Below are 56,412 nucleotides of genomic sequence, written 5' to 3' on the forward strand. Positions count from 1 at the left end.
CGAATCGCCTTCCGAAGAAACCGCCGCAGCGCTGAAGAGGTGCGCATTATAGACCCCCAAAAAACAACGTCAACACCCAGGAAGAATCGAAAAATCTATGCGCGAATAATCTGGAATAAAGCACGCGCGAAGCCGCGGCTGGGTGGCTCACAGTATCTGGAAGACAGACAGCTGGTAATCGGATTCCACTCGCTTGGCTTCGAGAAAATGCAACTTATACACAGCACCATCCGCCTTCATGAATACCGTGTCATCCGCGCCGAGAGCTCCAGGCGGCAGGATGAGGCGCACAGCCTCTCCCTGCTGCGGCGCATCACAGAGCACCGCATCGATGGCGCGCTGCCCGTCATCCACCGTCACCAGCATTGGTTTGCGCGCAAGCAGTTCCAACCCAAGGCCAGCGTGATCGGGCCACATGCGCAGCCGCTGGACAACGGCCAGTTGCCAGCCGTCGCCATCGGTGAAGTGCACCCCAAGGAGTTCTCCGATATCCGGCCAGGCTCCGCTGGGATCGCTGGACGCGAGGACATAAAGGCCGTTGCGACTGAAGTCGCGAGCCTTCCAGGCGCGAACAAGGGCCGGCCGCGATCCACCAAGGACGCCCCTGCACTGCTCAAGTCCACGCGCAACCTCCAGATCCGCGTCCTGCGGGTAGCGGCGCCGCAGGCGCAGCGGTGGCCGGGCCGACCATTGCCGGCGAAGGTATCGGATTGCCGCGAGCACCGTGTCGGCAGGCAGCTTGCCAAGCACCGCCGGCACCTTGCCGGCCAAGAGCTGGGCCTCGAAATCGGCGAGCAGTTCGTCCGCAGACCACGGCACGAAGTAGAGCGCCGCCGCATCGCGCCCGCCAGACTGCCGCACCGGCGGCTGGCCGGACTCGGGGCACACGACATATTGCGGGTGTGGCGCGGGCGTTCTACTCAAGGAGACGAAGGGCAGACAAAGGTCGATGAGGTGAATCAGCACGATCGCAGTCTCGAGATCGAACTGGTCGAGGTGAGCACTGTGATAGGCCACCGCACGCACGTACTCACGCGCGACGCCGGGCACATCCCCTGCCACCAGTGCGGCGGCGTGGGCCTCGCGGTCGTCCGCGTAGAGCGCACCAAGACGGTGCCAGAGCGACTCGTCCGGACTGAATCGATCACAGGCCGACCACTTGAGGGCTTCAACCACGCTCGTTGCCAACCTCAAGCGGACCACGCCGTTGCCTGCGGTGTTTCGGCTCGCCGACGGCACGCACCAATAGGCATCGCACACGGCCAGGGAGGCATCACGCACGCCGGCAAGCCAGCGCCCCCACCATGTCGCATCCCGCACGCTGACATCTTCCGCAACGTGGACCGGGCTGACAGGCGCGGAACGCTCGATGGCAACACGCAGCGCATCGTCAAACGCCGAAGCGATGTAGAGCCCCGCAGCTTCTGCCTTCGGGCTCCCCGGCTTGTACAGGGCGCGCAGCGTCGCGGTGGCAGCTTCGAGACCGACCACGGCATTGCCCCCGCCCGCCAGCACGCCCGCCGGGGTAAAGTCGAGCGCTGTGCCTTTGTTGTCCACCACTGATTCTCCACGACCCGCGGCGCACACGAGGGTCGCCGAGTCACGCCAGTCACCACCTAGGGCCGCCCACCCGGGCGCCAGCAAGGGACCAAGCATGTTGACGCGCGAGCTTAGCACAATGTCCAGATCATATGCGGAGCCTCACGATGACGCTGCACTGCACGCTCGTCCCCTACGAACGATCGTGCGCGGCAGGCAGCGCTTTGCGCGTTAGAATCGGCACTTTTTCAGGACGCTTCGATGCGACAGTACCTCGACCTGATGCGTCACGTGCTTGAACACGGCGACGCCAAGACCGACCGCACGGGAACGGGCACGCTGTCGGTTTTTGGCTGGCAGATGCGCTTTTCGCTACGCGACGGCTTTCCGCTGTTGACCACCAAGAAGCTGCACACCCGCTCGATCATCCACGAACTGCTGTGGTTCCTGCAGGGCGACACGAACATTCGCTACCTTACGGAGAACGGGGTATCGATCTGGGACGAGTGGGCCGATGCCAACGGCGAACTGGGCCCCGTGTATGGCAAGCAGTGGCGACGCTGGGAGACCGCCGACGGTCGCAGCATCGACCAGATCACCCGCCTGATCGACGGCCTCAAGCGCAACCCCGACTCCCGCCGCCACATCGTGTCCGCATGGAACCCGGGCGAAGTCGACAGCATGGCCCTGCCCCCTTGTCACGCGCTGTTCCAGCTCTATGTCGCCAATGGCCGGCTGTCCTGCCAGCTTTACCAGCGCAGCGCGGACATCTTTCTTGGCGTGCCTTTCAACATCGCCTCCTACGCGCTGCTCACGCACATGATTGCGCAGGTGTGCGACTTCGAAGTGGGCGACTTCATCTGGACCGGCGGCGACTGCCACCTTTACATGAACCACCTTGACCAGGCGCGCGAGCAGCTTGGTCGCGCACCGCGCGCGCTGCCGCGCTTGAAGCTGAATCCGGCGGTGAAGGACATCTTCGCCTTTAGCTTCGAGGATTTCAGCCTCGAGGGCTATGACCCACATCCTCACATCAAGGCGGCCGTTGCCGTATGAGCAAGAGACCTGAAATCGTCATCGTCGCTGCGCTGGCCCGCAATGGCGTGATCGGCCGCGACAATGGCCTGCCCTGGCGGCTGAAGGCCGACCTGCAGCATTTTCGCGCGCTCACCATGGGCCACCCCATCCTGATGGGCCGCAATACCTGGGAGTCACTCGGCCGCCCGCTGCCGGGGCGGCGCAACCTGGTGGTCACGCGCGACGCCGGATTCAAGGCGGATGGCGCCGAAGTCTTCACTGACCCCGAGGCCGCGATCGCCGCCGCTGTGGACGCCGAATGCCTGTTCGTGATCGGTGGCGCGCAACTCTACAAAACGCTGTTTTCGCGCGCCGAGCGGCTGGTGTTGACCGAGGTCTGGGCCGACGTCGAAGGCGACGCGCACTTCCCGATGTTCGACCGTTCGGACTTCGTCGAGGAGCGCCGCGACGTCCGCACCGCGGACGCCGACAACGAGTACGACTACGACTTCGTGGAATACCGCCGCCGCTGAAGGGCGGCGCCGCACGCACCTCCTTACGCACGAAGGGCCGCAAACTTGCGGCCCTCCGCTTTTCCGCCCCGGCGCAGGCGATCAGTCGGCGACGCAATCCACGTGATAGCGCCCGTCCTCGCCCTTCACCAGGCCGTGGATGTCGGTCTCGAAACCGGGGAAACGCGCGTTGAAATCGCGTGCGAACTTCAGGTAGCGGACGATCGTCGCATTGAAGCGCTCGCCCGGGATCAGCAGCGGGATGCCCGGCGGGTAGGGCGTGACCAGCATCGCGGTGACGCGCCCTTCGAGCTCGTCCAGTGCCACGCGCTCGATCTCGCGGTGGGCCATCTTGGAAAAGGCATCGGCCGGCTTCATCGCCGGCACCATGTCCGACAGGTACATCTCGGTCGTCAGGCGGGCGATGTCGTGCGATTTGTAGAAACTGTGGATCTGGTTGCACAGATCCTTCAGGCCCACGCGCTCGTAGCGCGGATGCTTGGCGATGAACTCGGGCATCACGCGCCATAGCGGCTGGTTGCGATCGTAATCGTCCTTGAACTGCTGCAACTCGGTCACCATGGTGTTCCAGCGGCCCTTGGTGATGCCGATGGTGAACATGATGAAAAACGAATACAGGCCGGTCTTCTCGACGATGATGCCGTGCTCGGCCAGGTACTTGGTAACGATCGCCGCCGGGATGCCGGTATGTTCGGCAAAGTCGCCGTCCATGTTGAGGCCCGGGGTGATGATCGTGGCCTTGATCGGGTCGAGGATGTTGAAGCCCTCGGCCAGCTCGCCGAAGCCGTGCCAGCGCTCGCCCGCCTTCAGCGTCCAGTCCTCGCGGCTGCCGATGCCCTCTTCGGCCAGGAACTCCGGCCCCCACACCTTGAACCACCAGTCGTCGTCGCCGAATTCGGCATCGACCTTGCGCATCGCACGGCGGAACTCGACCGCTTCCGAAAGCGATTCGTTGACCAGCGCAGTGCCGCCGGGCGCCTCCATCATCGCCGCCGCCACGTCGCAGGACGCGATGATCGCGTACTGCGGCGAGGTCGAGGTGTGCATCAGGTAGGCCTCGTTGAAGATGTCGCGGTCGAGCTTACGCGTCTGCGAGTCCTGCACCAGGATCTGCGAAGCCTGGCTGAGGCCGGCCAGCAACTTGTGGGTGGACTGGGTCGAGAACACCATCGACTCACGACAACGCGGACGATCCTCGCCGATCGCGTGGTAATCGCCATAGAAGTCGTGGAAGGCCGCATGTGGCAGCCAGGCCTCGTCGAAGTGCAGGGTGTCGATCTCGCCGTCGAGCATGTCCTTGATGGTCTCGACGTTGTACACCACGCCGTCGTAGGTCGACTGGGTGATGGTCAGGATGCGCGGTTTCTTGCTCTTGGCCTCGCGCGCGAACGGATTGGCGTCGATCTTCTTCTGGATGTTCTCGATCGCGAACTCCTCGAGCGGGATCGGGCCGATGATGCCGTAGTGATTGCGCGTCGGCGTCAGGAACACCGGCACCGCGCCGGTCATGATGATCGAGTGGAGGATGGATTTGTGGCAGTTGCGGTCGACGACGACGATGTCGCCGGGCGCGACCGTCGTGTGCCACACCATCTTGTTCGACGTCGAGGTTCCGTTGGTGACGAAGTAAAGATGGTCGCAGTTGAAGATGCGCGCCGCGTTGCGCTCCGAGGCCGCCACCGGGCCGGTGTGATCGAGCAGCTGGCCGAGCTCGTCGACCGCGTTGCACACGTCCGCGCGCAGCATGTTCTCGCCGAAGAACTGGTGGAACATCTGCCCCACCGGACTCTTCAGGAAGGCGACGCCGCCCGAGTGCCCCGGGCAGTGCCACGAATAGGAGCTGTCGGCGGCGTAGTGCGTCAGCGCGCGGAAGAAGGGCGGTGCCAGCGAATCGAGATAGTTCTTCGCCTCACGCACGACGTAACGCGCGATGAACTCCGGCGTGTCCTCGAACATGTGAATGAACCCATGCATCTCGCGCAGCACGTCATTGGGGATGTGACGCGTGGTACGCGTCTCGCCGTGCAGGAAGATCGGAATGTCGGCGTTGCGCAGGCGAATTTCCTGGACGAAGGCGCGCAGGCCTGCGATGGCCTTGTCGGACGCCTCAGGCGACGAAAACTCCTCGTCGTCGATCGACAGGATGAAGGCAGAGCCGCGGCTCTGCTGCTGGGCGAAGGAGGTGAGGTCGCCGTAGCTGGTCACCCCCAGCACCTCGATGCCCTCTTCCTCGATCGCCTTGGCGAGCGCGCGGATCCCCAGGCCCGAGGTGTTCTCCGAGCGGAAGTCCTCGTCGATGATGATGATGGGGAAGTGGAATCTCATCCTGGTCGTCTCCAGCGGGGTCCTTGCGGGACGGACAAAGCGGGCAGTTTACTCGTCGAGCGTTGCCTGCGCGTTACCGAAAGTGGTTCGAAAAAGCACAAGGGGCCGTCAGGCGGCCCCGTGGATGCAGTAGTGGCGCACGCCGGCGATCAGATCTTGGGCAGGGTGACGCCGGTCTGGCCGAGGTACTTGCCACCCCGGTCCCTGTAGGACGTCTCGCACACCTCGTCGGACTCGAAGAACAGCATCTGCGCGACGCCCTCATTGGCGTAGATCTTTGCCGGCAGGGGCGTCGTGTTCGAGAACTCGAGTGTCACATGCCCCTCCCACTCGGGCTCGAGCGGTGTGACGTTGACGATGATGCCGCAGCGCGCGTAGGTGCTCTTGCCCAGGCACACCGTCAGCACGCTGCGCGGGATGCGAAAGTACTCGACCGTGCGCGCCAGAGCGAAGGAATTGGGCGGGATGATGCAGACGTCGCCGGTGAAATCGACGAAGTTGCGCGCGTCGAAGTCCTTCGGGTCGACGATCGTCGAGTTGATGTTGGTGAAGATCTTGAATTCGTTCGCGACGCGCACGTCGTAGCCGTAGCTCGAGGTGCCGTAGGACACGATGCGGCCGCTGTCGTTGCTGCGCACCAACTCCGGCGCGAAGGGCTCGATCATGCCGGCCTCTTGGGCCATGCGGCGGATCCACTTGTCGGACTTGATGGACATCGGCGCGCTTCCAGTGCGGCCCGGAGGCCAGTTCAAAGACGCGAGAGTTTAGGCCAAGCGCCGCGCCGGCGAAAGAGTGTCGCCGTCGAGGCGTGCTGCAATGCAACAGCCTCGACACCGCGCGGCCCGCCCTCGAGCCGCGTCAATCGTGCTCACGTGCTCTTGATGACGATGTTGGGAAACTTGTGCGTCATGTCCTTCGACTTCTCGGCGATGCGCACCGCCACCTTGCGCGCGATCTCCTTGTACAGGGCAGCAATGCGGCCATCAGGATCGGCCACCACGGTCGGCGCACCGCTGTCGGCCTCGGTGCGGATCTGGATGTCGAGCGGCAGCGCCCCGAGGAAGGGGATGCCGTAGTCGGCGCACAACTTCTCGCCACCGCCATGGCCGAAGATGTGCTCCTCGTGGCCGCACTTCGAACAGATGTGGATGCTCATGTTCTCGACTACGCCGAGGATGGGCACGCCCACCTTCTCGAACATCTTCAGGCCCTTGCGCGCATCGAGCAGGGCGATGTCCTGCGGCGTGGTGACGATGACCGCGCCGGTCACCGGCACGCTCTGCGACAAGGTGAGCTGGATGTCGCCCGTGCCCGGCGGCATGTCGATGACCAGATAGTCGAGGTCGTGCCAGGCGGTGTCCTTGAGCATCTGGTTGAGTGCCTGCGTCGCCATCGGGCCACGCCACACCATCGGCGTATCCTGCTCGATCAGGAAGCCGATCGACATCGCCTGCAGCCCGTAGGCCTCGAGCGGGATCATGCTCTTGCCATCGTCCGACATCGGACGCTGGTCGCCGATGCCCAGCATCTGCGGTTGCGAAGGCCCGTAGATGTCCGCATCCAGGATGCCCACGCGCGCGCCCTCGGCCGCCAGCGCCAGCGCCAGGTTCACCGCGGTCGTGCTCTTGCCGACGCCGCCCTTGCCCGACGCTACGGCGATGATGTTGCGCACGCCCGGCAACAGCTTCACGCCCTGCTGTACCGCGTGCGCCACCACCTTGCTGCTGACGCGCGCCTCGACCGCCGACACGCCGGGCAGCTTGCCCAGCGCCGTGGTGAGCAGCGCGCGGATCGGCTCGTGCTGGCTCCTGGCCGGATAGCCGAGCTCGACGTCAAAGCGCACGCTGCCGCCCTCGACGACCAGGTTGCGAATGCAGCGGCCGCTGACGAAGTCCTTGCCCGTGTTCGGGTCGATGACCTGCCGGAGCGCTTCGGTTACGGTTTCCTGATCAAGACTCATCGCGTTTTCCTCGATAATCGCTAGACCCGCTGCCGGGTGAAAGTCGCCGAATCATACCGGAGCGCGGCGTTTGACTCACCCGCGCCGGCAACAGGGTTTCCCCTGCCGGCACGGCCCTCGGCTCCGGGCCCAGACCATACTTTCTCACCACCCGCCATTCATGAATCCGTTGCACGCCACCTCCCGCCTGTGCGCCAGTCTCGCCGTACTCGTGCTCGCCGCCTGCGCGACCCCAGGCCCCGGCCCGAGCAGCGCCGGGGACGACCCGATCCATCGCCATGCCCTGGTGCGCACGACCAGCCCCGCGCCCGATTGGGCGGCGCTTCGTGCAGAGCTGGTCGCCGTGGCCGCCACGCTGCCCGGCATCGAGATCAGCCCGGTGGACCACCAGGGCATCAACCTGCAGATTCCCGTCGCCGACGGCTTCCCCTCCGGCAGCACCGAGATCCGGCCCTCGCTCGCGCGCGCCCTCGACGCCATCGCGCCCATCCTTGCGGGCAGGCCAGGCGCCGCGGTGCAGGTGATCGGACACACCGACAGTCAGGGCAGCGAAATGGTCAATCTGCGGCTGTCGATCGCCCGCGCCGAGGCCGTCGTTGAGCATCTGCGCCAGCGCGGCATCGGGCTCGAGCGCCTCAACGCAGACGGCCGTGGCGAGGCCGACCCGCTCACCAGCAACGCCACCGAGGAGGGTCGAGCGCGCAATCGCCGGGTCGAACTGCTGCTACGCAACATGCCGTGATCCCCGACCGGGGTCGCGGTCCGACGCCGCGCCCGCGGGACACCGTCCACGCGCGGACGCGGTCCGCCGTACGTCGTGGCCGGCGTTTGATAAACTCGCGGTCTTTGATCCGCGCCAACCGACCATGTCCCGCAAGCTCCTCGTCACCAACGCCCTGCCCTACGCCAACGGCGACATCCACCTCGGCCACCTGGTGGGCTACATCCAGGCCGACATCTGGGTGCGCTACCAGCGCATGCGCGGCCATTCGGTGCACTACGTCTGTGCGGACGACACCCACGGCACGCCGGTCATGCTGCGCGCCGAGAAGGAAGGCCTCACCCCCGAGCAGCTCATCGCGCGCGTGCATGGCGAGCACCTGCGCGACTTCACCGCCTTCGGCGTCGCCTTCGACAACTACCACTCCACGCACAGCAGCGAGAACCGCTTCTACGCCGAGGACATCTACGCCAAGCTCAAGGCCGGTGGTCTCATCGACACGCGCTCGATCGAGCAGTACTACGACCCGGTCAAGGAGATGTTCCTGCCCGACCGCTTCATCAAGGGCGAGTGCCCCAAGTGCGGCGCCGCCGACCAGTACGGCGACAACTGCGAGGCCTGCGGCGCGGCCTATGCGCCCACCGAGCTCAAGAACCCGTACTCGGCGGTGTCCGGCGCCAAGCCGGTGCTGAAAGCCTCCGAGCATTACTTCTTCCGCCTGTCGGACGAACGCGCGGTCACCTTCCTGCGCGAATGGACGCGCGGCACCAACGCCGCCGGCGAACGCCGCCTGCAGGCGGAGGCCGCCAACAAGATGAAGGAGTGGCTCGGCGAGGCCGGCGAGAACATGCTCTCCGATTGGGACATCTCGCGCGACGCGCCCTACTTCGGCTTCGAGATCCCGGGTGCGCCGGGCAAGTACTTCTACGTCTGGCTGGACGCGCCGATCGGCTACCTCGCCAGCTTCCGCAACCTCGCCGCCAAGCGCGCCGCCGCGGGCGAGACGATTGCCGTCGAGGACTACACCGACGCCGCCCGCGCCACCGCCGCCGGCACCGAGATGGTGCACTTCATCGGCAAGGACATCCTCTACTTTCACGCCCTGTTCTGGCCCGCGATGCTGAAGTTCGCCGGCTACGCCACGCCCAGCCAGCTCTGCGTCAACGGCTTCCTCACCGTCGATGGCGCCAAGATGAGCAAGAGCCGCGGCACCTTCATCACCGCGCATTCCTACATCACGCAGAAGCTCAACCCAGAGTGGCTGCGCTACTACTTCGCCGGCAAGTCGAACGGCACCATGGAAGACGTCGACCTCAACCTCGACGACATGATCGCCAAGGTCAACGCCGACCTCGTCGGCAAGTTCGTGAACATCGCCAGCCGCTGCGCGGGCTTCATCGGCAAGCGCTTCGAGGGCAAGCTGAGCGAGGTCGATGCCGCTGCCTGTGCCGAGTTCGCCGCGGCCTGGACCGAGAGTCGCATCGCCGCCGCCTATGACGAGCGCGACTACAGCCGCGCGCTGCGCGAGATCATGCGCCTGGCCGATGTCGCCAATCAGTACGTCAACGACCACAAGCCGTGGGAGCTCGCCAAGCAGGAAGGCCAGGAGGCCCGCCTGCACGCGGTGTGCAGCACCGCGCTGACCATGTTCCGCGACCTCGCCCGCTACCTCAAGCCGGTGCTGCCGGCGCTGGCCGCGCAGGTCGAGGCCTTCCTCGCCATCCCGGCGATGGACTGGCAGGGTGACTGGTCGGCGCTGCCCGCCGGCCACGCCATCCAGGCCTACAGCCACCTGATGACCCGCGTCGAGCGCAAGCAGATCGACGCGCTCCTCGAAGCCAATCGTGAGTCGCTCGCGCCTGCCGCCGCCGCACCGGCCAAGGAGACCGCGGTGGTCAAGGTCGCCTCCTCGCAGCAGCGCCACGCCGAGAAGCAGCAGCACGCCGCACAGGCGGCCGAGACGCCCTCGGCCCACATCTCGATCGACGACTTCACCAAGGTCGACCTGCGCATCGCGAAGATCGTCAACGCCGAGCACGTCGAGGGTGCGGACAAGCTGATCCGCCTCGCGCTCGACATCGGCGAGACCGACGCGGCTGGCCAGCCGAAGCCGCGCCAGGTCTTTGCCGGCATCAAGTCGGCCTATGATCCGGCCACGCTGATCGGACGCATGACGGTGATGGTCGCCAACCTGGCGCCGCGCAAGATGAAGTTCGGCATGAGCGAGGGCATGGTGCTCGCCGCCTCCGATGCAGACGGCAACACCCCCGGCCTCTTCATCCTGTCGCCCGACGCCGGTGCCCTGCCCGGCATGAAGGTCAAGTAAGTCGCCGCCTCATGCCGCTCACGCCCTCGAAACGCTGGATGGTGCTGCACCACGCGGGTCGAGGGCGGCTGTCTCCCTAGCGCCGCCCACCCGGGCGGCCTTGCAAGCCTCATCCAGATTGCAACGGAGTCAGCATGAAGATCCAGTTCCGCCCCAAGCTCCTCGACACCCTGCATGGCTACGACCGCGCCAGCATTGCGGGGGACATCTCCGCCGGCATCACCGTCGGCGTGCTCGCCCTGCCACTGGCGATGGCCTTCGCCATCGCCTCGGGCATGTCGCCCACCGCCGGCATCTGGACGGCCATCGTCGCCGGCTTCCTGATTTCCCTGCTCGGCGGCTCCAAGGTGCAGATCGGTGGCCCCACCGGCGCCTTCATCCCCATCATCTACGCCATCGTCGTCGACCATGGCGTGCAGAACCTGCTCATCGCCACCATGATGTCGGGCGTGCTGCTGTTCGCCATGGGCGCACTGCGCCTGGGCAGCATGATCCGCTTCATCCCGCTGTCGGTGGTGATCGGCTTCACCAACGGCATCGCAGTGGTGATCTTCATCTCGCAGATCAAGGATTTCCTCGGGCTCGAGGTCGATAACCTGCCGGGCGAGTTCTTCGCCAAGATGGAAGCGCTGTGGGCCGCGCTGCCGAGCATCGACGCCGCCACCGTCGCCGTCGCCACGGTGTCGCTGGCCATCCTGGTGGGCTGGAACCGGCAGGCGAAACGCACCGCCTGGATGCGCCGCCTGCCCGGCCCACTGGCAGTGCTGATCATCATGACCGCGGTGAATGCCCTGTTCGCCTTGCCGGTCGACACCATTGGCAGCCGCTTCGGCGGCATCCCGCAGGAGATCCCGGCCTTCGGCCTGCCCGAGCTGAGCCTGGGCACACTGGGCAAGCTGATCACGCCGGCGCTGACCATCGCGCTGCTGGGGGCGATCGAGTCGCTGCTGTCGGCCCGCGTCGCCGACAGCCAGATCGACGACCGCCACGACCCCAACCAGGAGCTGATGGCCCAGGGCGTGGCCAACGTCGCCGCCCCGCTGTTCGGCGGCTTCGCCGCCACCGGCGCCATCGCGCGTACCGCGACCAACATCCGCAGCGGCGGTCGCACCCCGGTCGCCGGCATGATCCACGCCGCTGTCCTGCTCGCCATCGTGCTCGCGCTGGCGCCGCTGGCCAGCCACATCCCGCTCGCGACACTGTCGGCGATCGTCGTCATCGTCGCCATCAACATGGGCGAGTGGCATGCCTTCGCCCCCAGAGAGCTGGCGCGCTACTCGCTGCAGTACCGCACCATCCTGCTTGGCACCTTCTTCATCACCGTGCTGTTCGACCTCACCCTGGCGGTCGAGATCGGCATGGCGCTGGCAAGCCTGTTCTTCATCTACCGCATGTCCGACCTCACCCGCATCGAGCGCGTGCCGCTCGAGGACTACTACGGCGCCGGGGCGGTCTCGCGCGAGGACGGCACACCGCGCATCCTCGCCTACAAGATGTTCGGCAGCCTGTTCTTCGGCGCCGCCAACAAGCTCGAAAACCTGCTGCTGATGCAGCACGGCCATCCGGATGTGGTCATCCTCGACATGGACAAGGTCATCAGTATTGACACCACAGGCCTCGACATCCTGCAGACCCTGCACCGCAACCTCGGCAAGCGCGGCGCCTACCTGGTACTGTGCGGATTGAACTCGCAGCCTGGTTCGCTCGTCTTCCGTTCGGGTTTCCTCGACCAGCTCGGCGACGAGAACGTCGCCGAAAACCTCACCGCCGCGCTGATGCGCGCCCAGCACCTGAGCGGCAAGGACCCGGAGATCGCCTATGCCTGAAGAAGCCAAGCCGCCTCAGCCGACCGAGATCAGCAGCCGCCGGCTCGACATCCATGGCCGCGTGCAGGGTGTGTGGTACCGCGCCAGTGCGCAGGCCGAGGCGACGCGGCTCGGCCTGCGTGGCTGGGTGCGCAATCGTCATGACGGCCGTGTCGAGGCGCTGCTCATCGGCGAGCTGGCCGCGATCGAAGCCTTCATCGACTGGGCGTACCAGGGGCCGCCCAAGGCCGAAGTCACCCGCATCGAGATCAGCGCCGCCGACGCGGAAGCCACCGAGGGCTTCGAGCAACGCCCGACCGCGTGAACGCCACGCGGCAGGCTGCCGCCGCGGAAAGATATCAAGCCGGATAGACGACCTCGACCGCCTCAGGGGGCAGCCACTCGCGCAGGCTCTCTAGCAGCGCATCGTCCGGGCGCACCCGCCAGCCATCCCCCAAGGGCAGATCGGCCTCGGCGGCCTCGTTGCGGTAGCTGACACGGATCGGGCAGCCGCCTTCACGGAAGGGCTCGAGCAGGGTCTGCAGCTTGCCGGCCGCGGCCACCGGCCCGCCGCTGCTGCCAACCTCGCCATTGATGCGCAATTGCAGCGCGCGCGCAAAGCGGCTGCGCGCCTCACCGAGGGTCAGGATGCGATCGGCAATGATGCGCAGGCCACCCGAGAAGTCGTCGTTGCTGACCTTGGCCTCGACCACGACCACCTCGTCGGTGACGATCTTGCCGCGGCTGGCCTCCAGCACCTCGGAATACACCGTGACCTCGCGCGGCTCGGTGCCGTCGTCGATCTGCACGAAGGCCATCTTGCCGCGGTTGCCGACCTTGGTGCGCTGCTCCATGACCACGCCGGCGAGCAGGGTGAGGTCGCGCGAGGGTTCGATCTGGGCCAACGTGCGGCGCACGAAGCGGCGCACCTCGGCTTTGAAGGCGTTGAAGGGATGGCCGGAGAGGAAGAAGCCGATCGCGAGCTTCTCTTCCTTCAGCCGCTCGCGCTCGCCCCACGGGCGGATGCGGGCGAACTGGGGGGCGGCGCCGGCCGCCTCCGGCAGCATGTCGAACAGCCCGCCCTGCATCGCATTGGCCGCGGCCTGCTCGGCCGCCTCCATCGCCAGCGCCACGGTCGCCATCAGTTGCGCGCGGTCCAGTCCTTCGTGCCCCTCCAGCGTGTCCATCGCCCCGGCGCGGATCAGGGCCTCGATCACCCGGCGGTTCACCATGCGGCGGTCGACGCGCTCGCAGAACTCGAACAGGTCGCGGAACTCGCCACCCTTGTCGCGCGCACCCAGGATCGCCCTCACCGCCGGCTCGCCGACCCCCTTCACCGCCCCCAGGCCGTAGCGGATGGTCTTGCGATCCACCGGCACGAAGCGGTAATCGGAGGCGTTCACATCCGGCGGCAGCACCGCGATGCCGTTGGCGAGCGTGTCCTCGTAGAAGATCTTGACCGTGTCGGTGTTGTCCAGGTCGGACGACATCGTCGCCGCCATGAAGGCCGCGCAGTGGTGCGCCTTGAGCCAGGCGGTGTGGTAGGTGACGACCGCGTAGGCGGCGGTGTGCGACTTGTTGAAGCCGTACTCCGCGAACTTGGTCATCAGGTCGAAGAGCTGCTCGGCCAGCGCCGGGTCATAGCCCTTCTGCTTCGCGCCCTCGGCGATGGTGGCGCGGTGCTTGGCCATCTCGTCGGCCTTCTTCTTGCCCATCGCCCGGCGCAGCATGTCGGCGCCGCCAAGCGTGTAGCCGCCGATGATCTGGGAGATCTGCATCACCTGTTCCTGGTACACGATGACGCCGTAGGTCGGTTCCAGGCAGGCTTTCAGGTCGGGGTGGAAGTAGTCGATCTCCTGCTGGCCCTTCTTGCGCAGGATGAAGTCGTCCACCATGCCCGAACCCAGCGGACCCGGCCGATAGAGCGCGAGCACCGCGATGATGTCCTCGAAGCGGTCGGGCGCGAGCTTCTTCAGCAGCTTCTTCATGCCGTCCGATTCGACCTGGAAGATCGCCGTGGTGTTGGCGTCCTTCAGGACCTGATAGGCGGCGGGGTCCTCGAAACCCAGGCTCATCAGGTCGGGGCGGCTGCCGGTCATGCGCGCGATGTATTCGAGCGCCAGCTCGATGATGGTGAGGTTGCGCAGGCCCAGGAAGTCGAACTTCACCAGGCCGACGGCCTCGACGTCGTCCTTGTCGAACTGCGACACCGGCGTGGCGTCGTCACCGTCGGCGATGTAGAGCGGGCAGAAGTCGGTGAGCTTGCCGGGCGCGATCAGCACGCCGCCGGCGTGCATGCCGACGTTGCGCGACAGGCCTTCGAGCGGCTGCGCCAGCCCCCACAGGGTCTGGATGGCCTCGCCGTCGTTGCCGTCCTTCATCATCTCGCCGATCTGCGGCTCCATCTCGTAGGCCTTGTTCAGCGAGACGGGCTTGGCGCCCTCGATCGGGATCAGCTTGGAGAGGCGGTCGCACAGGCCGTAAGGCAGGTCGAGCACGCGGCCGACGTCGCGGACCACCGCCTTCGAGGCCATGGTGCCGAAGGTGGCGATCTGGCTCACGGCGTCCTTGCCGTAGCGCTCGCGCACATACTCGATGACGCGGTAGCGGTTGTCCTGGCAGAAGTCGATGTCGAAGTCGGGCATCGACACGCGCTCGGGGTTCAGGAAGCGCTCGAACAGCAGCGCGTACTCCAGCGGGTCGAGGTCGGTGATGTCGAGCGAATAGGCCACCAGCGAGCCGGCGCCCGAGCCGCGGCCCGGGCCGACCGGCACACCGTTCTTCTTGCCCCAGCGGATGAAGTCCGCAACGATCAGGAAGTAGCCGGGGAAGCCCATCTGGATGATGGTGTCGGTCTCGAACTTGAGCCGCTCCTCGTAGCGCGGGCGCTGTTTCTCGCGCTCCTCGGAGTCGGGATAGAGCTGGGCAAGGCGGCGCTCGAGGCCGTCCTTGGCTTCCTGCACGAGGAAGTCGTCCAGCGTCATGCCGTCGGGCGTCGGGAACAGCGGCAGGAAGTTCTTGCCGAGCTGCACCGTCAGCGAGCAGCGGCGGGCGATCTCGACCGCGTTCTCGAGCGCCTCGGGGAGGTCGGCGAAGAGCGCGCACATCTCGGCCTGGCTCTTGAGGTACTGCTCTTCGGTGAACTCGCGCGGGCGGCGCTTGTCCGCCAGCACGTAGCCCTGCGCGATGCACACCCGTGCCTCATGGGCCTGGAAATCCTCGCGCTTCAGGAACTGCACCGGGTGGGTCGCCACCACCGGCAGCCCGAGGCGGCCGGCGATGTCCACCGCGTGGCGGATGTAACCCTCGGTGCCCGGATGGCCGGCGCGCTGGACCTCGATGTAGAAGGCATCGGGAAACAGGCGCGCCCAGTCGGCGGCGAGCTGCTCGGCGAGCGCCAGGTTGCCGGCGGCGATCGCCGTGCCGACGTCGCCGCTCATCGCGCCGGACAGGCACAGCAACTCGCTCGCCGCGCCGCCCTCGAACCAGGCGCGGCGCATCTCGGCGCGGCCGCGGTACTTGTTCTCCATGTAGGCGCGCGTCAGCAGCTCGCACAGCTGGCCATAGCCCGCCCGGTTGCGGCAGATCAGCAGCACCCGGTGGGGCTTGTCGCGCTCGGCCTCGTTCTGGATCCAGGCATCAACGCCGACGATGGGCTTGACGCCCTTGCCGCGCGCGCCCTTGTAGAACTTGACCATGCCGAACAGGTTGGCCAGATCGGACACGCCGAGCGCCGGCATGCCATCGGCCGCGACGGCGGCGATCGCCTGGTCGAGCTGGACGATGCCGTCGGTGATCGAGTATTCGGAGTGAAGTCGGAGGTGGACGAAGCGGGGTTCGGCCAAAGAGCGGTCAGGGGCATTCATGCGCGGGATTTTACCCGAGGCTACCGGCCTATCCGCGCCTGATCAGCCTGATTGGCCCGATCAGCCTCAAGTACGCCCGGGCAGAACAGGCCCCTGTCGAGAAAGCCTCGGCCCTCAGGGCAGCAGCACGGTCGAACCGGTCGTCCTGCGCGCCTCGAGATCGCGATGTGCCTGGGCGGCGTCCTTGAGCGCATAACGCTGCATGACCTCGATCTTCACCTTGCCGCTGCGCACCACCTCGAATAGGGCGGCCGCGCGCTCGAGGAGCTCGTCGCGGGTGGCGATGTAATCGGGCAGGCCGGGACGCGTCACGTAGACCGAGCCCGCCTTGTGCAGCAGCGCGCAGTCGAAGGGCGCCACCGGGCCGGTGGCGTTGCCGTAGCTCACCATGGTGCCGCGGCGCTGCAGGCAGGCGACCGAATCGAGGAAGGTGTCGCGACCGACCGAGTCATACACCACCGCCACACCCTTGCCGCCGGTGAGCTCGCGGACGCGCTCGGGGAATCTCTCGCGCGTGTACACGATCACGTGGTCGCAGCCGAGCGCCTTGGCACGCACCGCCTTGTCGTCGCTGCCCACGGTGCCGATCACGCTGGCCCCGAGCCCTTTGGCCCACTGCACCAGGATCGAGCCCACGCCGCCCGCGGCCGCATGCACCAGGATCGTCTCGCCCGCCTTCACCGGATAGGTGGCGTGCAGCAGGTAGTGCGCGGTGAGACCCTGCAGCATCATCGCCGCACCCTGCTCGAAAGCGATGTCGTCCGGCAGCACCACGAGGTGGTGCGCGGGAATGTTGCGGACCTCGGAGTAGGCGTCGAGCGGCCCGTTGGTGTAGGCCACGCGGTCGCCGATCTTCACCTCGGTCACCCCCTCGCCCACCGCTTCGACCACGCCCGCGCCTTCCATGCCCAGACCTGACGGCAGCGGCAGCGGGTAAAGCCCGCTGCGGTGATAGGTGTCGATGAAGTTCAGGCCCACCGCATGATGACGCAGGCGGGCCTCGCCCGGACCGGGCGGCGGCGGCTCGATCGCCTCCCACTGCAGGACTTCAGGGCCGCCAGTGCGGTGAAAACGGATCGCATGGTTCATGCGCAAACTCCTCGTCTGTCCAAATGCGCCGCGCGCGGCGCGTCGTTGTCGGGGCCGGATGGGGCGCTCAGCGTACCAGCGAAATCCCCAACCGATACTGCGTCTCCTTGTGCTGATCGTACTCGAGCAGGGTTTCGCCGTAGCCCTTGAAGGCCTGCAAGTGGACGAACGCCCCCACACCGGAGAACACGCTGCGTCGAAGCGGATACGACAGGTCGAACTGGGTCCCCATCTTGCCCGCACTCCCACGCCGGATCAGCGTCGAGAACAGCAGCGCGTCGTCGCGGCCGATGCGCAGGCCGAGTTCGGCATGGCCGCGGTAGCGCGCAATGTCGGGGTTGTCCTCGCGGTCGAGGTAGGTCCAGAACTTGGGCGCGATGCCCAGGTAGGTGCCTGAGGCGTCCAGCCGCATGCGCGCCTCGACACGTGCAAACACGGTGTCGATACTGCGCGAGGGCATGTCCTCCCGGCCGTTGGATTCGTGCTCGTAGCCCCCGGACAGCGCCAGCGAGCCGCGCCCCGCGGGATCGTCCAGGCCCCAGCGGTAGAACAGCGAGGGCCGGAAGCTGGAGTCGCGAAACGGTCTCGACTCTGACTGCAGGTCCCACAGCGAGGTCTGGGTGAAGCCGAAATACACCCCGCTCGCCACCGGGAGCGTCTCGGCCACCACCCCCTGCTCGTCAAAGATGCGGTAGCGGAAGCTGAACTGGAAGCGCGCGCTCACCGGATCCTTGCCGCCGATGAGGAAGTACATCGGCTCGTGGAAGCCCAGGGCGGAGGGCTCGACGGGCGTCGGATCCGCGGACACGTCGGCAACCCGCGCCATCGGCGCCACCGAGGTAGCGGGCGCCACCGCGACCGGCGCGGGCGATGGGTTCGCGCCGCCCGCCGCCGCACTGCCTGCAGGCGTCTCGGTCGGCGCCGAGACCACCCGGGTCGCCGCACCACCATCGAGCAGCAGGCGCGCCGAGGGGTGATCGGCAAGCGCAAGCGTAGCCACGCCTGCCACCTCCATCGGCCAGCGCGCAAAGTAGCGGCGCTGGCGCGCGTTCGCCTCCGCCTTGCCGATCGCCACCAGCTCGACCGCGATGCGCGGACCGCCACCGGGCAGCTCGATGCGCGCGGGCAGGCGGGCGGGCCAGTTCTCCGCGCGCCCACCACCGATCACCACCACCTCGAAACGCTGCCCCGGCACCACCCGCAACTCGGGCGCCGCCAGCAGCCAGTCGGCGGCGACCGCCGCCGGCGTGGTCAGGACGAACACAACCGCCAGCAGCAGGGGGCGCAGAGGGAACGATCTCGGATTCTTCATCGGGCGCTTCCGGTACGACAAAGACAAAGCGGGGCAGCCCCTCGCAGGGCGGCCCCGTGAATGACAGCGCTGCCCTCATGCGTGAAAGCAGCGCGCCGGCGGCTCGCAGCGCAAGCCGCCCGGCCTGATCAGGCACTGGCGTTGCGCGACTCCTTGGCGTCCACCACCGCCAGCGCGGTCATGTTGACCAGGCGGCGCACCGTGGCCGAGGGCGTCACGATGTGCACCGGCTTGGCCGCGCCGAGCAGGATCGGCCCCACCGAAACGCCATCGCCGTTGGCCATCTTCATCAGGTTGAAGGAGATGTTGGCGGCGTCGAGGTTGGGCATCACCAGCAGGTTGGCCTCGCCCTTGAGGCGGGAGTCCGGATGCAGCTTGTCGCGCATCTCCTGCGACAGCGCGGCGTCGCCGTGCATCTCGCCATCGACGTTGAGGTCCGGGGCGCTGGCATGCAGGATCTCGCAGGCCCGGCGCATCTTGCGTGCGGAAGCCGAGCTCGAGCTGCCGAAGTTGGAGTGCGACAGCAGCGCCACGCTCGGCTCGATGCCAAAGCGACGCAGCTCGTCGGCGGCCATGCGGGCGATCTCGGCCACCTCCTCGGCGCTCGGGTTCTCGTTCACGTAGGTATCGGTGATCGCCAGCATGCGCTTGGTCAGCAGCAGCAGGTTCATCGCCGCGAACTGTTTGGCGCCGGACGCCAGGCCGATGACGTCGGCGACCTGCCTGAGGTGATGCCCGTAGGCGCCGACGGTCCCGCACACCATCGCATTGGCGTCGCCGCGGCGCAGCAACATGACGCCGATCAGCGTGGTGTCACGGCGGACGCGGGCCTTGGCCACATCGGGGGTGACGCCGTCGCGGCTCATCAGCTTGTAGTACTCGGTCCACAGCTCGCGGTAACGCGGATCGGATTCGGGATTGACGATCTCGAAGTCGCGCTCGGGCACCAGGTTGAGGCCGATCTTCTTGATCCGCATCTCGATCACTTCGGGGCGGCCGATCAGGATCGGACGCGCCAGACCCTCGTCGAGCACCACGCGCACCGCATGCAGCACGCGCTCGTCCTCACCCTCGGCGTAGATCACCCGCTTCTGTTCCATCGGCACCGCCTTAGCGGCCGAGAACACCGGCTTCATGACGATGCCGGACTGGTAGACGAAGCCGGTCAGGCTGGTGACGTAGGCATCGAAGTCTTCGATGGGCTTGGTGGCCACGCCCGAGTCCATCGCCGCCTTCGCCACCGCCGGCGCGATCTTGACGATCAGGCGCGGATCGAAGGGCTTGGGAATGATGTACTCGGGGCCGAAGCTCAGCTCGTGGCCGCCGTAGGCGCTGGCGACGATGTCGCTGGCCTCGGCCTCGGCGAGCTCGGCGATCGCCTTCACGCAGGCGAGCTTCATCTCCTCGTTGATCGTGGTCGCGCCGACGTCGAGCGCACCGCGGAAGATGAAGGGGAAGCACAGCACGTTGTTGACCTGGTTCGGGAAGTCCGAACGGCCGGTGGCGATGATGCAGTCCGGGCGCACGGCCTTGGCGTCGGCCGGCAGGATCTCGGGGTTCGGGTTGGCGAGCGCGAAGATCAGCGGCTTGTCGGCCATCTTCGCCACCATCTCGGGCTTGAGCACGCCCGCGGTCGACAGCCCCAGGAAGACGTCGGCACCGACGATGGCGTCACCGAGGGTGCGCGCCTCGGTCGTCTGCGCATAACGCGCCTTGGTCGGCTCCATGTGGGCCTCGCGGCCCTCGAAGATGACACCCTTGGAGTCGCAGACGGTGATGTTCTCGCGCTTGAGGCCGAGGCTGACCATCAGGTCGAGGCAGGCGATCGCCGCCGCACCTGCGCCCGAGCACACCAGCTTGACCGTGCCGATGTCCTTGCCGATGACCTTGAGGCCGTTCAACAGGCCGGCGGCGGAGATGATCGCGGTGCCGTGCTGGTCGTCGTGGAAGACCGGGATCTTCATGCGCTCGCGCAGCTTCTTCTCGATGTAGAAGCACTCGGGCGCCTTGATGTCCTCGAGATTGATGCCGCCCAGGGTGGGCTCGAGCGCGGCGATGATCTCGATCAGCTTGTCGGGGTCGTTCTCGGCCAGCTCGATGTCGAAGACGTCGATGTTGGCGAACTTCTTGAACAGGCAGCCCTTGCCCTCCATGACCGGCTTGGAGGCGAGCGGGCCGATGTTGCCCAGGCCGAGCACCGCCGTGCCATTGGTGACCACCGCCACCAGATTGCCGCGGCTGGTGAGCTCGAAGGCCTCGGCGGGGTCGGCGACGATCGCGTCGCACGCGGCCGCGACGCCGGGCGAATAGGCGAGTGCGAGGTCGCGCTGGTTGGTGAGGCCCTTGGTGGGCACGACTGAAATCTTGCCGCGCGTGGGCGAACGGTGATAGTCGAGTGCAGCAGCGATGAAGTCCTGATCCATGTTCTCCCCTCTACAATTCGTGAGGTCTGTTTTGTGGCAACGCGGGCGACAAGTCGCCCACAGGGCAGCGTCGGGCCGGGACGGCCGCGCGCCGTAGGCATCGTTCGGGATGTTCGCGGGAAAATGATATTGTTATTTTCTGCGCCTCGGCGGCACAGGAACGACCTCGATTGACGTCGCGGAAGTTTAGCGCAGCCACCCGTGCTTTGGCATCGCGCTCCACTGATCCGCCGCATCACGCCAGGGCGTCGAGCCCAACTCGAGCCCAACCAAAGCAGCGCATCCGCCCCGACGGTGATGTCTTTTTGGCAGAATGCGGGCTCCGGACGCGCCGAACGCAGCGCGTTACCCACACGAACAGGGGAGAAAGGCATGCGGCGAGTGGTGTTCAATCAGAAAGGCGGGGTTGGCAAGTCGACCATCACCTGCAACCTGGCCGCAATCAGCGCACAGCAGGGCAAGCGCACCCTCGTCGTCGACCTCGACCCGCAAGGCAACTCCACCCAGTACCTGATGGGCACCGGCGGCGAAGCGCTCGATGCGACGCTGGCCGATTTCTTCGATCAGACGCTGAACTTCAAGCTTAACCCGCGCGACACCGCCGAATTCGTCGTCGCCACGCCCTTCGAGGGCCTGCATGTGATGCCCTCGCATCCGCAGCTCGAGGAGCTGCAGTCCAAGCTCGAGTCGCGCTACAAAATCTACAAGCTGCGCGACGCGCTCGCGGAACTCGCCGAGGACTTCGACTGCGTCTACATCGACACCCCGCCGGCGCTCAACTTCTTCACCCGATCGGCGCTGATCGCCGCCGATACCTGCCTCATTCCCTTCGATTGCGACGAGTTCTCGCGCCGGGCGCTTTACGCGCTGCTCGAGAACGTGGAGGAGATCAAGGCCGACCATAACCGCCCGCTGCAGGTCGAGGGCATCGTCGTCAATCAGTTCCAGCCGCGCGCCAGCCTGCCGCAGAAAGTCGTGCAGGAGCTCATCGACGAGGGCCTGCCGGTGCTGCAGCCCTACCTGTCGGCCTCGGTGAAGATCAAGGAGTCGCACGAACAGGCCAAGCCGATGATCCATCTCGACCCCAGGCACAAGCTGTCGCAGGAGTTCGTCGCGCTGCACGACACGTTGGTGCGCAAGTACGGGACCTGATGGCGCGCCCTCCATCGGCCGGGTACCCCCATCCCCACCCCGCCCCGCCCCCGAGGTCTCCGCTTGTCCGCGCCCGCAGCAGCTGATCCCTCTGCCCTGGCGCCGCCGCGCGGCCCCGTGTTCCGGATGCTGTGGCTGGCCTGGCTCGCCGCCAACGTGACGATGTGGATGAACGAAGTCGCCTCCGCCTGGCTGATGACTTCGCTCACCGACAATGCCTTCATGGTCGCCATGGTGCAGGCCGCCTCGACCCTGCCGGTGTTCGTGCTCGGGCTGCCGAGCGGCGCACTGGCCGACATCGTGGACCGGCGCCGGTATTTCGCCCTCACCCAGGTCTGGGTCGGCATCACGGCCATCCTGCTGGCGGCGTTTTCCTATGCGGATGCGCTGACCGCCCCGCTGCTGCTCGGCCTGACCTTCGCCAACGGCATCGGCATGGCGATGCGCTGGCCGGTGTTCGCCGCGATCGTGCCGGACGTGGTGCCGCGCGCCGAGCTGCCCGCGGCGCTCGCGCTCAACGGCATCGCGATGAACATGTCGCGCGTGATCGGGCCGGTCATCGCTGGCGCACTCCTTGCCACCGTAGGCAGCACCTACGTGTTCTTGCTCAACGCGGTGCTGACGGTCATCGCCTTCGCGCTGATCCTGCGCTGGCGCTCGGAGCCGAAGGTGAGCGCGCTGCCCGGCGAGCGCTTCTTCGCCGCGATGCGGGTCGGCCTGCAGCACGTGGCGCGCTCGCCACGCATGCGCGTGGTGCTGCTGCGCATCTTCCTGTTCTTCCTCCAATCGAGTTCGCTCACCGCCCTGCTGCCGCTGATTGCGCGCCGCATGAACGAGGGCGGTCCGGAGACCTTCACCGCACTTCTGGTGGCAATGGGTGGCGGCGCCGTCGTCACCGCCTTCAATCTGAACCGCCTGCGCCGCGTTATCCCGCGCGACCGCATGGTCTACTGGGGCACCTGCGTACACGCGCTCGCCGCGGTCGGTGTCGCCCTGTCGCCCTCGCTCTGGTTCGCGGTGCCGGCCATGGCGGTGGCCGGGGTGGCATGGATCGCCACCGCCAATTCGCTCACGGTGGCCGCCCAGCTCGCCCTGCCAAACTGGGTGCGCGCGCGCGGCATGTCGATCTACCAGATGGCCTTGATGGGCGGCAGCGCCGCCGGCGCCGCACTGTGGGGCTCGGTCGCGACCCACAGCTCGGTGCAGACCAGCATCGCCGCCGCAGCCCTGATCGGCCCACTGGTGCTGTTACTCACGCTGCGCCACGGTGCGGGCGGCGTGGAGGACGAGGACCTGTCGCCGGCGCCGGCCACGGTCACCGCGCCGCCACCGGTGATCGACATCGAGCCGAACGAGGGGCCGGTGATGGTGACCGTGGAGTACCTGATCGACCCCTTACGCGCCGAGGACTTCGGTGCGGTGATGCGCGAAACACGGCTGGCGCGCCTGCGCCAGGGCGCGCTGTCCTGGGGGCTGTTCCGCGACACCGCCCAGCCCGGCCGCTACATCGAGTATTTCCTGGACGAAAACTGGGTCGAGCACCAGCGCCGGCTGGAACGTTTCACGGCCGCCGACGCCGGCCTGTTCAAGCGCCGTCAGGCCTTTCACATCGGCCCCGAAGCGCCCAAGACCCGGCGCTACATCGGTGAGCCGATCCGCGGACCGGACGGCTGAGTCCTTGCACCGACCAGGCCGATCTCGTCCTCGAGCCCTTCATCGGGCCAGGCGCCGTCCCTGCAGGGCTCCGGATCAGGACAGCGAGCTCAGCGCTTGACCTCGAGCAGTTCGATCACGAAGTTCAGTGTACTGTCCGGCGGCACCTTTCCCGCCACGCCACGGCTGCCGTAGGCGGTCTGCGGCGGGCACACGATGCGCACCGCACCGCCCGGGGACATCTGCTTCAGCACCTCCTGCCAGCACGGAATCAGCGCCTCCAGCGGCAGCTCCGCCGGCTGCCCGCGATCGTAGGAGCTGTCGAACGCCTTGCCGTTGGCGAGCGTGCCCTGATAGTGCACGCGCACGACGTCGGCCAAGGTCGGCGAGCGGGAGCCATCGCCCTGACGGTAGGTTTGGACGGCGACGCCCGAAGGCAGGGTCACGGTCTCAGGACCGGCCGCCTCGGCGACGGTGAGAGGAAGCAGGGCAAGCAGGACCAGGTGGCGCATCTATCACTCCAATTGAGCCGCGTGCGTTCCGCGACAGGACAGGGATCGCCTGCGACCGGCACTCGCCGGGCGCAGGCACTTCAGGACGCATCACGCCCTGCGCGCGGCGCCGCCTTGACGCCACCCGCAGGGCTGGCAGGTGCTTACACCTTGCCGGCGACCCACTCCTTGACCCCCGCCAGCGCCGCCGCCAGGTTTTCCGGCTGGGTGCCGCCGGCCTGGGCCATGTCGGGACGGCCGCCGCCCTTGCCGCCGACCTGCTGGGCGACGAAGTTGACCAGCTCGCCGGCCTTGACCTTGCCCGTGTAGTCGGCGGTGACGCCGGCGATCAGGCTGACCTTGCCCTCGGCCACGCTCGCCAGCACGATCGCGGCCGACTTGAGCTTGCCCTTGAGCTTGTCCATGGTGTCGCGCAGGGTGGGCACGTCGGCGCCTTCGAGCACGGCGGCGAGCACCTTGATGCCGCCGACCTCGACCGCCTGGCTCACCAGCTCGTCGCCCTGGCTGGCAGCGAGCTTGCCCTTGAGGCGGGCGAGCTCCTTCTCCAGCGCACGCACGTTGTCGAGGATGCCGGCGACGCGCTCGGCGACCTCGTCGGGCTGGACCTTGAGCAGCGCCGACATGCCCTGCACGCGACGCTCCTGCTCCTGGGCGTAACGCAGCGCGTTCTCGCCGGTGATCGCCTCGACGCGGCGGATGCCGGCGGCGACGCCGCCTTCGGACACGATCTTGAACAGACCGATGTCACCGGTGCGCGCCACATGGGTGCCGCCGCACAACTCCTGGGTGCTGCCGATCGACAGCACGCGCACCTCGTCGCCGTACTTCTCGCCGAACAGCATCATGGCGCCGGTCTTCTGCGCCGCCTCGAGGGCCATCAATTCGGCCTTGGTATCCGTATTGGCAAGGATCTCGCGGTTGACGAGCTCCTCGACCTCGCGAATCTCCTCGGCCGTCATCGGCCCGGTGTGGACGAAGTCGAAGCGGGTCTTGTCGGGATCAACCAGCGAGCCCTTCTGCTGCACGTGGGTGCCGAGCACCTCGCGCAACGCCTTGTGCATCAGGTGGGTGACCGAGTGGTTGCGTGCGGTGGCGGCGCGCGCGGCGACATCGACCCGGGCGACCACGCCCTGCCCCACGGCCAGCTTGCCGGTGCGTACCACGCCATGGTGGCCGAACACCGTGGCCTGGATCTTCTGCGTGTCCTCGACGCCGAAGATGCCGGCGGCGCCGCGCAGCTCGCCACGGTCGCCGACCTGGCCGCCGGACTCGGCGTAGAACGGGGTGTGGTCGAGCACCACCACGCCCATCTCGCCCTCGAGCAGCTCATTGACCAGGGCGCCGTCCTTGTACAGCGCGAGGATGTTGCCCTTCTCTTCCAGCAGCGTGTAGCCGTGGAAGGTGGTCTCCGGGCCGTCGTACTCCAGGTTGGCCGCCATCTTGAACTTGCCGGCGGCGCGCGCCTGCTCCTTCTGCCGTGCCATCGCGGCGTCGAAGGCGGCGGCGTCCACCGTGACCTCGCGCTCGCGGCAGATGTCGGCGGTGAGATCGAGCGGGAAACCGTAGGTGTCGTGCAGCTTGAAGGCGGTGTTACCGTCGAAGACCTTCTTGCCGGCGGCCTCCATCGCGGCGAGCTCGGACTCGACGATGGCCATGCCGTTCTCGATGGTGGCGAAGAAGCGCTCTTCTTCCTGGCGCAGCACGTCCATGATGCGGCGCTCGCCTTCCTTCAACTCGGGATAGGCGCTGCCCATCTCGGCGACCAGGTCCGGCACCATCTTGTGGAAGAAGGCGGCGCGCGCGCCGAGCTTGTAGCCGTGGCGGATGGCGCGGCGGATGATGCGGCGCAGCACATAGCCGCGGCCCTCGTTGCCCGGGATCACGCCGTCGGCGATCAGGAAGGAGCAGGCGCGGATGTGGTCGGCCAGCACCTTCAGCGAGGGCGAGTCCATGTCCGCGGCCGAGGTCTCGCGCGCGGCGGCCTTGATCAGCGCCTGGAAGAGGTCGATCTCGTAGTTGGCATGCACATGCTGCAGCACCGCCGAGATGCGCTCCAGGCCCATGCCGGTGTCCACCGAGGGCTTGGGCAGCGGGTGCATCACGCCCTGCTCGTCGCGGTTGAACTGCATGAACACGTTGTTCCAGATCTCGATGTAGCGGTCGCCGTCTTCCTCGGGCGATCCCGGGGGGCCACCCCAGATATGCGGGCCGTGGTCGTAGAAGATCTCGGTGCACGGGCCGCAGGGACCGGTGTCGCCCATCATCCAGAAATTGTCGGACGCGTAGCGCGCGCCCTTGTTGTCGCCGATGCGGATCACCCGCTCTGCCGGTACGCCGACTTCCTTGGTCCAGATGTCGTAGGCCTCGTCGTCCTCGGCATACACCGTGACCCAGAGTTTGTCCTTGGGCAGCTTGAAGACCTCGGTGAGCAGCTCCCAGGCGTAGGCGATGGCGTCGCGCTTGAAGTAGTCGCCGAAGCTGAAGTTGCCCAGCATCTCGAAGAAAGTGTGGTGGCGCGCGGTGTAGCCGACGTTCTCGAGGTCGTTGTGCTTGCCGCCGGCGCGCACGCATTTCTGCGAGGTGGTGGCACGGGTGTAGGGACGCTTGTCGAAGCCGAGGAACACATCCTTGAACTGGTTCATGCCGGCGTTGGTGAACAGCAGCGTCGGGTCCTCGTGCGGCACGAGCGAGCTGGAGGCCACGATCTGGTGGCCCTTGGATTCGAAAAACTTCAGGAAGGCGTCGCGGATTTCGGCGGATTTCATGTCAGGTCGTGGCCAGGACGTTGTTGAAGCGGGAGCGATCGGGCAGACGATAGACGTCGAAGTCCCGGTCGAGTGTAAGGATGTCGCGCACGCCGCTTTCCAGCGCGAGCACGATCAGCGACCCGTCGGCGATGTCCATCGGCAGGTCGCGGTATTTTTCGGAGAGCTGGCGGATCAGGGAGACGGCGCCCGCGCCGGGCGTGGTCACCTCGACGCCGCCGCGCTCCACCCATTCCAGGAAAGCAAGCTGGCGATCGACCGAATGGCCGAGCATGTGGACGACTTCGGTCAGCACCGGCCAGGTAGTCAGCAAGGCGCCCTCGTAATTCTCGATGAAGCTGCGCACGCGTGCATGATTGCGCTCGGCCGGCTCGAACAGCGCGATCAGCGGCCCGGAATCAGCGATCGTTCTCAGCACGCAGCCGCTCCACGATGGTGCTGCGGACGCGGTCCTTGCTGGTGAGATCGAGCCTTGCCGCAGCAGCCGACGGGTCGCCGAAGAGGTCCTTGCCCAGTTCATACGGTGTCTTGCGCGGCACCACGCGGGCGAGGTATTCCCGCAGGCTGGCCTTCACCAGCTCGCTCTTGCTGCGCCCGGTCTGCGCCGCGGCGCGCGCGAGTTCGGCCTCGAGCTCGGGGTCGAGGCGGATCGACAGGGTCATGGCGAAAGCTTCCTGTAATACAGAACGTATCGCATCGTATGTCGCACTCGAATCGAAGTCAATTTCAGCGGCGGCGCCTATAATTGACGCTCACGTCAACCAACGAACGGGACACGAGCACACCATGGGTAATCGCCTCTCCAAGATCTACACCCGCACCGGCGACGCCGGCACCACCGGCCTCGGCGACGGCAAGCGCGTCTCCAAGAACAGCCTGCGCATCCACGCCCTGGGCGAGGTCGACGAGACCAACGCCATCGTCGGCCTGCTGCTGTGCGAGGAACTGCCCGAAGAGGTGCGCACGCTGCTGACCAATGTACAGCATGACCTGTTCGACCTCGGCGGCGAGGTGTGCATCCCGGGCATGAGCATGATCACGGACAAGCAGGTGACGCATCTCGAGGAAGAGCTCGACCGCTTCAACGAGGACCTGGAGCCGCTCAAGGACTTCATCCTGCCCGGCGGCACCCGCGCCGCCGCCTACGCCCACCATGCCCGCACCGTGTGCCGTCGCGCCGAGCGCGCGCTGGTCGCACTGGCGCTGGAAGAGGCGGTGAACGATGCGCCGCGCCAGTACCTCAACCGCCTCTCCGACCTGCTGTTCGTGCTCGGCCGCGTGCTCAACCGCGCCGGCGGCCGCGGCGACGTGCTGTGGCAGAAGAGCAAGAACGCCTGAGCCTTCCGCTTCATCGGACGGGAGCGATCCCGGCAGGCCCCGCCCCCGCTTCCTCCCCGCTCACCGCCTGCGCCGCAAGCAACTCGCGGAACAGCGCGGAAGTCTGCGCCAGCTCCCACGCGCGCCCGACCGCCTCGATGCGACCGGCGCGCATCAGGATGACCTCGTCGAAGCGGTCAAGCAGGTGCAGCCGGTGCACCGAGGACACCAGCGCCGCATCGGCAAAGTGCGCGAACAGCCGCTGATAGACCCGCGCCTCGGTCTCGGGGTCGAGGCTGCTGGTGGGTTCGTCGAGCAGCAGCAGGCTCGCGCCCTCGGCGGCGAGCACGCCGCGTGCAAGCGCCAGGCGCTGGCGCTGGCCGCCCGACCAGTTGGCGCCGCCTTCCACCACGCGCGTCTGCAGCCGGTCTGCCAGGCCTTCGACCACGATGTCGGCGCAAGCCGCACGCACCGCGGCGTCGATCCTTTCGGATGGTGCCGTCTCGCCGAGCAGCAGGTTCTCCGTCAGCGTGCCGTCGAACATCTCGGCCTGCTGCGGGATCAGGGTCGCCAGCGCGCGCAGCCGGGCTGGCATGTCGGGGACGACGCAGCCGTCGAGCAGCAGGCGCCCGGCCGTGGGCACGTCCAGCCCGGCCAGCAGGCGCAGCAAGGTGGTCTTGCCGCCGCCGCTCGGGCCGACCAGCGCATAGCGCCGGCCGCGCACCAGTTCCAGACGATCAAGTTCCAGCGTCGCCGCACGCGCATCACCGTGGGCGAAGCGCACGCCCTCGAGCGTCAGGGTCTGCCAGGGCGCGGCGCCAGGTTCCACGGCGGACGGCGGCGGCGCAACGCCAGTCTGTGCCGCGGCGAACAACGGCTCGGCCGCAGCGTAGTTGGCGCGCTGGCGCGCGAGCGACTGGAAGTGCGCCGCAATCGCGGTGATCACCCCGCCCGCCTGCTGCGAGTATTCGTACACCATGAACACCTTGCCGAGCGCAATCGTGCCCGCGGCTGCGGCGGCACCGCCCGCCACCGTGCCCGCGCTGCCCGCCGCGGCCGCGCCCAGGCCGAACACCCCCGCGGCTTCCGCCGCATAGACCCCGACCAGCACGCACCACAGCGCGCTCGCGAGCAGATCCACCGAGCACCACTTGGCTTCGTTCAACACGATGCTCTTCTTCAATGGCCCGAACACCGCCTGCAGGCGCTCGCCGATCAGCCGCGCCACCCCGGCCCCGCGGCGCAGCGCGAGCACCGACAGCACGTTGCCGAGCACGTCCACCAGCGTCGCCGAATACGCCCGCTCGGCGCGGTTCTCGTCCACCGCGATGCGCATCATCACGCGGTCGAAGCGGGTGATCAGCAGGCCGATCAGCCCATAGCCCACGGTCGCCACCGCCCCCACCAGCGGCGAGATCAGCCACAGCGCGACGACCGGCCCGACCAGGCGCACGGTGTTCTGCAGGTAGATGAACTGGCTCTGGGCGAACTCGTAGAGCGCGCAGGTGCTCTGCTGCACGCGGTGCGTGGTCTCGCCCGAGTGGTGGCGCTCGTGCCAGGCCAGCGGCGCGGCGAGCAGCCGCCCGACCAGCAGCGCCGAGACGCGCTCACGCACCTTGAGCGCGGCGTTGCGCTCGAGGATGCGACCCGGCCCGTGCAGCAGCCAGCTCGCGACGATCGCCGCGAACACCATCGCCAGCCAGCGCGCCGCCTCGCTCATCGCCTCCAGCCCGCCGGACTGGATCAGGTTGATCGCATTGCCGGCGAGCCAGGGCACGGCCAGCTTGAAGAGCTGCGAGGCCAGCAGCAGCAGGAAGGCGAACAGCAGCAGATGGCGCGCCCCAGCGGCGTGCTGCCACAGGGCGCCGTACAAGGCGCCCACGCTGACCGGGCGCTCGGGTGCAGGCTGGGGCGAGACTGAGCCCACAGGGGTGCCGGCGGCGGACTGGGCGGCAGGGGCGTCGGACATGCGGGGCTCGGTCTCAGAGGTGGTGGTCGCTCAGCGCGGGCAGCGGCGGCGAATCGAACAGGGAGATCTGCACCGCCGCCGTGTTGGAGGCCTCCTCGGCAAAGCGCACACCGACGCCGAGCAGACGCACGGCCAGCGGTTTGCGCGCATGGGCCTCGTCGAGCAAGGCCAGCCAGACGGACTCGTCCGGCGCGCTGCTGACGCATTCCGCGGTGGTGCGAGTGAAATCGGCGAAGCGCACCTTGACGAAGGCCTTGTGCACCGGCGGCCGCTCGCGCGCGCGCTCGAAGCGGCGGTGAAAATCCGCCAGCAGCGCACGCAAGGCGCTGCGGCAGGCCTCCAGGTCGGCCAGATCGGGCGTGTACGTGGTCTCGACCGACAAGGACTTGCGCACGCGATCGGGCTGCACCGGGCGCTCGTCGATACCGCGGCACAGGTGATGCAGGCTGGCGCCGAAGCTGCCGAATTCACGGGTGAGATCGGCCATGCTCCAGGCGCGCAGGTCGCCGCAGGTGTGCACGCCGAGGCGGTTGAGCTTGGCCGCCGTCACCTTGCCGACGCCGAAGATCTTCTTCACCGGCAGCGCGGCGACGAAGGCATCGACGTCCTGCGGACGCACGACGAACTGGCCGTCGGGCTTGTTCCAGTCGCTCGCCACCTTGGCGATGAACTTGTTCGGCGCGATGCCGGCCGAGGCGGTGATGCCCACCTCCTCGCGGATGCGCGCGCGGATCTCCTGCGCCATCAGCGAGGCCGAGCCGCGGCAGCGGTCCGCGCCGCTGACGTCCAGGTAGGCCTCATCCAGCGACAGCGGCTCGACCAGCGGCGTGTAGTCGCGGTAGATGGCGAGGATGGTGCGCGAGGCCTCGCGGTAGCGCTCGAAATCGGGCGGCAGCAGGATCAGCTGCGGGCACAGCTGCAGCGCGCGCGCAGTGGCCATTGCCGAGTGCACGCCGAAGGCGCGCGCCTCGTAGTTGCAGGTGGCGATCACGCCGCGCGTCTCCGCACGCCCGCCCACCGCCAGTGGCCGGCCGCGCAGCGCGGGGTCGTCGCGCATCTCGACCGCGGCGTAGAAGCAGTCGCAATCGCAGTGGATGATCTTGCGCGTGGGCTCGCTCATGCGCCCGCCTTCAATGCAGAGGGCCTGCACGCGGCAGGCCCTCTGCGATGTCAACCGGGCCGCGAATCAGAACTCCGCTGCGCGCTTGACCCGCCGCTGACGGACGCCCTCGGCAAGGATGTCGAGCACCTCGAGGCTGTCCTCCCAGCCGATGCAGGCGTCGGTGATGCTCTTGCCGTATTCGAGCTCCTTGCCGGGCACCAGGTCCTGGCGGCCTTCCTTGAGGTGGGACTCGACCATCACGCCCATGATGCGGTCGTCGCCGGCGGCGAGCTGCTCGGCAACGTCACGCGCCACCTCGATCTGCAGCCGGTGCTGCTTGCGGCTGTTGCCATGCGAGAAGTCGACCATGACCTTGTTGCACACGCCCGCTGCGGCCAGTTCGCGGCTGGCCGTGTCGACGCTGGCGGCGTCGTAGTTGGGCTCCTTGCCGCCGCGCAGGATGGCGTGGCAGTCCTCGTTGCCGCGGGTGGACACGATCGCCGAGTGGCCGGCCTTGGTCACCGACAGGAAATGATGCGGCGCCTGCGCGGCCTTGATCGCGTCGGCGGCAATGCGCAGATTGCCATCGGTGCCGTTCTTGAATCCGACCGGGCACGACAGCCCGGAGGCGAGCTCGCGGTGCACCTGGCTCTCGGTCGTGCGCGCGCCGATCGCGCCCCAGGCGATGAGATCGCCGATGTACTGCGGCGTGATCATGTCGAGGAACTCGGTGCCCGCCGGCAGGCCGAGCTCATTGACCTCCCACAGCAACTTGCGCGCCAGGCGCACGCCATCGTTGATGCGGAAGCTGTTGTCGAGGCCGGGGTCGTTGATCAGCCCCTTCCAGCCCACGGTGGTGCGCGGCTTCTCGAAGTAGACGCGCATCACGATCAGCAGGTCGTCCTTCAGCCGATCGGCCTCCGCCTTGAGCTTGCGGGCATAGTCGATGGCCGCCTCGGGGTCGTGGATCGAGCACGGCCCGATCACCACCAGCAGGCGGTCGTCGGCACCGTACAGGATGCGGTGAATGGCCTGGCGCGCCTCGTAGGAGACCTCCGCCGCCTTCGGAGTGGCGGGAAACTCGCGCAGCACGTGCGCGGGGGGCACGAGCTCCTTGATTTCCTGGATGCGGACGTCGTCGATATGGATCTTCATGGAGGCGGACATGCGGCAACTCTAAGTCGGGGCTGGAGTGAACGTGCGATTCTAGCCCAAACCACCAACAGGCTGCAGGCGCCGCCCGCTATGCCGCCGATACACTGAACCGATCGCGGTTTCGCACGTCTGTTCGTACAGTCGCGAGCTCAAGCCCCGACGACAGAACCCACGCAGTCAAGACAAGAGAACGTGCCCTCCCCATGCTGATCAAGCGTCCCCCCGACATCCCCTCCTCCGAGATCACCTCACGCAACCTGTTCGAGAACCGGCGTGCCTTTCTCGCCCGCGCCGGCGTCGGCCTGGCCGCTGGCGCGGCGCTCTGGCACGGCGTGCCCGAAGCGGCGCGGGCAACGAGCACCAGCACCGCGCTCGCGACCACGCCCTCGGCCTTCAGCACCACCGAGGCGCTGACCGACTACAAGTCGGTCACCACCTACAACAATTTCTACGAGTTCGGCACCGACAAGGCGGATCCGGCGCGCAACGCCGGCCGTATGGTCGTGCGCCCCTGGACCTTGCGCGTCGAAGGACTGGCGGGCAGGCCACGGACCTTCGACATCGACGCGCTGCTCAGGCTCGCCCCGCTCGAGGAGCGCATCTATCGCATGCGCTGCGTCGAGGGCTGGTCGATGGTGATCCCCTGGGTCGGCTTTCCGCTCGCCGCGCTGCTGAAGGACGTCGACCCGCTCGGCAGCGCCAAGTACGTCGAGTTCCTCACCCACTACGACCCCGAGATCATGACCCGCCGACCGGTGCTGGAATGGCCCTACGGCGAAGGCCTGCGCATGGACGAGGCCCTGCACCCGCTCACCCTGCTCGCAGTCGGGCTCTACGGCGAGACCCTGCCCAACCAGAACGGCGCCCCGGTACGCCTGGTCGTGCCCTGGAAGTACGGTTTCAAGAGCGCCAAGTCCATCGTCACGATTCGCCTCACCGAGAAGCAGCCGGCCACCGCCTGGAACCGTGCGGCGCCGCAGGAATACGGCTTCTACTCCAACGTCAACCCGGAGGTGTCGCATCCGCGCTGGAGCCAGGCGACCGAGCGCCGTATCGGCGAGCTGCGCCGGCGGCCGACCTTGATGTTCAATGGCTACGCCGACCAGGTCGCGAGCCTCTATCAGGGCATGGACCTGAGGAAGCATTACTGATGCTGCGCACGCCCTCTCCGCTCGCCCTCGGTGCCATCAAGGTCCTGGTCTTCGTGCTGTGCCTGATGCCTGCGGCCGACCTCGCCCTCGGCTGGCGCGCCGACGCCCTCGGTGCCAACCCGATCGAGACGCTCACCCGCAACAGTGGCGAGTGGGCGCTTCGTTTCCTGCTGATCACGTTGGCGGTGACCCCACTGCGCCGCTACACCGGCTTGCACTGGCTGATGCGGCTGCGGCGCATGCTTGGCCTGTTCGCCTTCGCCTATGCGTTCGGCCACTTCGCGATCTACGTCTGGCTCGACCTGTACTTCGACTGGCCGGCGATCGCACGCGACATCCTCGAGCGCCCCTTCGTCACCGTGGGCTTCGCCGCCTTCGTGCTGATGATCCCGCTCGCTGCCACCTCCAGCCACTTCGCCATGCGCCGCCTCGGCGGCCGCAGGTGGCAGTCACTGCACCGCGCGACCTACGGCATCGCCATCCTCGGCGTGCTGCACTTCTGGTGGCTGGTGAAGGCCGACGTGCTCGAGCCGCTGATCTACGCGCTGATCCTGGCCGCGCTGCTAGGCGTACGTGCCTGGTGGCGCGAACTCGAGCGCCGACGCCAGCTGTCGATGCCACCGCCGGCGAAGCACCTGCAGCGCCCGGTGATCCGCATCATGCCGAAATAGCGAGGCGCCACAGCGAGGTGATCTCCGCGGCGCGCGCCGCGTGCAGCGGATCGTCCGCGTCGCGCGCCTTGGCATGGCGCGGGCGGATGTCCTCGCGACCGAGCACGCGCAATCCCGCCGCCGCGATCCAGCCCAGCAGTTGCTCGCGCGAGCGCAGGCCGAGGTGCTCGGCCAGGTCCGACAGGATCAGCCAGCCCTCACCGTCCGGCATCAGGTGCGCCGCCAGCCCGTCGAGGAAGCCGCGCAGCATGCGACTGTCGGGGTCGTACACGGCGCGCTCGATCGCCGCCGTCGGCTTGGCCGGCAGCCAAGGTGGGTTGCACGCCACCAGCGGTGCACGTCCGGACGGGAAGAGGTCGGCCGCGGCCACCTCCACGGCGCCATCGAGCCCGAGCCGGGCAAGGTTGTCACGGGCACAGACGAGCGCACGCGGATCCTGGTCGGTGGCGACCACCCGGTCGACACCGCGCCGCGCCAGCACGGCGGCGATCACCCCGGTGCCGGTGCCGATGTCGAAGGCAAGCGTGCGCGCCGGCAGCGGCACGCGCGCGATCAGATCGAGGTATTCGCCGCGGATCGGCGAGAACACGCCGTACCAGGGGTGGATGCGCGCACCCAGCGCCGGCACCAGCACGCCCTTGCGCCGCCATTCGTGCGCGCCGATCAGGCCGAGCAGCTCGCGCAGCGACAACACGAAGGGGGCATCGAGCAGATCGGCATCGGCCGTGCCGTCGATGGCTTCGGCCAGCGCCTCGACGACGTCCGGCGCCCGCCGCAGCGCAATACGACCACCCGCCTCGACCGGGATCAGCAGCATGCCGAGCGAGCGCGCACGCTGCGCCTGGGCCATGCGGTGCAGGTGAAAGGCCTCGGCGGGCGAAGCCGGCTCGCGACTGCGCTTGCGCGGGCGCGCGTCGGCGCGTCGCGCCATCGCCTGCAGCAACTGGCGAGCGTTGTGATAGTCGCCGCGCCACAGCAGGCCCGTGCCCTCGCAGGCCAGCCGCCACGCGGTATCCGCCTTCATCGTGTCATCGGCAACGACGACCCGACGTGGCGGTGGCAGACCGTTCTCCGAGCGCCAGCGCGCACGGCATGCCACCGCAGCGCCCGCGCCCTGCTGCGTCGCAGCGCCAGCGCCCTCCTCCCAGCACAGCTCGGCCGCAGCCTCCACCTCGGCTTCAGCCCTGCCTGGCGCGGATCGCGGTCTTCGGCCGGAAGGCCTTGATCACCACCTCGTCGGTCTCGATGTAGGGCCCGCCGATGAGGTCGATGCAATAGGGCACGGCGGCGAAGATGCCGACATGGCGCACCGCGCCGTCGGCGTCGCGCACGCCCTCGAGCGTCTCTCGGATCGACTTGGGCTGTCCGGGCAGGTTGATGATCAGGCAGTTGCCACGGATCACCGCGACCTGGCGCGACAGGATCGCGGTCGGCACGAAGTTGAGGCTGATGCGGCGCATCTCCTCGCCGAAGCCGGGCATCTCCTTGTCACCGACCGCCAGCGTCGCCTCCGGAGTGACGTCGCGCGGCGCCGGACCGGTGCCGCCGGTGGTGAGGACGAGCTTGCAGCCGGCGGTGTCGGCGAGCTCGATCAGGGTGCGCTCGATCGTCGCGCGCTCGTCCGGGATCAGGCGCGTCTCGGCGCTCCATGGCGAGCTCAGCGCCCTGCCCAGCCAGTCCTTCAGCGCCGGGATGCCCTGGTCTTCGTAGGTGCCTTCGGAGGCGCGGTCGCTGATCGACACGAGGCCGATCCGGATGTGTTCGCTCATGAGTCTCGTCGTCCTCGTTCTTCAGTGCTTGGGAGAGGCGGCCTGACCGTCGCCGGCCGCACCGTCGGCGGACCCCGTGTCGATGTCCGCAGCATCCCCGGCGGCCACGCCTTCGCCATCCGCCGCCTGCAGCATGCGCAGGGTCTGGAAGATCTCGCGGAAGGCCTTCGGCGGCTTGCCCGCCTCGCGCTCCTTGAGCGCATTGCGGCGCAGGGTGCGCAGGTATTGCAGGTCGGCGCCCGGCCAGGTCTCGGCGATGACGCCGATCACCTTCTCGTCCTCGAGCAGTTGTTCGCGCAGGCGCTCGAGGCGGTGCATCTTCGCCACCTCGGCGGCCGAGTTGCCGGCGAAGACCTCGAGCTGGGCCTGGATCGGCGCGGGGTCGATCTTGCGCATCAACTTGCCGATGTACTGCAACTGGCGGCGGCGCGCCTCCATCTTGAAGCCCTGGGCGGCGCGGATGGCGTCGAACAGGGATTCGGGCAGCGGCACCTTCTTGAGCTGGTCGACCGACAAGGCCACGAGCTGCTCGCCGAGATCCTGCAGCGCCTGCATCTCGCGCTTGCGGCTGCTCTTGCTGGGCGGCTCGACGTAGTCGTCATCGGCATCGTCGTGGGCGGATTGGCGCGAATCTGGGCGCATTGCGGGCATGGGGGCTGGCTTGATCGGGTTAAGATTATAGCCTTTGCACGCACCCGGCCCGCTCCATGTCCGCTCAAGGCTTCTCCTTCTCCCAGGCGCACCTCGCCGAAATCGCCACCGACATCCTCAAGCACGCGAAAAAGCATGGCGCCTCGGCCTGCGAGACCGACGTCTCGGAAGGCTTCGGCCAGTCGGTCGCGGTGCGCAAGGGCGAGGTCGACACCATCGAGTACAACCGCGACAAGGGCGTGGGCGTCACCGTGTACGTCGGCCAGCAACGTGGCTACGCCAGCACCTCGGACTTCTCGAAGAAAGCGCTCAAGGCCACGGTCCAGGCCGCGATCTCGATCGCCCGCTTCACTGCGCCCGACCCCTGCGCCGGCCTCGCCGACGCGGCGCTGATGGCGCGCGCCAAGGATATGCCCGAGCTTGACCTCTTCCACCCCTGGGCGATCGACGTCAACGCGGCGATCGCGCTCGCGCGCCGCTGCGAGGAGGCGGCCTTCGCGGTGAGCCCGAAGATCAGCAATTCGGAAGGCGCCAACACCTCGATCCAGCAGTCGCACTTCGTGTCGGCCAACAGCCACGGCTTCATCGGCGGCTATGCCACCACCCGCCATGGCCTGTCGTGCTCGGTGATCGCGGGCGAGGGCGACGCCATGCAGCGCGAATACTGGTACGACTCGCGCCGCGACCCGGCAGAGCTGATGTCGCCGGAAGAGATCGGCCGTCGCGCCGGTGAACGCGCGCTGGCCCGCCTCGGCGCCAAGAAGATCCGCACCTGCGAGGTGCCGGTGCTGTTCGAGGCACCGCTCGCGGTGGCGCTGATCGGCAACTTCGTGCAGGCGGTCAGCGGTGGTTCGCTGTACCGCAAGTCCAGCTTCCTGCTCGACAGCCTCGGCCAGCCGGTGTTCTCGCCGGTGGTGAGCATCGCCGAACGCCCGCACCTGAAGAAGGCCTTCGGCTCCAGCCCCTTCGACAGCGATGGCGTCGCCACCCGCGACCGCGAGGTGGTGAGCGAGGGCGTGCTGCAGGGCTATTTCCTGTCGACCTATTCGGCGCGCAAGCTCGGCATGCAGACCACCGGCAACGCCGGCGGCTCGCACAACCTGATCGTCAAGCCGGGCGAGCGCGACCTCGCCGGCCTCGTCAAGGACATGGAGCGCGGCCTGCTCGTCACCGAGCTGCTCGGTCATGGCGTGAATTACGTCACGGGCGATTACTCGCGCGGTGCGGCAGGCTTCTGGGTCGAGAAGGGCCGCATCAAGCATGCGGTGGAGGAAATCACCATCGCCGGCAACCTGCGCGACATGTTCCGCAGCATCGTCGCCATCGGCAACGATGCGCTGCCGCGCGGTGCAAAACTGTGCGGCTCGGTCCTGATCGAGCGCATGAAGGTGGCCGGGCGCTGATCCGCCTATATAATCGACCACCGATATTCGGTGGCACTCAAGAAAAGGAGAAATCGTGGAACGTCGTTCATTCCTCAAGAAGGCAGGCGTGGGCCTCGCCGCGGGCGCCGCAGCCGGCGTTGCATCCAGCCCCGTCGTGGCCGCCCCGGCGGTCCATACCGGCCTGCCCGAGATCAAGTGGCGCATGACCTCGAGCTTCCCGCGCGGCGTCGACACCCTGTTCGGCAGCGCCGAGCTGCTGTCGACCCGCGTCAGCGAGATCACCGGCGGCAAGTTCGACATCCGCGTCTATCCGGCCGGTGAGCTGCTGCCCGCCCTGCAGGCGCTCGACGCCGTCCAGCAAGGGACGGTCGAGATGAGCCACACCTGCTCCTACTACTACACCGGCAAGGACAAGGCCTTCGGCTTTGGCACGGCGATCCCCTTCGGCCTCAACGCGCGCCAGATGGACGCCTGGATCATCGCCGGCGGCGGCCAGGAGCTGCTCGACGAGTTCTACAGCAACTACAACATCCGCTCCTTCCTCGGTGGCAACACCGGCGTGCAGATGGGTGGCTGGTACCGCAAGGAGATCAACACCGTCGCCGACATGAACGGCCTCAAGATCCGCATCGCCGGTCTGGGCGGCGAGCTCCTCGCGCGCATGGGCGCCGTGCCCCAGCAACTCGCCCCGGGTGACATCTACACGGCGCTCGAGAAAGGCACGATCGACGCCGCCGAATTCGTCGCGCCCTACGACGACGAGAAGCTCGGCCTGCACAAGGTCGCGCCCAACTACTACGCCCCCGGCTTCTGGGAGCCCGGCCCCGCGGTGCACTTCTTCGTCAACAAGCAGGAATGGGACAAGCTGCCGAAGGAATACCAGGCCGCCTTCCAGGCCGCTTCGCGCGAGGCCCACATCCTCATGACCGCGAGCTACGACCACAAGAATCCGCAGGCGCTGGCCCGCCTGCTGAGCCAGGGCGTGAAGCTGCAGCGCTTCTCCAACGAAATCATGAAGAAGGCCTACGACCTCAGCCAGGAGATGTACGCCGAGGAGTCGGCCAAGAACCCGGCGTGGAAGAAGATCTACACCGAGTTCGTGAAGTACCGCCAGTCGCAGAACGCCTGGTTCGGCGTTGCCGAGGCGAGCTACGACCGCTTCATGCAGTCGATCCGCTAAGCTCGACAGCCACCCGCCTTGTGCAAGGGAAGAGCCCACCCGGGCTCTTCCCTTTTTCGGACCCCACACACGCTTATGACGACCCCGACAGCCCCCCCCGCCGATGCCGGCATCGCGTGCACGCTCTGCCTGGTCCGCCACGGCGAGACGGACTGGAACGTGGAGCGGCGCCTGCAGGGACACATCGACATCCCGCTCAATGAGCGTGGCCAGGCCCAGGCCGAAGCCACCGCCCGAAGCCTGGCGGGGACGCGCTTCTCCGCGCTGTACTGCAGCGACCTTGCCCGCGCGCGCCAGACCGCGGCCGCGATCACGCGCCGCCATCCAATGCCGGAAACCACCGACGCCCGCCTGCGCGAGCGCCACTACGGCATGTTTCAGGGGCTCACCTACGACGAGGCGGCGCACCGCCACCCCGAGTTCTATCGTCGCTTCAAGGCGCGCGACCTCGACTTCGCGTTTGCCGAACGGGGCGAGAGCCTGCACGAATTCGCCGAGCGCATCCGCGCCGCACTGCAAGATATTGCGCTGCGCCATCGCGGCGAACATGTGCTCGTCGTGACCCACGGCGGCGTGCTGGACATCGCCTACCGCATTGCCGCCGGCCGCGAGCTGGAGTCGGCGCGCGACTTCCCGATTCCCAACGCGGCATTGAACTGGATCGAGCATCAGCCGGCAGGATGGCGGCTGCTGGCGTGGGCCGACGAGCGCCACCTGGAGCACAGCCTGGACGAACTCCCCAACGGCTGATTTAACGGCCGTGGCATTTTTCACGAAAAATTCAGCAAATCAGGGTTTTCCTCGGCTCCCTTTGCGCCCCGACCCCTTCCTATAATTCAACGAGTTTTCGCCGTTCAGGCCCACTCGCCGAACGCCTCCCCCCCGCAACAAGGAGACACCGTGGAACGTCGCAAATTTCTACAGGGCACCGGCATTGCCGGCATTCTGGCGGCAGGCGCCGCCCCCGCCATCGTGCATGCACAGGAGCAGATCCGCTGGCGCCTGGCGTCGAGCTTCCCGAAATCGCTCGACACCGTCTTCGGCGCCTCGGAGGTGTTCGCGAAGAATGTGGCCGACGCGACCGGCGGCAAGTTCAACATCACCGTCTATCCGGCCGGCGAGCTGGTGCCCGCCTTCGGCGTCGTCGATGCCGTCCAGCAGGGCACGGTGGAGGTCGCCCACACTGCGCCCTACTACTTCTTCGGCAAGGACGAAACCTTCGCCCTCGACTGCGCCGTGCCCTTCGGCATGACTTCGCGCGCAATGACGGCGTGGATGTTCGAAGGCAACGGTCTCAAGCTGTTCCGAGAGTTCTACGCCCAGTTCAACATCGTCAACATCCCCTGCGGCAACACCGGCGCGCAGATGGGCGGCTGGTACCGCAAGGAGATCAAGTCGGTCGCCGACCTCAACGGCCTCAAGTTCCGCGTCGGTGGTTTCGGTGGGCGCGTGCTGAGCAAGCTCGGCGTGGTGCCCCAGAACATCCCCGCCGGCGAGATCTACCAGTCCCTGGAAAAGGGCACCATCGATGCCGCCGAATGGATCGGCCCCTATGACGACCTCAAGCTCGGCCTGCACAAGGTTGCCTCCAACTACTACTTCCCGGCGTGGTGGGAAGGCAGTACCCAGTTCTCGCTCTATATCAACGACAAACAGTGGAACGGCCTGTCGAAGGAGTACCAGGCCATCGTGCTGCAGGCGGCCTCCAACGCACATATCCATTGCCAGGCGCGTTACGACGCCCGCAACCCGACTGCGCTCAAGCAACTCGTTGCCGAGGGCGCCAAGCTGAGCCGCTTCCCGCGCGACGTGATGGACGCCGCGTTCAAGGCCTCGCGCGAGGTCTATGACGAACTCAACGACAAGAACCCGAACTGGAAGAAGATCTTCCCCGACTACGCGCGCTTCCTGGCTGATCAGGTGCAGTGGGAGTCGGTCGCCGAAGGCAACTACTCGCAGTACCTGGCCGCACAGAAGCTGTAACATGGCGCGGCGCTCCCTGGCCCCCGGTCGCGGAGCGCCCCGCTGCCTCACCCCTGCATCATTGCGTCACCCCTGCGCACCGAGCCTGCTACCCGCAGCGCTCGGTGTCTTTGTCCTTTCACGCTTCCAGGCTACCCCATGGGAACGCTCCTCCGCCTCTCCCGGCTGATCGACGGATTGAGCCGTCTGGTCGGCAAGACGACGCTCTGGCTCGTCCTTGCCGCCTCGCTCATCAGTGCGGCCAATGCCGTCATGCGCAAGGCCTACAACATCAGTTCGAACGCCTACCTCGAAATCCAGTGGTATCTGTTTGCGGGCGTGTTCCTGCTCGGCGCGGGCTATGTCCTGATGCAGAACGCCCATGTCCGCATCGACGTGGTCGCGAACAAGCTGAAGATGCGCACGCGCATCCTGATCGACATCATCGGCATCGTCGTCTTCCTGCTGCCGATGTGCTGGTTCATGATCGAATTCTCCTGGCCCCTGGTGCGCAACGCCTTCGTGTCCGGCGAGGTCTCGTCCAACGCGGGCGGCCTCATTCGCTGGCCGGTATACGCCATGGTGCCGACCGGCTTTGCGCTGCTCGCGCTGCAGGCGGTGTCCGAACTGATCAAGCGTGTCGCCTTTCTGCGCGGTCTGGCACCCAACCCGCTGCTGCGCGGCGGCCACGACACCGGCGCGGCGGAGCATGCCGCTGAAGGCGAGGCCCATAAATGATCGAGCTGCTCTCTTCCAGCCTGCCGCAACTGATGTTCGTGGCCCTGGTCATCTTCCTGCTCACGGGTTTTCCGGTGGCGTTCTCGCTGGCCGCCACCGGGCTCATGTTCGGCTTCATCGGCATCGAACTGGGCCTGCTGCCGGTCAGCCTGTTCCAGGCCCTGCCGCTGCGGGTCTTCGGCATCATCCAGAACGACACCCTGCTCGCGATCCCCTTCTTCACGCTGATGGGCCTCATCCTCGAGCGCAGCGGCATGGCCGAGGATCTGCTCGACACCGTCGGCCAGGTCTTCGGGCCGGTGCGCGGTGGCCTGGCGCTGGCGGTGATCCTGGTCGGCGCCCTGCTTGCCGCGACCACCGGCGTGGTGGCGGCCTCAGTGATCTCGATGGGCCTGATCTCGCTGCCGATCATGCTGCGCTATGGCTACAGCCGCGCGATCGCCAGCGGCGCGATCACCGCTTCGGGCGCGCTCGCGCAGGCCGTGCCGCCCTCGCTGGTGCTGATCGTGATGGCCGACCAGCTCGGCCGCAGCGTCGGCGACCTCTATCGCGGCGCCTTCGTGCCCGCCTTCATGCTGATCGGCATGTATGTGCTGTTCATCATCGCGCTGGCGATGTTCAAGCCGAAGATGCTGCCCGCCCTGCCCCCCGAGGCGCTGCGCTATCGCGAACCGGACGGCAGCTCGGGGATGCGCTCGCTCGGCGTGTTCTTCGCCGTGGTGGCGGGCCTGACCACCGCGTTCGGCCTGTTCTACGCGGAGATCATGACGGCCTTCACCGGCAGCGAGGTCTCCCCGGCGCTGGACGAGACCCTCGTCGTGGCACTGACCGTGGGGACGCTGATCGCCTTCGCCGCCGCGCTCGTCAACAAGGTGCTGCGCTTCGGCCTGCTGTCACAGATCACCGAGCGCGTGACCTTCGTCCTGATCCCGCCGCTGGCGCTGATCTTCCTCGTGCTCGGCACTATCTTCCTCGGCGTGGCGACGCCCACCGAGGGCGGGGCGATGGGGGCCGTCGGTGCGCTGCTGATGGCCTTCGTGCGCCGCCGCCTCGATTTCGCGACGCTCAAGCGCGCGCTCGAATCCACCGCACAGCTGTCGACCTTCGTGCTCTTCATCCTGATCGGCTCCACGCTGTTCAGCTTCACCTTCATCGCGGTCGACGGCCAGATCTGGGTCGAGCACCTGTTCGACAAGCTGCCCGGCGGCGAGATCGGCTTCCTGCTGTTCGTGAACCTGATGGTGTTCGTGCTGGGCTTCTTCCTCGACTTCTTCGAGATCGCCTTCATCCTGATCCCGCTGCTGGCGCCGGTGGCAGAGAAGCTCGACATCAACCTGATCTGGTTCGGCGTGATGCTGGCGATGAACCTGCAGACCTCCTTCCTCACGCCACCCTTCGGCTTCGCGCTGTTCTACCTGCGCAGCGTGGCGCCGGTCGGCAGCTTCCTCGATCGCGTGACTGGCAAGCGGGTCGAGGGCGTGAAGACGATGGACATCTATCGCGGCTCGATTCCCTTCGTGATCATCCAGCTCATCATGCTCGGCCTGCTGCTCGCCTTCCCGCAGCTGGTGACCTTCAGCCTGGACAAGCCGGTCCAGTTCGACCCCGACACGATGCAGCTCGAGATACCGGGCAACTTCGGCGGCGGGGGCTGGGACGACGACAAGGACGGCTGGTAAGCCGCGTCCAGCCCCGATACGGAGCGCGCATCTCGAGGGATGCGCGCTTTTTTTTGTGCACCGCCGCCGTGATAAACTCCGCGCTCGAAATCAACCTTTCAGAGTCCGCACCATGTTCTCCGCGCAAGACACCCTCGCCAAGGTCGATCCTGAACTCTGGGCCGCCGTGCAGGCAGAAAACCGCCGCCAGGAAGACCATATCGAGCTCATCGCTTCCGAAAACTACGTCTCCCATGCAGTCATGGAGGCCCAAGGCTCGCAGCTCACCAACAAGTACGCCGAGGGCTATCCCGGCAAGCGCTACTACGGTGGTTGCGAGCACGTCGATGTGGCGGAACAACTAGCGATCGACCGTCTCAAGGCGCTGTTCGGTGCGGAAGCCGCCAACGTGCAGGCGAACTCGGGCTCGCAGGCCAACCAGGCGGTGCTGATGGCCTTCGCCAAGCCGGGCGACACCATCATGGGCATGAGCCTGGCCGAGGGCGGCCACCTCACCCACGGCATGCCGCTGAACATGTCGGGCAAGTGGTTCAATGTCGTCGCCTATGGTCTCAACGCCAAGGAAGAGATCGACTACGAGGCCATGGAGCGCCTGGCGCGCGAGCACAAGCCGAAGATCATCATCGCCGGCGCCTCGGCCTACGCGCTGCGCATCGACTTCGAGCGCTTCGCGAAGATCGCCAAGGAAATCGGCGCCATCTTCTGGGTCGACATGGCGCACTATGCCGGCCTCATCGCCGCGGGGTTCTACCCCAACCCGGTACCGCACGCCGACGTCGTCACCTCGACCACCCACAAGACCCTGCGCGGCCCGCGCGGCGGCATCATCCTGATGAAGGCCGAACACGAGAAGGCGCTGAACTCGGCCATCTTCCCCGGCCTGCAGGGCGGCCCGCTGATGCACGTCATCGCCGCCAAGGCGGTCGCCTTCAAGGAAGCGGCCACGCCCGAGTTCCGCAACTATCAGGAGCAGGTGATCGCCAACGCGCGCGTGATGGCGCGTGTGCTGTCGGAAGAGCGCGGCCTGCGCATCGTCTCCGGGCGCACCGAGAGCCACGTCTTCCTGGTCGACCTGCGCAACAAGAAGATCACCGGCAAGGCCGCAGAGGCGGTGCTGGGCAGCGCCCACATCACGGTGAACAAGAACTCGATCCCGAACGACCCCGAGAAGCCCTTCACCACTTCGGGCATCCGCATCGGCTCGCCGGCGATGACCACCCGCGGCTTCACCGAGATCGAGGCCGAGAAGATCGCCCACCTGATCGCCGACGTGCTCGATGCACCGGAAGATGTGGCGGTGATCGAGCGCGTGCGCGGCCAGGTCGCCGAGCTGTGCGCGAAGTTCCCGGTCTACGGCAAGTAAGCCGCGCGGCGGGCTGGGCATCGAGACGAAGCCTGCCCCGCCCGCCAACGCCTTCCGGCCATGAAATGTCCCTTCTGCGCTGACCCCAACACCCAGGTCACCGATACGCGCGAGAACGAGGACGGCGACGTCGTCAGGCGTCGCCGTCGCTGCGTGAAATGCGACAAGCGCTTCACGACGTATGAACGCATCGACCTGAAGATGCCGCACATCGTCAAGCGCAACGGCAATCGCACCGAATTCGACCACGCCAAGCTCGCCGGCAGCATGAAGCTCGCGCTGCGCAAGCGCCCGGTGACGATCGAGGACATCGACGCTGCGGTGGACCGCATCGAGGCGCGCCTGCTGTCGATGGGCGAGCAGGAGGTGCCGAGTGAGAAGATCGGCGAGCTGGTCATGAAGGAGCTCAAGAAGCTCGACAAGGTCGCCTACATCCGCTTTGCCTCGGTGTATCGCAACTTTGCCGATGTGGACGAATTCTCCGAAGTGATCCGCGAAGTGCAGAGCCGCCCGCGGCGCAGCCGCAGCAACCCGAGCGCGGCGCCGCCGACCGGCGAAGATGACCTTTTCGGCAACTGACCACGCGGCCATGGCGCGGGCGCTCGCGCTTGCCGCGCGCGGGCTCGACACCACCCCGCCCAATCCGCGTGTGGGCTGTGTGCTGATCAAGGACGGCGAGATCGTCGGCGAGGGCTGGCACCGGCGCGCCGGCGAGGCCCATGCCGAGATCCACGCCCTGCGCATGGCGGGAGCGCGGGCGCAGGGCGCCACCGCCTATGTGAGCCTCGAACCCTGCTCCCACTTCGGTCGCACGCCGCCCTGCGCGGACGCCCTCATCGAGGCCGGCATCGCCCGCGTCGTTGCCGCCATGGAAGATCCCAATCCGCTCGTGGCCGGCCGCGGCATGGCGCGCCTGCGCGCCGCCGGCATCGTCACCGAGCACGGCCTGCTCGAGGCCGAGGCGCGCGAGCTGAACATCGGTTTCGTGTCGCGCATGGCGCGCGGACGGCCCTGGCTGCGCCTCAAGGCGGCCGCTACGCTGGACGGCAAGACCGCACTCAACAACGGCGTCAGCCAATGGATTACCGGCGCTGCCGCGCGCCGCGACGGCCATCGCTGGCGCGCACGTGCCTGTGCCGTCCTCACCGGCATCGGCACCGTGCGTGAGGACGACCCGCAACTGACGGTGCGCGACGTCCCCTGCGAACGCCAGCCGCTGCGCATCCTGATCGACGCCCGGCTCGACGTCTCGCCCCAGGCTCGCATCCTGCAGGGCGCGCCGGTGCTGATCGCCACCGCGGTCGAGGACGCTGCACGCATGGCGCCGCTGCTCGATCGCGGCCATCAGTTCGTGGTGACGGCGAACCAGGCGGGAAAGGTGGACCTACCCGCCCTGCTGCAGGAACTCGGTCGCCGCGACATCAACGAGGTGCATGCCGAGGCGGGGCTCAAGCTCAACGGCTCGCTGCTGCGCGAAGGCTGCGTGGACGAACTGCTGCTCTACCTGGCACCGATGCTGGCGGGCGACCTGGCCCAGGGGCTGTTCAATCTGCCCGAACTGGCCAGCCTGCAGGGCGCCACCCGCTTGAAGATTCACGACCTGCGCATGCTCGGCGAGGACCTGCGCCTGATCGCCAGGCCGCTCGCTGCGGCCTGAAGCCTGAGCCGCCGCCGGTGATCAGGCCGCAGCGCACACCGCGCAGCCTGGATCCTTGCCCAGGCTGATGCTGCGCCACTCCATGCCGAGCCCATCGAGCAGCAGCAGGCGGCCATCGAGCGAGGTGCCGCAGCCGATGATCAGCTTCAAGGCCTCGGCGGCCTGAGTCGTGCCGATCATGCCGACGATGGGCGCGAACACGCCCATCACTGCACAGCGCACCTCCTCCAGGTCCTCGCCCTCGGGGAACAGGCAGTGATAGCAGGCGCTGCCCGGCTTGCGCAGATCGAACACCGAGACCTGGCCATCGAAGCGGATTGCGGCACCGGAAACGAGCGGCTTGCGGTACTTCACGCAGGCCCGGTTCACCGCATGGCGGGTGGCAAAGTTGTCGCAGCAGTCGAGCACCACGTCGGCGCGTGACACCTGCTCCTCCAGCGCCGCGCCTTCCAGGCGCTGCTGCAGGCCCTCGACACGAGTGAGCGGGTTGAGCCGGCCCAGCGCCAAGCGTGCCGACTCGACCTTGGGCGCACCGACCATCTCCGCCGTATGCATGATCTGGCGTTGCAGGTTGGTCAGGTCGACCGTGTCGTCGTCGGCGATCGCGATCGTCCCCACCCCCGCGGCCGCGACGTACAGCGCCGCCGGCGAGCCCAGGCCACCAGCGCCGACGATCAGCACCCGCGCATCGAGCAGCGCCTGCTGCCCCTCGACGCCAATCTCGGGCAACAAGATATGGCGGCTGTAGCGCAGCAGCTGTTCGTCATCCATTGCTGAGGCTCACTTGTACTCGCGCAGCTCGGGCGGTGTGTCGTCGTGATCGCCGTGCTCATGGTGATCCCAGGCCTGGATGTAGACCTCGTGCGACTGCTTGATCAGGCGCTCCGGGGACAACAGGTTGTGGCGCTGGGTTTCTTCGCTGAAATAGATGATTGCGCGCACCAGCTTGAAGTAGAGCGAGTTCTCGAGCGCAAAGCCGGCATCACGCAGCGCGTCTTCGAGTGTTTCGAGCGAATAGTCGAGCACCGAGTAGCGCACGACGATGCTCAAGGGCTCATCCGTACGCTCGATGTGAAGCCCCTTGAGCATGCGCAGGGCAAGCCAGGCGCGCTCGACCTGCCCCGGCGGCAGCGGCTTGAAGCGGATCTCGCGCTGCTTGTGAATATCAGCCCCGGGCACGGGACGGTCATGATGCCGGCCGGCCAGCTTGTAGGCGGTCTCCCTGCGCATCATGCCCCTCCCGAGCTCATGGATTATTTTTCATTTTGGACGATCTGCTCACCCTTGAGAAGGCGGATGGCCTGCTGGAGCTGGAAATCGTTCTCGCCCGCGAGCTCGAAGCGCACCGGCTCGGCTTCGTCCGCTCCGTCGGCCGGTGCGCGTGCGCCCTCGGCCTTCTGTCGCGCCTCGGCCTCGGGATCCTTGTCGTTGCCCAGGTGCCCCTGCAGGTCGGCTTCGCGCATGCGCCGGCTCGAGCCATTGGCGGTTTCCTCGACCACGATGTCGGGCTCGATGCCCTTGGCCTGGATCGAACGCCCGTTCGGCGTGTAGTAGCGCGCGGTGGTGAGCTTGATCGCGGTGTTGTTGTTGAGCGGCAGGATGGTCTGAACCGAGCCCTTGCCGAAGGTCTGGGTCCCCATCACGGTCGCCCGCTTGTGGTCCTGCAGGGCGCCAGCGACGATCTCCGAGGCCGACGCCGAGCCGGCATTGACCAGCACCACCATCGGCACATCCTTGGCCACGGCCGGCAGGCCACGCAGGAAGTCGTTGCGCGTCCCGCGCAGGTAGTCGGCCGGAATCGCGCGGTATTCGCGCTTGGCGTCCTCGGTGCGGCCGTCGGTCGACACCACCAGCGTGTTGGCCGGCAGGAAGGCCGCAGACACTCCGACCGCCCCGTGCAGCAACCCACCCGGATCGTTGCGCAGATCGAGCACCAGCCCCTGCATCTCGCCCTCGGCGGCGAGCCTGTTCAGGTGATCGACCACCGCAGCCGCGGTGTTCTCCTGAAACTGGGCCACGCGCAGATAGCCGAAGCCAGGCTCGATCACCTTCGAGCGCACGCTCTGCACCTTGATGACCTCGCGCGTGAGGGTGAGCACGATCGGACGCGACTCACCCTTGCGCATGATGGTCAGCGTGATGTCGGTGCGCGGCTTGCCGCGCATGCGCTTGACCGCATCGTTCAGGCTCATGCCCTTGACCGGCGTATCGTCGAGCTTGACGATCAGGTCGCCGGCCATCACGCCGGCGCGAAAGGCCGGCGTGTCTTCGATCGGCGAGATGACCTTGACGAAGCCATCCTCCATGCCGACCTCGATGCCGAGGCCACCGAACTCGCCCTGCGTACCCACCTGCAGATCCTTGAAGGCCTCCGCATCGAGATAGGCCGAGTGCGGATCCAGGCCCGACAGCATCCCACTGATCGAGTCGGTAATGAGCTTCTTGTCCTCGACCGGCTCGACATAGCCCTGCTTGATCGCGTTGAAGACGTCGGCATAGGCGCGCAATTCATCCACCGGCAGCGGCACCTGGGTGCTGCGATCGGCGTTGGCGGAGAAATTGAGGCTGATCATGACCCCGGCCACCATGCCGGTCATCACCAGGCCAAACTGCTTCAGCTTGCTGCGCATGAAAACTCCATTGGTTCGCCGACGCTTGCCGCCAGCCCTACCGTCAGAACTAGTTGAGTCGCACCCACTGCATCGGGTCCAGAGCCTGCCCTTGGTGACGGATCTCGAAGTATAAACCCGAATCCCCGCCCACCCCGCTGCTGCCCACGCTGGCCACGGCATCCCCGCCCGCGACCCGGTCGCCGACCTCTTTCAGCAAGGCATCGTTGTTGCCATAGATCGAAAGGTAGTCGCTGCCGTGATCAATGATGAGCAGGTTTCCATAGCCCCGCAGCCAGTCCGAAAACACCACCTCGCCCTCGGCCACGGCACGCACGTCAGCCCCGACCCCGGTACGGATGAAGACACCCTTCCAGGTCGTGCCGCCGTCTGCTCTTGGAGCACCGAAGCGGCCAACGAGTTCGCCGCGCACCGGAAGCCGCAACTGGCCACGCAACTGGGCAAAACGTACGCCGGTCGGCGTGGGGCCCGCAGTGGCGCGCACCTCACCCACCACTGGCTCGGCCCGCCGCGCAGCGGCGGCCGCAGGGGGCGCGGGCGGCTGGCTGCGCGCGCGCTCGGTGCGATCGGCCGCCGCGCGCTCCTCGGCGGCGCGGCGTGCGGCCGCGCGCTGCTCTGCCAGGCGGCGGGCCGCCTCGCGTGCAGCGGCCTCGCGCGCACGCCTGACCAAGGTATCGATGACCTTGGCCAGGCGTTGCTCGTCCTGCTGCAGGCTGCTGACCTCCTTCTTCTGCGTCTGCAACTGGCGCGAGATCTCGGCCAGCGCCTGCTTGCGCCGCGCCTGCACCGACTCGAGCTCGGCGCGGCGACTGCGCTGCTCGGACTCGAGCGCAACCAGGCCATCGCGGCGCGCCTGGATCTGCGCGGCACGCGCGGCGGTCTCGCGCAGGTCGGCGCGCAGCCCCTCGATGAGGGCAAGGCGGGCACGCCCGAGGTGTTCCAGATAGCGTGCGTCGCGCGCGAGCTGGTTCGGATTCTGAGCCGACAGCAGCGGCGCCACGCCGTCGGCCGCGCCATGCATGTAATGACGCCGCAGCCATTCACCGAGCTCATCGCGGCGAGACGCGACGCGCGCCTCCGTTGCACGCTGCTCGGCCTCGAGCAGGTTCAGCTGCTTTTCGGTGTCCTTGCGCTCTGATTCGAGGCGGGCAAGCTCGCGCCGCACGCGCGACACGCCACGCTCGGCCTCTGCCAGCGCGTTGGCCGCACCGGAGCGGCTGGCCTCGGTGCGCGCCATTTCCTGCTGCAGGTCACGGATGCGCTTCTTGAGGTCATCGAGGTCAGAGCGCCGCTCGACAATCTCGCCGCTGACCTGGGCATGAGCATTCCCGGGCAGACCACCACCCAGCCACCCCGCCAGCCCCGCGAGCACGACCAGCGACCACCACCCAGCCATCACATGCGACACCGAGCACACTCCCGGCTCAAGGCCGCAAGCCCGCGGCTGCCGGCAAGCGCAGGACCGCTTGCGCAGTGAGGGAGCGCGCCGGCGTGGAATGAGGCGGATGTGAACATGGACGGCACTTCCCGTTCTGCGGCATTGATGGTTGCGCGCGCAGCGCGTCTTCCCTGCATCAGGGCAACGCAATATTTTATACTATCGCTTTGCCCGAGCTGGCCCATCGTGACCAAAGACGACATATTCGCCCTCATCGACAAGCATGAGCACATCGAGACCGCGGCGCGCGCGCTGAAGGCGATCGCTCATCCGCTGCGTCTCAAGATCCTGTGCGTGCTCGGTGACGGCGAGGAGTGCGTGCAGGACATCGTCGAGGCCGTCGGGACCTCGCAGAGCAACATCTCCCAGCACCTCGCGATCCTGCGCGACAAGGGCGTGCTGCAGACGCGCAAGGACGCCAATCGCGTCTATTACCGTGTCGGCGACCAGCGTACGCTGCAGCTCATCGTGCTCATGCGCGAAGTCTTCTGCGGCGTCGAGCCGGACGGGCATTGAGCCCCACAGCCGACCCACTCACCCCAACCGGAGTCTGACCTTTCGTGGAATTCCTGCAACAAAACTGGTACTGGGCCGCGCTGGCCGCCGTCTCGGGTGCCTGGCTGATGGCCGACCTCATCCGCAACCATGGCGACAAGAGCCAGCTTTCGCCGGTCGAGGCGACACTGCTGGTCAACCGCGAGGACGCGGTCATCATCGATGTGCGCGAGCAGGGCGAATACGCCCAGGGCCACATCCCCAATGCCCGCCACATCCCGCTGGGCGAACTCGAACGCCGCAGCAAGGAGCTGGAGAAGTGGAAGACTCACCCGGTGATCCTGTGTTGCGCCACCGGCGCACGCTCGGGCACGGCGATCAAGCAGCTCAAGCAGGCAGGCTTCGAGAAGCTCTTCAACCTGCGCGGCGGCATGATGGAATGGCAGAAGGCCGGGCAGCCAGTCAGCCGCAAGAGGAAGTGAGCATGCAGCCCGTCGTGCGCATGTACGCCACCGCCACCTGCCCCTACTGCATCCGCGCCGAGCAGTTGCTGCAGCACAAGGGCGTGAGCGCGCTGGACAAGATCCGTGTCGATCTCGAACCGGCGCGCCGCGAAGAAATGATGAAGGCAAGCGGACGGCGGACGGTTCCACAGATCTTCATTGGCGACTACCATGTCGGTGGCTGCGACGACCTGTTCGAGCTCGACCGCGCCGGCCGGCTTGACGGCCTGCTGCGCGGAGAGCCGGCCTGAGTGCCGCGCAGCGCAGCCGAACATGGGCCTGGCGCCCGCAGCCGATAGACCACCGCGCGACTGCCCTGCCCGGGGCAGCCGCCTCAACCTCCCACCGAACCCTCAGCGGACCCTCATTCATGTCGGAAAATACCCAACCCGTCTTCTCGATCGAAAAGCTCTACGTCAAGGACCTGTCGCTGGAGGTGCCGGGCGCGCCCAAGATCTTCCTCGAGCGCGAGAACCCGCAGATCAACGTGCAGCTGCGCACCTCCGGCCAGGCCGTCGACGACGGCGTGTATGAGGTGACCCTGACCGTCACGGTCAACGCCAAGATCGGCGAGGACCGCAGCCTGTTCCTGGTTGAAGTCGCCCAGTGCGGCATCTTCCAGATCCGCAACGTTCCCGAGTCCGATCTCGAGCCGGTGATGATGATCGGCTGCCCGAACATCCTCTTCCCTTACGCCCGCGAAGCGGTATCGGATGCAGTGACGCGCGCGGGCTTCCAGCCGGTCCTGCTGTCGCCGGTCAACTTCGAGGCGCTCTACCAGTCCCAGCGTCAGCAGGGAGCCCAAAGCCCCGCCGGCGAAATCCCGATCCAGTGAGGCCCTGACCATGAGCCGCGAGCGTCGCAGCCCCACAGGCTGGCCGGCAGGGCTGCAGGGCCTCGCCTTCCTCTTCCTGAGTGCGGCCTCCGGCCTGGCTACTGCGCAGGGCATTCAGTTCCGCTCTGCCGGCGAAGGGGTCGTCGTGCGCGATGCGCCCTCGCCGCAGGGCCGCCAGCTGTTCGCATTGCGCGCCGGCACCCCGCTCGAGGTCATCGTCATCCAGGATGGCTGGGTCCGCGTACGCGAGCCGGGCGGCACCTTGAACTGGGTCGAGGAGCGCACGCTGGTACCGCGCCGTACCGTCATGGTGTCCGTCGACCGGGCGACGATCCGGCGCGAGGCGCGCGAAGATGCCGCCCCCAGCTTCGAGGCGGTGCGCAACGTCGTCCTCGACCTGATTGAACCCGCTGCGCCCGGCTGGGCCCGGGTCCGCCACCGCGGCGGGCTTGAAGGCTACGTGCGCGTCAACGAGGTCTGGGGCCTGTGAGCGGCTCCCGCATTGCGGTCTTCGGCGCCGGCGCGTGGGGCACGGCGCTCGCACAGGCCTTCAGCGCGAGTCATCGGGTGAGCCTGTGGGGCCGCGACCGGCTGCACCTGAGCGAGCTCGCCCGCACGCGCGAGAACCATCGCTACCTTCCCGGCGTCGCGCTGCATGACGCGCTCATCGTCGAGCCCGATTTCGACACCGTGGCACGCAACGCCGACCTCCACCTCGTCGTCACCCCGCTGTCTGGCCTGCGCGACACCGTCCGCCGCCTTCAACGGCTGCAGCCCGGCACACCGCTGCTCTGGGCGTGCAAGGGCTTCGAGGCCGGCAGCGGCCGCCTGCCCCACGAGATCATCGCCGAGGAGCGCGGCGATGCGGCCGCCTGCGGCGTACTCACCGGGCCGAGCTTCGCCGCTGAGGTCGCGCGCGGCCTGCCCGCCGCGGTGACGCTGGCAGCACGCGATGCGGCCTTCGCCAGGCACTGGGTCGGCGTGCTACACCAGCCGCGCCTGCGCATCTACGCCAACACCGACCTGATCGGATGCGAGATCGGCGGCGCGGTCAAGAACGTGATCGCGATTGCCGCCGGCGTCGCCGACGGCATGGGCTTCGGCCTCAATGCTCGCGCCGCCCTGATCACTCGCGGCCTGGCCGAAATCGCCCGCCTCGCCCAGGCGCTCGGCGGCCGCAGCGAAACCTTGATGGGGCTCGCCGGCATGGGCGACCTCATCCTCACGTGCACCGGCGACCTGTCGCGCAATCGGCGCGTTGGCCTGGCGCTGGCCGAAGGGAAGACCCTGGACGACATCCTGCGCGAACTCGGCCACGTCGCCGAAGGGGTGTCGACGGCGCGCGAAGTCGTGCGCCTGGCCCATCGCCACGGTGTCGAGATGCCGATCTGCGAGGCGATCGACGCCCTGCTCCACCACGGCCTCAACGCCCGCAGCGCGGTCGAGCGCCTGCTCGCCCGCGACCCGCGCGAAGAATAAGCGCATCGCGGGTCGCGCCAGGCGCGCGCTCGACCTACTGTGCCACTGCGCCAGCGAAGCCGTGCTGGCGCCAGGCCTCATACACCACCACCGCCACCGCATTCGACAGGTTGACACTGCGATTGGTCGGGCGCATCGGAATGCGGATGCGGCACTCGGGCGCGAACGTCTGCAGCAGCGCATCAGGCAGGCCGCGACTCTCCGGACCGAACAGCAAGGCATCCCCCTCGCGATACTCGATCAGGTCATGACGTCGGCTACCGCGGGTGCTGAGCGCAAACATGCGGCGCCCGCTCAGGGCAGCCGCGCACTGTGCCCAGTCCGCATGCACGCTGACGCAGGTGAGGTCGTGATAATCGAGCCCGGCCCGCGCAAGCTGCTTGTCGGAGAGGTCAAAACCAAGCGGGGCCACCAGATGCAGGCGCGAACCGGTATTGGCGGCCAGCCGGATGATGTTGCCGGTGTTGGGCGGGATCTCGGGTTGGTAGAGGACGATTTCGAACATCGGCGTCGGGTCGGCAGGAGGGAGCGGACGGAGCTGCGCGCAAGGTGGCGGGCGCCGAGCGGGCCGTCACTGTAAACCAGCGCTCGCCACTCAGTAAGGGGCAGGGGTACGAGCCACGACCAGATTACCCACCCACACCGCACCGCGGCCTTTCAGGCAGCGTGCGAGCTCGTCGAGCGTCGCCCCGGTCGTCATGACGTCGTCGACAACGATCACCCGCTGGCCGTGCAGGTCCTGGTCGCAGACGAAGGCGCCGCGGGGGTTGCGCTGGCGTTCTTCGCGACCGAGACCAGCCTGGGCGGGAATGTCGCGCACCTTGCTCACCAGCGCGAGCGCCAGCGGCAGCGCCCGACTGCGCGCCAGGGGCCGCGCCAACTCGACGGCCTGGTTGAAGCCGCGCTCGGCCAGACGTCGCGGATGCAGTGGCATCGGCAGCAGCAGCTCCGCATCGGCGCCGAAGTCGCGCCCGAGTTCGCGCAGCTCGGCGGCAAAGTAGGCCACCAGTGCGAGCTGGTGACGGTACTTCAGGGCATGCACCATGGCATCGACCGGAAAGGCAAAATCGTACAGTGCCCGCGTCGCATCGTAGGCCGGCGGCCTGCGCACGCAGGCGGCGCACAGCCCGCCGCCGAGACCGGGCAAGGCACAGCGCGGACAGGCGGTGGATGGACGCCGTGGCAAGGCCTGCCTGCACGGCGTACACAGGGCATCGCCGCCCGAACTCGAACCGCAGGCAAAGCAGCGCTGCGGCGCGACGAAGTCGGCAACACGTTGCCACAGCGCAAGCAGAGCGGGGGTCGGGTTTGACAAGATTTCGGCCGATGAAAGAACATGCGGGCCTCGCAATTACAGCCCGGAACGCACACAATGACAATGGTTTCAGCTCCGAGCGACCGCGACAGGCCGACGACGCCAACCACCCGGCGGGCCCGTCGGCGATGAACGGGCCCGCCACCGACAACGCCCCTGATTTTGCCCTTGACCGCAAGCTGCTGCGCCGCCGCTTCGAACGCGCGGCCGCGACCTGCGACGACGCCGATGTGCTGGCGCGCGAGGTAGCCCGGCGCATGGACGAGCGGCTGGACTACATCCGCCTCGCGCCCCGCCGCATCCTCGATCTCGGCTGCGGCACGGGCGCCGACCTGCCGCGGCTCGGCGCACGTTTTCCCGACGCCACCGTGCTGGCCGCCGACTACGCGCCCGCGATGGTCGCACGTGCTGCTGCGCGGATCGCACCGCCGGCCGCACGTGCCGGCCTGCTCAAGCGCCTGCTCGGCAAGCCCGCCGCCACGCCACCGCACGTCGTCGCCGACGCCCGCAGCTTGCCCTTCGCCCGCGCCAGCCTCGGCCTGGTGTGGTCCAACCTGATGCTGCCGGCCGAAGATGACCCGCTCCCTGTTCTCCAGGAGATCCATCGCACGCTCGAAGTAGGCGGGCTGCTGATGTTCTCCACGCTCGGTCCGGACTCGCTGCGTGAGCTGCGCGCGGCGCTGCCGCAGAGCGCTGGCGAGCGCGTGCACCGCTTCATCGACATGCACGACCTCGGCGACGCGCTGATCAAGGCCGGCTTCAGCGACCCGGTGATGGACATGGAAATGCTCACCCTGACCTATACCGAGCTCGATGGCCTGCTGCACGACCTGCGCGCCACGGGTGCCAGCAATGCGGCCCGCGGCCGGCCGCGGGGTCTGTCGGGACGCCGTGGCTGGGCGGCGGCACGCGCCGCCTACGAGGCACTGCGCCAGAGCGGGCGCCTGCCCGCGACCTTCGAGATCATCCA

At 67.4% G+C, this 56,412-nt stretch carries 51 protein-coding genes (1 of these 51 only partly in view); 27 read left to right on the plus strand and 24 right to left on the minus strand.

What is annotated here, in order from left to right; all coding sequences use genetic code 11:
- Positions 1 to 147: 147 nt before the first annotated feature.
- Positions 148 to 1,557, minus strand: coding sequence for a hypothetical protein (locus ACMV5O_RS18045; protein ID WP_416164776.1), 1,410 nt, complete (start codon positions 1,555 to 1,557; stop codon positions 148 to 150).
- A 243-nt stretch (positions 1,558 to 1,800) separates the two neighbouring features.
- Between ACMV5O_RS18045 and ACMV5O_RS18050 the strand changes: the two genes are divergently transcribed.
- On the plus strand, positions 1,801 to 2,595 hold the full coding sequence (locus tag ACMV5O_RS18050; protein ID WP_416164777.1) for a thymidylate synthase: 795 nt from the start codon (positions 1,801 to 1,803) through the stop codon (positions 2,593 to 2,595).
- A complete protein-coding gene (locus tag ACMV5O_RS18055) occupies positions 2,592 to 3,089 on the plus strand; it encodes a dihydrofolate reductase (RefSeq protein WP_416164778.1) in 498 nt (165 codons plus the stop codon). Before ACMV5O_RS18050 ends, ACMV5O_RS18055 begins: the two co-directional genes overlap by 4 nt.
- Positions 3,090 to 3,170: 81 nt before the next feature.
- On the opposite strand, the gene ACMV5O_RS18060 is transcribed toward ACMV5O_RS18055, so the two are convergent.
- The 3 genes from ACMV5O_RS18060 to apbC form a co-directional block, all read right to left on the minus strand.
- Positions 3,171 to 5,414 (minus strand): Orn/Lys/Arg decarboxylase N-terminal domain-containing protein, encoded by a 2,244-nt coding sequence (locus ACMV5O_RS18060; RefSeq protein ID WP_416164779.1) that lies wholly within the window; start codon positions 5,412 to 5,414, stop codon positions 3,171 to 3,173.
- Between the two features lie 149 nt (positions 5,415 to 5,563).
- Positions 5,564 to 6,130, minus strand: coding sequence for a dCTP deaminase (gene dcd / locus ACMV5O_RS18065; protein WP_324540670.1), 567 nt, complete (start codon positions 6,128 to 6,130; stop codon positions 5,564 to 5,566).
- A gap of 152 nt (positions 6,131 to 6,282) precedes the next feature.
- Complete coding sequence (gene apbC, locus ACMV5O_RS18070) at positions 6,283 to 7,374, minus strand: iron-sulfur cluster carrier protein ApbC (protein WP_416164780.1); 1,092 nt, start codon at positions 7,372 to 7,374, stop codon at positions 6,283 to 6,285.
- 160 nt (positions 7,375 to 7,534) lie between these two features.
- Between apbC and ACMV5O_RS18075 the strand changes: the two genes are divergently transcribed.
- From ACMV5O_RS18075 to ACMV5O_RS18090, 4 genes are all read left to right on the plus strand, one after another.
- Positions 7,535 to 8,116, plus strand: a complete 582-nt coding sequence (locus ACMV5O_RS18075) for an OmpA family protein (protein ID WP_416164781.1) — start codon at positions 7,535 to 7,537, stop codon at positions 8,114 to 8,116.
- Between the two features lie 124 nt (positions 8,117 to 8,240).
- The gene (metG, locus tag ACMV5O_RS18080; protein WP_416164782.1) at positions 8,241 to 10,421 is read left to right on the plus strand and encodes a methionine--tRNA ligase; all 2,181 of its coding nucleotides are present in this window, start codon (positions 8,241 to 8,243) and stop codon (positions 10,419 to 10,421) included.
- Positions 10,422 to 10,555: 134 nt separating this feature from the next.
- Positions 10,556 to 12,247 carry a SulP family inorganic anion transporter gene (locus ACMV5O_RS18085; RefSeq protein ID WP_416164783.1) on the plus strand — a complete coding sequence of 564 codons (1,692 nt, stop codon included), beginning with the start codon at positions 10,556 to 10,558 and terminating at the stop codon, positions 12,245 to 12,247.
- Positions 12,240 to 12,551 (plus strand): acylphosphatase, encoded by a 312-nt coding sequence (locus tag ACMV5O_RS18090; RefSeq protein ID WP_416164784.1) that lies wholly within the window; start codon positions 12,240 to 12,242, stop codon positions 12,549 to 12,551. Before ACMV5O_RS18085 ends, ACMV5O_RS18090 begins: the two co-directional genes overlap by 8 nt.
- A 34-nt stretch (positions 12,552 to 12,585) precedes the next feature.
- On the opposite strand, the gene dnaE is transcribed toward ACMV5O_RS18090, so the two are convergent.
- The 4 genes from dnaE to ACMV5O_RS18110 form a co-directional block, all read right to left on the minus strand.
- Complete coding sequence (gene dnaE, locus ACMV5O_RS18095; protein WP_416164785.1) at positions 12,586 to 16,092, minus strand: DNA polymerase III subunit alpha; 3,507 nt, start codon at positions 16,090 to 16,092, stop codon at positions 12,586 to 12,588.
- A 114-nt stretch (positions 16,093 to 16,206) separates the two neighbouring features.
- Positions 16,207 to 17,181, minus strand: coding sequence for a quinone oxidoreductase family protein (locus tag ACMV5O_RS18100; RefSeq protein WP_416164786.1), 975 nt, complete (start codon positions 17,179 to 17,181; stop codon positions 16,207 to 16,209).
- Positions 17,182 to 17,248: 67 nt separating this feature from the next.
- On the minus strand, positions 17,249 to 18,493 hold the full coding sequence (locus ACMV5O_RS18105; RefSeq protein ID WP_416164787.1) for a phospholipase A: 1,245 nt from the start codon (positions 18,491 to 18,493) through the stop codon (positions 17,249 to 17,251).
- 128 nt (positions 18,494 to 18,621) lie between these two features.
- Positions 18,622 to 20,916: an NADP-dependent malic enzyme gene (locus tag ACMV5O_RS18110; protein ID WP_416164788.1), complete on the minus strand. Its 2,295-nt coding sequence runs from the start codon at positions 20,914 to 20,916 to the stop codon at positions 18,622 to 18,624.
- A 372-nt stretch (positions 20,917 to 21,288) separates the two neighbouring features.
- Here ACMV5O_RS18110 and ACMV5O_RS18115 point away from each other — a divergent pair, with 372 nt between their 5' ends.
- Together ACMV5O_RS18115 and ACMV5O_RS18120 are read left to right on the plus strand one after the other, a co-directional pair.
- A complete protein-coding gene (locus tag ACMV5O_RS18115; RefSeq protein WP_416164789.1) occupies positions 21,289 to 22,068 on the plus strand; it encodes a ParA family protein in 780 nt (259 codons plus the stop codon).
- 63 nt (positions 22,069 to 22,131) lie between these two features.
- Positions 22,132 to 23,742 carry an MFS transporter gene (locus ACMV5O_RS18120; RefSeq protein WP_416164790.1) on the plus strand — a complete coding sequence of 537 codons (1,611 nt, stop codon included), beginning with the start codon at positions 22,132 to 22,134 and terminating at the stop codon, positions 23,740 to 23,742.
- 89 nt (positions 23,743 to 23,831) lie between these two features.
- On the opposite strand, the gene ACMV5O_RS18125 is transcribed toward ACMV5O_RS18120, so the two are convergent.
- From ACMV5O_RS18125 to ACMV5O_RS18140, 4 genes are all read right to left on the minus strand, one after another.
- Complete coding sequence (locus tag ACMV5O_RS18125; protein WP_416164791.1) at positions 23,832 to 24,233, minus strand: FKBP-type peptidyl-prolyl cis-trans isomerase; 402 nt, start codon at positions 24,231 to 24,233, stop codon at positions 23,832 to 23,834.
- A gap of 143 nt (positions 24,234 to 24,376) precedes the next feature.
- On the minus strand, positions 24,377 to 26,998 hold the full coding sequence (gene alaS, locus ACMV5O_RS18130; RefSeq protein ID WP_416164792.1) for an alanine--tRNA ligase: 2,622 nt from the start codon (positions 26,996 to 26,998) through the stop codon (positions 24,377 to 24,379).
- Between the two features lies 1 nt (position 26,999).
- Complete coding sequence (locus tag ACMV5O_RS18135; protein WP_416164793.1) at positions 27,000 to 27,416, minus strand: type II toxin-antitoxin system VapC family toxin; 417 nt, start codon at positions 27,414 to 27,416, stop codon at positions 27,000 to 27,002.
- Positions 27,397 to 27,660 carry a ribbon-helix-helix protein, CopG family gene (locus tag ACMV5O_RS18140; protein WP_416164794.1) on the minus strand — a complete coding sequence of 88 codons (264 nt, stop codon included), beginning with the start codon at positions 27,658 to 27,660 and terminating at the stop codon, positions 27,397 to 27,399. The genes ACMV5O_RS18135 and ACMV5O_RS18140 overlap by 20 nt, the downstream gene beginning before the upstream one ends.
- Positions 27,661 to 27,784: 124 nt before the next feature.
- On the opposite strand from ACMV5O_RS18140, the gene ACMV5O_RS18145 reads away from it, so the two are divergent.
- On the plus strand, positions 27,785 to 28,336 hold the full coding sequence (locus ACMV5O_RS18145) for a cob(I)yrinic acid a,c-diamide adenosyltransferase (protein WP_416164795.1): 552 nt from the start codon (positions 27,785 to 27,787) through the stop codon (positions 28,334 to 28,336).
- A gap of 10 nt (positions 28,337 to 28,346) precedes the next feature.
- On the opposite strand, the gene ACMV5O_RS18150 is transcribed toward ACMV5O_RS18145, so the two are convergent.
- From ACMV5O_RS18150 to aroG, 3 genes are all read right to left on the minus strand, one after another.
- Positions 28,347 to 30,284, minus strand: coding sequence for an ATP-binding cassette domain-containing protein (locus ACMV5O_RS18150; RefSeq protein ID WP_416164796.1), 1,938 nt, complete (start codon positions 30,282 to 30,284; stop codon positions 28,347 to 28,349).
- Between the two features lie 13 nt (positions 30,285 to 30,297).
- Complete coding sequence (dinB, locus tag ACMV5O_RS18155) at positions 30,298 to 31,404, minus strand: DNA polymerase IV (RefSeq protein WP_416164797.1); 1,107 nt, start codon at positions 31,402 to 31,404, stop codon at positions 30,298 to 30,300.
- 66 nt (positions 31,405 to 31,470) lie between these two features.
- Positions 31,471 to 32,553: a 3-deoxy-7-phosphoheptulonate synthase AroG gene (gene aroG, locus ACMV5O_RS18160; protein WP_416164798.1), complete on the minus strand. Its 1,083-nt coding sequence runs from the start codon at positions 32,551 to 32,553 to the stop codon at positions 31,471 to 31,473.
- A gap of 191 nt (positions 32,554 to 32,744) precedes the next feature.
- On the opposite strand from aroG, the gene msrP reads away from it, so the two are divergent.
- Together msrP and ACMV5O_RS18170 are read left to right on the plus strand one after the other, a co-directional pair.
- Positions 32,745 to 33,692: a protein-methionine-sulfoxide reductase catalytic subunit MsrP gene (msrP, locus tag ACMV5O_RS18165; RefSeq protein WP_416164799.1), complete on the plus strand. Its 948-nt coding sequence runs from the start codon at positions 32,745 to 32,747 to the stop codon at positions 33,690 to 33,692.
- Entirely contained in the window at positions 33,692 to 34,363 is a 672-nt protein-coding gene (locus ACMV5O_RS18170; protein ID WP_416164800.1) for a sulfite oxidase heme-binding subunit YedZ, read from the plus strand. Before msrP ends, ACMV5O_RS18170 begins: the two co-directional genes overlap by 1 nt.
- Here the strand turns inward: ACMV5O_RS18170 and ACMV5O_RS18175 are convergent.
- From ACMV5O_RS18175 to yjgA, 3 genes are all read right to left on the minus strand, one after another.
- A complete protein-coding gene (locus tag ACMV5O_RS18175) occupies positions 34,350 to 35,387 on the minus strand; it encodes a methyltransferase (RefSeq protein ID WP_416164801.1) in 1,038 nt (345 codons plus the stop codon). The genes ACMV5O_RS18170 and ACMV5O_RS18175 overlap by 14 nt on opposite strands.
- A 154-nt stretch (positions 35,388 to 35,541) precedes the next feature.
- Entirely contained in the window at positions 35,542 to 36,132 is a 591-nt protein-coding gene (gene mog / locus ACMV5O_RS18180) for a molybdopterin adenylyltransferase (protein WP_416164802.1), read from the minus strand.
- Between the two features lie 21 nt (positions 36,133 to 36,153).
- Positions 36,154 to 36,783, minus strand: a complete 630-nt coding sequence (gene yjgA, locus ACMV5O_RS18185) for a ribosome biogenesis factor YjgA (RefSeq protein WP_416164803.1) — start codon at positions 36,781 to 36,783, stop codon at positions 36,154 to 36,156.
- Positions 36,784 to 36,839: 56 nt separating this feature from the next.
- Here yjgA and pmbA point away from each other — a divergent pair, with 56 nt between their 5' ends.
- From pmbA to ribD, 9 genes are all read left to right on the plus strand, one after another.
- Positions 36,840 to 38,186, plus strand: a complete 1,347-nt coding sequence (gene pmbA / locus ACMV5O_RS18190) for a metalloprotease PmbA (RefSeq protein ID WP_416164804.1) — start codon at positions 36,840 to 36,842, stop codon at positions 38,184 to 38,186.
- A gap of 55 nt (positions 38,187 to 38,241) precedes the next feature.
- Positions 38,242 to 39,348 carry a TRAP transporter substrate-binding protein gene (locus ACMV5O_RS18195; protein WP_416164805.1) on the plus strand — a complete coding sequence of 369 codons (1,107 nt, stop codon included), beginning with the start codon at positions 38,242 to 38,244 and terminating at the stop codon, positions 39,346 to 39,348.
- 75 nt (positions 39,349 to 39,423) lie between these two features.
- The gene (locus tag ACMV5O_RS18200; RefSeq protein WP_416164806.1) at positions 39,424 to 40,098 is read left to right on the plus strand and encodes a histidine phosphatase family protein; all 675 of its coding nucleotides are present in this window, start codon (positions 39,424 to 39,426) and stop codon (positions 40,096 to 40,098) included.
- A gap of 150 nt (positions 40,099 to 40,248) precedes the next feature.
- On the plus strand, positions 40,249 to 41,331 hold the full coding sequence (locus tag ACMV5O_RS18205) for a TRAP transporter substrate-binding protein (protein ID WP_416164807.1): 1,083 nt from the start codon (positions 40,249 to 40,251) through the stop codon (positions 41,329 to 41,331).
- Positions 41,332 to 41,469: 138 nt separating this feature from the next.
- The gene (locus ACMV5O_RS18210; protein ID WP_416164808.1) at positions 41,470 to 42,048 is read left to right on the plus strand and encodes a TRAP transporter small permease subunit; all 579 of its coding nucleotides are present in this window, start codon (positions 41,470 to 41,472) and stop codon (positions 42,046 to 42,048) included.
- A complete protein-coding gene (locus ACMV5O_RS18215) occupies positions 42,045 to 43,727 on the plus strand; it encodes a TRAP transporter large permease (protein WP_416164809.1) in 1,683 nt (560 codons plus the stop codon). Before ACMV5O_RS18210 ends, ACMV5O_RS18215 begins: the two co-directional genes overlap by 4 nt.
- 112 nt (positions 43,728 to 43,839) lie before the next feature.
- Positions 43,840 to 45,090 (plus strand): serine hydroxymethyltransferase, encoded by a 1,251-nt coding sequence (glyA, locus tag ACMV5O_RS18220; protein ID WP_416164810.1) that lies wholly within the window; start codon positions 43,840 to 43,842, stop codon positions 45,088 to 45,090.
- A 60-nt stretch (positions 45,091 to 45,150) separates the two neighbouring features.
- The gene (gene nrdR, locus ACMV5O_RS18225; protein ID WP_416164811.1) at positions 45,151 to 45,669 is read left to right on the plus strand and encodes a transcriptional regulator NrdR; all 519 of its coding nucleotides are present in this window, start codon (positions 45,151 to 45,153) and stop codon (positions 45,667 to 45,669) included.
- Positions 45,650 to 46,747, plus strand: a complete 1,098-nt coding sequence (ribD, locus tag ACMV5O_RS18230; RefSeq protein ID WP_416164812.1) for a bifunctional diaminohydroxyphosphoribosylaminopyrimidine deaminase/5-amino-6-(5-phosphoribosylamino)uracil reductase RibD — start codon at positions 45,650 to 45,652, stop codon at positions 46,745 to 46,747. Before nrdR ends, ribD begins: the two co-directional genes overlap by 20 nt.
- Positions 46,748 to 46,768: 21 nt before the next feature.
- Here ribD and ACMV5O_RS18235 read toward each other — a convergent pair whose 3' ends face one another.
- From ACMV5O_RS18235 to ACMV5O_RS18250, 4 genes are read right to left on the minus strand one after another with little or no spacing between them, the layout of a single operon-like run.
- Positions 46,769 to 47,518, minus strand: a complete 750-nt coding sequence (locus ACMV5O_RS18235; RefSeq protein WP_416164813.1) for a HesA/MoeB/ThiF family protein — start codon at positions 47,516 to 47,518, stop codon at positions 46,769 to 46,771.
- A gap of 9 nt (positions 47,519 to 47,527) precedes the next feature.
- Positions 47,528 to 47,977, minus strand: a complete 450-nt coding sequence (locus ACMV5O_RS18240) for a hypothetical protein (protein WP_416164832.1) — start codon at positions 47,975 to 47,977, stop codon at positions 47,528 to 47,530.
- A 23-nt stretch (positions 47,978 to 48,000) separates the two neighbouring features.
- Positions 48,001 to 49,377, minus strand: coding sequence for a S41 family peptidase (locus tag ACMV5O_RS18245; protein ID WP_416164814.1), 1,377 nt, complete (start codon positions 49,375 to 49,377; stop codon positions 48,001 to 48,003).
- Positions 49,378 to 49,426: 49 nt separating this feature from the next.
- Complete coding sequence (locus ACMV5O_RS18250; RefSeq protein ID WP_416164815.1) at positions 49,427 to 50,785, minus strand: murein hydrolase activator EnvC family protein; 1,359 nt, start codon at positions 50,783 to 50,785, stop codon at positions 49,427 to 49,429.
- 216 nt (positions 50,786 to 51,001) lie between these two features.
- Here ACMV5O_RS18250 and ACMV5O_RS18255 point away from each other — a divergent pair, with 216 nt between their 5' ends.
- From ACMV5O_RS18255 to ACMV5O_RS18280, 6 genes are all read left to right on the plus strand, one after another.
- Positions 51,002 to 51,331, plus strand: a complete 330-nt coding sequence (locus ACMV5O_RS18255) for a metalloregulator ArsR/SmtB family transcription factor (RefSeq protein ID WP_324540737.1) — start codon at positions 51,002 to 51,004, stop codon at positions 51,329 to 51,331.
- Positions 51,332 to 51,375: 44 nt separating this feature from the next.
- Positions 51,376 to 51,792 (plus strand): rhodanese-like domain-containing protein, encoded by a 417-nt coding sequence (locus ACMV5O_RS18260; RefSeq protein ID WP_416164816.1) that lies wholly within the window; start codon positions 51,376 to 51,378, stop codon positions 51,790 to 51,792.
- A gap of 2 nt (positions 51,793 to 51,794) precedes the next feature.
- Complete coding sequence (grxC, locus tag ACMV5O_RS18265; protein ID WP_324540740.1) at positions 51,795 to 52,064, plus strand: glutaredoxin 3; 270 nt, start codon at positions 51,795 to 51,797, stop codon at positions 52,062 to 52,064.
- A gap of 119 nt (positions 52,065 to 52,183) precedes the next feature.
- Positions 52,184 to 52,648 carry a protein-export chaperone SecB gene (gene secB / locus ACMV5O_RS18270; protein ID WP_416164817.1) on the plus strand — a complete coding sequence of 155 codons (465 nt, stop codon included), beginning with the start codon at positions 52,184 to 52,186 and terminating at the stop codon, positions 52,646 to 52,648.
- A 10-nt stretch (positions 52,649 to 52,658) separates the two neighbouring features.
- Positions 52,659 to 53,138, plus strand: a complete 480-nt coding sequence (locus tag ACMV5O_RS18275; protein WP_416164818.1) for an SH3 domain-containing protein — start codon at positions 52,659 to 52,661, stop codon at positions 53,136 to 53,138.
- Positions 53,135 to 54,127 carry an NAD(P)H-dependent glycerol-3-phosphate dehydrogenase gene (locus tag ACMV5O_RS18280; RefSeq protein WP_416164819.1) on the plus strand — a complete coding sequence of 331 codons (993 nt, stop codon included), beginning with the start codon at positions 53,135 to 53,137 and terminating at the stop codon, positions 54,125 to 54,127. Before ACMV5O_RS18275 ends, ACMV5O_RS18280 begins: the two co-directional genes overlap by 4 nt.
- 34 nt (positions 54,128 to 54,161) lie before the next feature.
- Here the strand turns inward: ACMV5O_RS18280 and ACMV5O_RS18285 are convergent, their stop codons facing one another.
- Both ACMV5O_RS18285 and ACMV5O_RS18290 read right to left on the minus strand, forming a co-directional pair.
- Positions 54,162 to 54,632, minus strand: a complete 471-nt coding sequence (locus ACMV5O_RS18285; protein WP_416164820.1) for a tRNA (cytidine(34)-2'-O)-methyltransferase — start codon at positions 54,630 to 54,632, stop codon at positions 54,162 to 54,164.
- A 90-nt stretch (positions 54,633 to 54,722) separates the two neighbouring features.
- Positions 54,723 to 55,442: a ComF family protein gene (locus ACMV5O_RS18290; RefSeq protein WP_416164821.1), complete on the minus strand. Its 720-nt coding sequence runs from the start codon at positions 55,440 to 55,442 to the stop codon at positions 54,723 to 54,725.
- Between the two features lie 128 nt (positions 55,443 to 55,570).
- Between ACMV5O_RS18290 and ACMV5O_RS18295 the strand changes: the two genes are divergently transcribed.
- A protein-coding gene (locus ACMV5O_RS18295; protein ID WP_416164822.1) for a methyltransferase domain-containing protein crosses the window boundary here: on the plus strand, positions 55,571 to 56,412 show its 5' portion. 85 nt of this gene lie beyond the right edge of the window; the window shows 842 of its 927 coding nt (coding positions 1-842); it begins with the start codon at positions 55,571 to 55,573; the stop codon falls past the right edge of the window.

Source organism: Thauera sp. WH-1 (genome assembly GCF_047806685.1).
Lineage (GTDB): Bacteria > Pseudomonadota > Gammaproteobacteria > Burkholderiales > Rhodocyclaceae > Thauera.

Coding starts and splice junctions, on each gene's coding strand:
- aroG (WP_416164798.1), bottom strand. CDS start 32,553: ATGTCCGCCTCCATGAAGATCCATATCGACGACGTCCGCATCCAGGAA.
- ACMV5O_RS18150 (WP_416164796.1), bottom strand. CDS start 30,284: ATGTCCGACGCCCCTGCCGCCCAGTCCGCCGCCGGCACCCCTGTGGGC.
- ACMV5O_RS18075 (WP_416164781.1), top strand. CDS start 7,535: ATGAATCCGTTGCACGCCACCTCCCGCCTGTGCGCCAGTCTCGCCGTA.
- ACMV5O_RS18200 (WP_416164806.1), top strand. CDS start 39,424: ATGACGACCCCGACAGCCCCCCCCGCCGATGCCGGCATCGCGTGCACG.
- metG (WP_416164782.1), top strand. CDS start 8,241: ATGTCCCGCAAGCTCCTCGTCACCAACGCCCTGCCCTACGCCAACGGC.
- ACMV5O_RS18055 (WP_416164778.1), top strand. CDS start 2,592: ATGAGCAAGAGACCTGAAATCGTCATCGTCGCTGCGCTGGCCCGCAAT.
- ACMV5O_RS18285 (WP_416164820.1), bottom strand. CDS start 54,632: ATGTTCGAAATCGTCCTCTACCAACCCGAGATCCCGCCCAACACCGGC.
- ACMV5O_RS18215 (WP_416164809.1), top strand. CDS start 42,045: ATGATCGAGCTGCTCTCTTCCAGCCTGCCGCAACTGATGTTCGTGGCC.
- grxC (WP_324540740.1), top strand. CDS start 51,795: ATGCAGCCCGTCGTGCGCATGTACGCCACCGCCACCTGCCCCTACTGC.
- secB (WP_416164817.1), top strand. CDS start 52,184: ATGTCGGAAAATACCCAACCCGTCTTCTCGATCGAAAAGCTCTACGTC.
- alaS (WP_416164792.1), bottom strand. CDS start 26,998: ATGAAATCCGCCGAAATCCGCGACGCCTTCCTGAAGTTTTTCGAATCC.
- mog (WP_416164802.1), bottom strand. CDS start 36,132: ATGAGCGAACACATCCGGATCGGCCTCGTGTCGATCAGCGACCGCGCC.
- ribD (WP_416164812.1), top strand. CDS start 45,650: ATGACCTTTTCGGCAACTGACCACGCGGCCATGGCGCGGGCGCTCGCG.
- ACMV5O_RS18245 (WP_416164814.1), bottom strand. CDS start 49,377: ATGCGCAGCAAGCTGAAGCAGTTTGGCCTGGTGATGACCGGCATGGTG.
- ACMV5O_RS18175 (WP_416164801.1), bottom strand. CDS start 35,387: ATGAAGGCGGATACCGCGTGGCGGCTGGCCTGCGAGGGCACGGGCCTG.
- ACMV5O_RS18140 (WP_416164794.1), bottom strand. CDS start 27,660: ATGACCCTGTCGATCCGCCTCGACCCCGAGCTCGAGGCCGAACTCGCG.
- dnaE (WP_416164785.1), bottom strand. CDS start 16,092: ATGAATGCCCCTGACCGCTCTTTGGCCGAACCCCGCTTCGTCCACCTC.
- ACMV5O_RS18235 (WP_416164813.1), bottom strand. CDS start 47,518: ATGGATGACGAACAGCTGCTGCGCTACAGCCGCCATATCTTGTTGCCC.
- ACMV5O_RS18090 (WP_416164784.1), top strand. CDS start 12,240: ATGCCTGAAGAAGCCAAGCCGCCTCAGCCGACCGAGATCAGCAGCCGC.
- ACMV5O_RS18145 (WP_416164795.1), top strand. CDS start 27,785: ATGGGTAATCGCCTCTCCAAGATCTACACCCGCACCGGCGACGCCGGC.
- nrdR (WP_416164811.1), top strand. CDS start 45,151: ATGAAATGTCCCTTCTGCGCTGACCCCAACACCCAGGTCACCGATACG.
- ACMV5O_RS18110 (WP_416164788.1), bottom strand. CDS start 20,916: ATGGATCAGGACTTCATCGCTGCTGCACTCGACTATCACCGTTCGCCC.
- glyA (WP_416164810.1), top strand. CDS start 43,840: ATGTTCTCCGCGCAAGACACCCTCGCCAAGGTCGATCCTGAACTCTGG.
- ACMV5O_RS18210 (WP_416164808.1), top strand. CDS start 41,470: ATGGGAACGCTCCTCCGCCTCTCCCGGCTGATCGACGGATTGAGCCGT.
- ACMV5O_RS18125 (WP_416164791.1), bottom strand. CDS start 24,233: ATGCGCCACCTGGTCCTGCTTGCCCTGCTTCCTCTCACCGTCGCCGAG.
- apbC (WP_416164780.1), bottom strand. CDS start 7,374: ATGAGTCTTGATCAGGAAACCGTAACCGAAGCGCTCCGGCAGGTCATC.
- ACMV5O_RS18115 (WP_416164789.1), top strand. CDS start 21,289: ATGCGGCGAGTGGTGTTCAATCAGAAAGGCGGGGTTGGCAAGTCGACC.
- msrP (WP_416164799.1), top strand. CDS start 32,745: ATGCTGATCAAGCGTCCCCCCGACATCCCCTCCTCCGAGATCACCTCA.
- ACMV5O_RS18240 (WP_416164832.1), bottom strand. CDS start 47,977: ATGCGCAGGGAGACCGCCTACAAGCTGGCCGGCCGGCATCATGACCGT.
- ACMV5O_RS18085 (WP_416164783.1), top strand. CDS start 10,556: ATGAAGATCCAGTTCCGCCCCAAGCTCCTCGACACCCTGCATGGCTAC.
- ACMV5O_RS18105 (WP_416164787.1), bottom strand. CDS start 18,493: ATGAAGAATCCGAGATCGTTCCCTCTGCGCCCCCTGCTGCTGGCGGTT.
- dinB (WP_416164797.1), bottom strand. CDS start 31,404: ATGAGCGAGCCCACGCGCAAGATCATCCACTGCGATTGCGACTGCTTC.
- ACMV5O_RS18275 (WP_416164818.1), top strand. CDS start 52,659: ATGAGCCGCGAGCGTCGCAGCCCCACAGGCTGGCCGGCAGGGCTGCAG.
- ACMV5O_RS18170 (WP_416164800.1), top strand. CDS start 33,692: ATGCTGCGCACGCCCTCTCCGCTCGCCCTCGGTGCCATCAAGGTCCTG.
- pmbA (WP_416164804.1), top strand. CDS start 36,840: ATGTCCGCTCAAGGCTTCTCCTTCTCCCAGGCGCACCTCGCCGAAATC.
- dcd (WP_324540670.1), bottom strand. CDS start 6,130: ATGTCCATCAAGTCCGACAAGTGGATCCGCCGCATGGCCCAAGAGGCC.
- ACMV5O_RS18050 (WP_416164777.1), top strand. CDS start 1,801: ATGCGACAGTACCTCGACCTGATGCGTCACGTGCTTGAACACGGCGAC.
- ACMV5O_RS18060 (WP_416164779.1), bottom strand. CDS start 5,414: ATGAGATTCCACTTCCCCATCATCATCATCGACGAGGACTTCCGCTCG.
- ACMV5O_RS18100 (WP_416164786.1), bottom strand. CDS start 17,181: ATGAACCATGCGATCCGTTTTCACCGCACTGGCGGCCCTGAAGTCCTG.
- yjgA (WP_416164803.1), bottom strand. CDS start 36,783: ATGCCCGCAATGCGCCCAGATTCGCGCCAATCCGCCCACGACGATGCC.